Origin of the sequence: Pseudomonas sp. BF-RE-21, from assembly GCF_019947305.1 — a bacterium.
Lineage (GTDB): Bacteria > Pseudomonadota > Gammaproteobacteria > Pseudomonadales > Pseudomonadaceae > Aquipseudomonas > Aquipseudomonas migulae.
Genome location: NZ_JAGYGF010000015.1, coordinates 57,672 through 113,909, shown reverse-complemented (window position 1 = coordinate 113,909; position 56,238 = coordinate 57,672). Strand labels below are relative to the sequence as shown.

53 protein-coding genes and 1 pseudogene (1 of these 54 cut by a window edge) are annotated in these 56,238 nt (G+C 61.1%); 31 read left to right on the top strand and 23 right to left on the bottom strand.

The annotated features are described in order from the left end of the window. The first annotated feature begins 138 nt into the window (after positions 1 to 138). The 3 genes from KGB25_RS13260 to KGB25_RS13250 are packed head-to-tail and all read left to right on the top strand — an operon-like array spanning position 139 to position 3,748. The gene (locus tag KGB25_RS13260) at positions 139 to 1,704 is read left to right on the top strand and encodes an ABC transporter ATP-binding protein (RefSeq protein WP_223435142.1); all 1,566 of its coding nucleotides are present in this window, start codon (positions 139 to 141) and stop codon (positions 1,702 to 1,704) included. 11 nt (positions 1,705 to 1,715) lie between these two features. Beyond that, positions 1,716 to 2,822, top strand: coding sequence for an ABC transporter permease (locus tag KGB25_RS13255; protein WP_223435141.1), 1,107 nt, complete (start codon positions 1,716 to 1,718; stop codon positions 2,820 to 2,822). Beyond that, a complete protein-coding gene (locus KGB25_RS13250) occupies positions 2,822 to 3,748 on the top strand; it encodes an ABC transporter permease (RefSeq protein WP_008031350.1) in 927 nt (308 codons plus the stop codon). The genes KGB25_RS13255 and KGB25_RS13250 overlap by 1 nt, the downstream gene beginning before the upstream one ends. 49 nt (positions 3,749 to 3,797) lie before the next feature. Here the strand turns inward: KGB25_RS13250 and KGB25_RS13245 are convergent, their stop codons facing one another. Beyond that, a complete protein-coding gene (locus KGB25_RS13245; RefSeq protein WP_223435140.1) occupies positions 3,798 to 4,229 on the bottom strand; it encodes a hypothetical protein in 432 nt (143 codons plus the stop codon). Positions 4,230 to 4,311: 82 nt separating this feature from the next. Between KGB25_RS13245 and KGB25_RS13240 the strand changes: the two genes are divergently transcribed. The 6 genes from KGB25_RS13240 (at position 4,312) to KGB25_RS13215 (ending at position 10,559) form a co-directional block, all read left to right on the top strand. Further along, the gene (locus KGB25_RS13240; protein WP_008038769.1) at positions 4,312 to 4,662 is read left to right on the top strand and encodes a MerR family transcriptional regulator; all 351 of its coding nucleotides are present in this window, start codon (positions 4,312 to 4,314) and stop codon (positions 4,660 to 4,662) included. Positions 4,663 to 4,687: 25 nt separating this feature from the next. Next, positions 4,688 to 5,374 carry an SDR family oxidoreductase gene (locus KGB25_RS13235; protein WP_223435139.1) on the top strand — a complete coding sequence of 229 codons (687 nt, stop codon included), beginning with the start codon at positions 4,688 to 4,690 and terminating at the stop codon, positions 5,372 to 5,374. A 248-nt stretch (positions 5,375 to 5,622) separates the two neighbouring features. After that, positions 5,623 to 6,981 (top strand): 8-oxoguanine deaminase, encoded by a 1,359-nt coding sequence (locus KGB25_RS13230; protein ID WP_223435138.1) that lies wholly within the window; start codon positions 5,623 to 5,625, stop codon positions 6,979 to 6,981. A gap of 351 nt (positions 6,982 to 7,332) precedes the next feature. Further along, positions 7,333 to 8,415 carry a BMP family ABC transporter substrate-binding protein gene (locus tag KGB25_RS13225; protein WP_223413724.1) on the top strand — a complete coding sequence of 361 codons (1,083 nt, stop codon included), beginning with the start codon at positions 7,333 to 7,335 and terminating at the stop codon, positions 8,413 to 8,415. A 143-nt stretch (positions 8,416 to 8,558) separates the two neighbouring features. Beyond that, on the top strand, positions 8,559 to 9,524 hold the full coding sequence (locus tag KGB25_RS13220; RefSeq protein WP_223435137.1) for an isopenicillin N synthase family dioxygenase: 966 nt from the start codon (positions 8,559 to 8,561) through the stop codon (positions 9,522 to 9,524). A gap of 81 nt (positions 9,525 to 9,605) precedes the next feature. Then, entirely contained in the window at positions 9,606 to 10,559 is a 954-nt protein-coding gene (locus KGB25_RS13215; protein ID WP_008031333.1) for an adenosine deaminase, read from the top strand. Positions 10,560 to 10,684: 125 nt separating this feature from the next. On the opposite strand, the gene KGB25_RS13210 is transcribed toward KGB25_RS13215, so the two are convergent. Continuing rightward, complete coding sequence (locus KGB25_RS13210) at positions 10,685 to 11,419, bottom strand: ArsR/SmtB family transcription factor (RefSeq protein ID WP_008038764.1); 735 nt, start codon at positions 11,417 to 11,419, stop codon at positions 10,685 to 10,687. A gap of 316 nt (positions 11,420 to 11,735) precedes the next feature. Then, on the bottom strand, positions 11,736 to 12,665 hold the full coding sequence (locus KGB25_RS13205) for a LysR family transcriptional regulator (protein WP_008038763.1): 930 nt from the start codon (positions 12,663 to 12,665) through the stop codon (positions 11,736 to 11,738). A 118-nt stretch (positions 12,666 to 12,783) separates the two neighbouring features. Between KGB25_RS13205 and KGB25_RS13200 the strand changes: the two genes are divergently transcribed. The 3 genes from KGB25_RS13200 (at position 12,784) to KGB25_RS13190 (ending at position 14,425) form a co-directional block, all read left to right on the top strand. Further along, positions 12,784 to 13,077: a putative quinol monooxygenase gene (locus KGB25_RS13200; protein ID WP_008031327.1), complete on the top strand. Its 294-nt coding sequence runs from the start codon at positions 12,784 to 12,786 to the stop codon at positions 13,075 to 13,077. A 29-nt stretch (positions 13,078 to 13,106) separates the two neighbouring features. Then, positions 13,107 to 14,120, top strand: coding sequence for a zinc-binding alcohol dehydrogenase family protein (locus KGB25_RS13195; RefSeq protein ID WP_223435136.1), 1,014 nt, complete (start codon positions 13,107 to 13,109; stop codon positions 14,118 to 14,120). Positions 14,121 to 14,254: 134 nt separating this feature from the next. Beyond that, positions 14,255 to 14,425, top strand: coding sequence for a hypothetical protein (locus tag KGB25_RS13190; protein ID WP_008038760.1), 171 nt, complete (start codon positions 14,255 to 14,257; stop codon positions 14,423 to 14,425). Between the two features lie 8 nt (positions 14,426 to 14,433). Here the strand turns inward: KGB25_RS13190 and KGB25_RS13185 are convergent, their stop codons facing one another. Together KGB25_RS13185 and KGB25_RS13180 are read right to left on the bottom strand one after the other, a co-directional pair. After that, entirely contained in the window at positions 14,434 to 15,630 is a 1,197-nt protein-coding gene (locus tag KGB25_RS13185) for a multidrug effflux MFS transporter (protein ID WP_008031320.1), read from the bottom strand. Between the two features lie 235 nt (positions 15,631 to 15,865). Beyond that, on the bottom strand, positions 15,866 to 16,063 hold the full coding sequence (locus KGB25_RS13180) for a cation transporter (protein ID WP_008031318.1): 198 nt from the start codon (positions 16,061 to 16,063) through the stop codon (positions 15,866 to 15,868). A 147-nt stretch (positions 16,064 to 16,210) separates the two neighbouring features. On the opposite strand from KGB25_RS13180, the gene KGB25_RS13175 reads away from it, so the two are divergent. The 3 genes from KGB25_RS13175 (at position 16,211) to cueR (ending at position 19,588) form a co-directional block, all read left to right on the top strand. Next, positions 16,211 to 16,594 (top strand): hypothetical protein, encoded by a 384-nt coding sequence (locus KGB25_RS13175; RefSeq protein ID WP_008038759.1) that lies wholly within the window; start codon positions 16,211 to 16,213, stop codon positions 16,592 to 16,594. A 190-nt stretch (positions 16,595 to 16,784) separates the two neighbouring features. Continuing rightward, a complete protein-coding gene (locus tag KGB25_RS13170; protein ID WP_223435135.1) occupies positions 16,785 to 19,178 on the top strand; it encodes a heavy metal translocating P-type ATPase in 2,394 nt (797 codons plus the stop codon). After that, entirely contained in the window at positions 19,175 to 19,588 is a 414-nt protein-coding gene (gene cueR, locus KGB25_RS13165) for a Cu(I)-responsive transcriptional regulator (RefSeq protein ID WP_207284782.1), read from the top strand. The genes KGB25_RS13170 and cueR overlap by 4 nt, the downstream gene beginning before the upstream one ends. Here cueR and KGB25_RS13160 read toward each other — a convergent pair. Then, positions 19,542 to 20,759 (bottom strand): MFS transporter, encoded by a 1,218-nt coding sequence (locus KGB25_RS13160; RefSeq protein WP_223435134.1) that lies wholly within the window; start codon positions 20,757 to 20,759, stop codon positions 19,542 to 19,544. The two genes, cueR and KGB25_RS13160, sit on opposite strands and share 47 nt — an antisense overlap. A 178-nt stretch (positions 20,760 to 20,937) precedes the next feature. Next, positions 20,938 to 21,831, bottom strand: coding sequence for a PA4780 family RIO1-like protein kinase (locus KGB25_RS13155; RefSeq protein ID WP_008038756.1), 894 nt, complete (start codon positions 21,829 to 21,831; stop codon positions 20,938 to 20,940). Positions 21,832 to 22,275: 444 nt separating this feature from the next. On the opposite strand from KGB25_RS13155, the pseudogene KGB25_RS30580 reads away from it, so the two are divergent. Both KGB25_RS30580 and KGB25_RS30575 read left to right on the top strand, forming a co-directional pair. Next, positions 22,276 to 23,364, top strand: a pseudogene (locus tag KGB25_RS30580) (cache domain-containing protein); the annotation flags it as partial. A 90-nt stretch (positions 23,365 to 23,454) separates the two neighbouring features. Then, entirely contained in the window at positions 23,455 to 24,222 is a 768-nt protein-coding gene (locus tag KGB25_RS30575) for a methyl-accepting chemotaxis protein (RefSeq protein ID WP_390959830.1), read from the top strand. A 105-nt stretch (positions 24,223 to 24,327) separates the two neighbouring features. On the opposite strand, the gene KGB25_RS13145 is transcribed toward KGB25_RS30575, so the two are convergent. Further along, positions 24,328 to 25,119 carry an AraC family transcriptional regulator gene (locus KGB25_RS13145; RefSeq protein WP_192226990.1) on the bottom strand — a complete coding sequence of 264 codons (792 nt, stop codon included), beginning with the start codon at positions 25,117 to 25,119 and terminating at the stop codon, positions 24,328 to 24,330. A gap of 197 nt (positions 25,120 to 25,316) precedes the next feature. Continuing rightward, complete coding sequence (locus KGB25_RS13140) at positions 25,317 to 26,594, bottom strand: acetyl-CoA C-acetyltransferase (protein WP_223435133.1); 1,278 nt, start codon at positions 26,592 to 26,594, stop codon at positions 25,317 to 25,319. 261 nt (positions 26,595 to 26,855) lie between these two features. On the opposite strand from KGB25_RS13140, the gene KGB25_RS13135 reads away from it, so the two are divergent. From KGB25_RS13135 to KGB25_RS13120, 4 genes are all read left to right on the top strand, one after another. Continuing rightward, positions 26,856 to 28,214, top strand: coding sequence for a 3-oxoacyl-ACP reductase (locus KGB25_RS13135; protein WP_223435132.1), 1,359 nt, complete (start codon positions 26,856 to 26,858; stop codon positions 28,212 to 28,214). Next, on the top strand, positions 28,211 to 29,065 hold the full coding sequence (locus KGB25_RS13130; protein WP_223435131.1) for a MaoC family dehydratase: 855 nt from the start codon (positions 28,211 to 28,213) through the stop codon (positions 29,063 to 29,065). Before KGB25_RS13135 ends, KGB25_RS13130 begins: the two co-directional genes overlap by 4 nt. Before the next feature lie 115 nt (positions 29,066 to 29,180). Next, positions 29,181 to 29,363, top strand: a complete 183-nt coding sequence (locus KGB25_RS13125; protein WP_223435130.1) for a hypothetical protein — start codon at positions 29,181 to 29,183, stop codon at positions 29,361 to 29,363. Then, entirely contained in the window at positions 29,360 to 31,348 is a 1,989-nt protein-coding gene (locus KGB25_RS13120) for a sensor histidine kinase (RefSeq protein ID WP_223435129.1), read from the top strand. Before KGB25_RS13125 ends, KGB25_RS13120 begins: the two co-directional genes overlap by 4 nt. Positions 31,349 to 31,473: 125 nt before the next feature. On the opposite strand, the gene KGB25_RS13115 is transcribed toward KGB25_RS13120, so the two are convergent. Genes KGB25_RS13115 through KGB25_RS13100 form a run of 4 tightly spaced genes read right to left on the bottom strand, consistent with a single transcriptional unit; the run spans position 31,474 to position 33,764 of the window. After that, positions 31,474 to 32,031 (bottom strand): DUF4136 domain-containing protein, encoded by a 558-nt coding sequence (locus KGB25_RS13115; RefSeq protein WP_008031292.1) that lies wholly within the window; start codon positions 32,029 to 32,031, stop codon positions 31,474 to 31,476. Between the two features lie 54 nt (positions 32,032 to 32,085). Continuing rightward, positions 32,086 to 32,700 (bottom strand): DUF4136 domain-containing protein, encoded by a 615-nt coding sequence (locus tag KGB25_RS13110; protein ID WP_008038742.1) that lies wholly within the window; start codon positions 32,698 to 32,700, stop codon positions 32,086 to 32,088. Between the two features lie 12 nt (positions 32,701 to 32,712). Beyond that, the gene (locus KGB25_RS13105; protein WP_008038741.1) at positions 32,713 to 33,462 is read right to left on the bottom strand and encodes a methyltransferase domain-containing protein; all 750 of its coding nucleotides are present in this window, start codon (positions 33,460 to 33,462) and stop codon (positions 32,713 to 32,715) included. Further along, positions 33,462 to 33,764, bottom strand: coding sequence for a MazG-like family protein (locus tag KGB25_RS13100; protein WP_007951009.1), 303 nt, complete (start codon positions 33,762 to 33,764; stop codon positions 33,462 to 33,464). The genes KGB25_RS13105 and KGB25_RS13100 overlap by 1 nt, the downstream gene beginning before the upstream one ends. Positions 33,765 to 34,034: 270 nt before the next feature. Between KGB25_RS13100 and KGB25_RS13095 the strand changes: the two genes are divergently transcribed. Then, a complete protein-coding gene (locus KGB25_RS13095; protein WP_008031285.1) occupies positions 34,035 to 34,328 on the top strand; it encodes a hypothetical protein in 294 nt (97 codons plus the stop codon). 165 nt (positions 34,329 to 34,493) lie between these two features. Next, positions 34,494 to 35,843: an MATE family efflux transporter gene (locus KGB25_RS13090; RefSeq protein WP_223435128.1), complete on the top strand. Its 1,350-nt coding sequence runs from the start codon at positions 34,494 to 34,496 to the stop codon at positions 35,841 to 35,843. Here the strand turns inward: KGB25_RS13090 and KGB25_RS13085 are convergent. The 10 genes from KGB25_RS13085 to KGB25_RS13040 all read right to left on the bottom strand — a co-directional run bounded on the left by KGB25_RS13085 (position 35,837) and on the right by KGB25_RS13040 (position 45,583). Continuing rightward, a complete protein-coding gene (locus KGB25_RS13085; protein ID WP_223435127.1) occupies positions 35,837 to 36,622 on the bottom strand; it encodes a DUF4123 domain-containing protein in 786 nt (261 codons plus the stop codon). The two genes, KGB25_RS13090 and KGB25_RS13085, sit on opposite strands and share 7 nt — an antisense overlap. Next, on the bottom strand, positions 36,619 to 37,935 hold the full coding sequence (locus tag KGB25_RS13080) for a contractile injection system protein, VgrG/Pvc8 family (RefSeq protein WP_223435126.1): 1,317 nt from the start codon (positions 37,933 to 37,935) through the stop codon (positions 36,619 to 36,621). Before KGB25_RS13080 ends, KGB25_RS13085 begins: the two co-directional genes overlap by 4 nt. A 233-nt stretch (positions 37,936 to 38,168) precedes the next feature. Next, positions 38,169 to 40,082: an arginine decarboxylase gene (speA, locus tag KGB25_RS13075; RefSeq protein ID WP_008031279.1), complete on the bottom strand. Its 1,914-nt coding sequence runs from the start codon at positions 40,080 to 40,082 to the stop codon at positions 38,169 to 38,171. A gap of 217 nt (positions 40,083 to 40,299) precedes the next feature. Beyond that, entirely contained in the window at positions 40,300 to 40,671 is a 372-nt protein-coding gene (locus tag KGB25_RS13070) for a translation initiation factor Sui1 (RefSeq protein WP_008031278.1), read from the bottom strand. 292 nt (positions 40,672 to 40,963) lie between these two features. Beyond that, complete coding sequence (locus KGB25_RS13065; protein ID WP_008031277.1) at positions 40,964 to 41,521, bottom strand: NUDIX hydrolase; 558 nt, start codon at positions 41,519 to 41,521, stop codon at positions 40,964 to 40,966. Positions 41,522 to 41,524: 3 nt separating this feature from the next. Beyond that, positions 41,525 to 42,592, bottom strand: a complete 1,068-nt coding sequence (locus KGB25_RS13060) for a DUF2333 family protein (RefSeq protein WP_008031276.1) — start codon at positions 42,590 to 42,592, stop codon at positions 41,525 to 41,527. Positions 42,593 to 42,745: 153 nt separating this feature from the next. After that, the gene (locus KGB25_RS13055) at positions 42,746 to 43,222 is read right to left on the bottom strand and encodes a hypothetical protein (protein WP_223435125.1); all 477 of its coding nucleotides are present in this window, start codon (positions 43,220 to 43,222) and stop codon (positions 42,746 to 42,748) included. Continuing rightward, entirely contained in the window at positions 43,219 to 43,725 is a 507-nt protein-coding gene (locus tag KGB25_RS13050; protein ID WP_192226977.1) for an Hcp family type VI secretion system effector, read from the bottom strand. The genes KGB25_RS13055 and KGB25_RS13050 overlap by 4 nt, the downstream gene beginning before the upstream one ends. Next, positions 43,704 to 44,219: a hypothetical protein gene (locus KGB25_RS13045; protein ID WP_317850742.1), complete on the bottom strand. Its 516-nt coding sequence runs from the start codon at positions 44,217 to 44,219 to the stop codon at positions 43,704 to 43,706. Before KGB25_RS13045 ends, KGB25_RS13050 begins: the two co-directional genes overlap by 22 nt. 212 nt (positions 44,220 to 44,431) lie before the next feature. Next, positions 44,432 to 45,583, bottom strand: coding sequence for a DUF2515 family protein (locus KGB25_RS13040; protein WP_223435123.1), 1,152 nt, complete (start codon positions 45,581 to 45,583; stop codon positions 44,432 to 44,434). A 315-nt stretch (positions 45,584 to 45,898) separates the two neighbouring features. On the opposite strand from KGB25_RS13040, the gene gcbA reads away from it, so the two are divergent. The 8 genes from gcbA to KGB25_RS13000 all read left to right on the top strand — a co-directional run. Further along, complete coding sequence (gene gcbA, locus KGB25_RS13035) at positions 45,899 to 47,569, top strand: diguanylate cyclase GcbA (protein WP_223435122.1); 1,671 nt, start codon at positions 45,899 to 45,901, stop codon at positions 47,567 to 47,569. 52 nt (positions 47,570 to 47,621) lie between these two features. Then, positions 47,622 to 49,568, top strand: a complete 1,947-nt coding sequence (locus KGB25_RS13030; protein ID WP_223435121.1) for a methyl-accepting chemotaxis protein — start codon at positions 47,622 to 47,624, stop codon at positions 49,566 to 49,568. A 184-nt stretch (positions 49,569 to 49,752) separates the two neighbouring features. After that, on the top strand, positions 49,753 to 51,492 hold the full coding sequence (locus tag KGB25_RS13025) for a protein-disulfide reductase DsbD (protein WP_223435120.1): 1,740 nt from the start codon (positions 49,753 to 49,755) through the stop codon (positions 51,490 to 51,492). Between the two features lie 131 nt (positions 51,493 to 51,623). After that, positions 51,624 to 52,079 (top strand): type II 3-dehydroquinate dehydratase, encoded by a 456-nt coding sequence (gene aroQ, locus KGB25_RS13020; RefSeq protein WP_008031265.1) that lies wholly within the window; start codon positions 51,624 to 51,626, stop codon positions 52,077 to 52,079. 24 nt (positions 52,080 to 52,103) lie between these two features. Then, positions 52,104 to 52,568 (top strand): acetyl-CoA carboxylase biotin carboxyl carrier protein, encoded by a 465-nt coding sequence (accB, locus tag KGB25_RS13015; protein WP_008038728.1) that lies wholly within the window; start codon positions 52,104 to 52,106, stop codon positions 52,566 to 52,568. A gap of 17 nt (positions 52,569 to 52,585) precedes the next feature. Further along, complete coding sequence (accC, locus tag KGB25_RS13010) at positions 52,586 to 53,944, top strand: acetyl-CoA carboxylase biotin carboxylase subunit (RefSeq protein WP_008038726.1); 1,359 nt, start codon at positions 52,586 to 52,588, stop codon at positions 53,942 to 53,944. Between the two features lie 280 nt (positions 53,945 to 54,224). Continuing rightward, positions 54,225 to 55,103: a 50S ribosomal protein L11 methyltransferase gene (gene prmA / locus KGB25_RS13005; RefSeq protein WP_008031261.1), complete on the top strand. Its 879-nt coding sequence runs from the start codon at positions 54,225 to 54,227 to the stop codon at positions 55,101 to 55,103. A gap of 30 nt (positions 55,104 to 55,133) precedes the next feature. Further along, positions 55,134 to 56,238: the 5' portion of a DUF3426 domain-containing protein gene (locus tag KGB25_RS13000; RefSeq protein WP_223435119.1), read on the top strand. 146 nt of this gene lie beyond the right edge of the window; 1,105 of the gene's 1,251 nt are visible here — the first part of the coding sequence; it begins with the start codon at positions 55,134 to 55,136; its stop codon lies beyond the right edge, outside the window.

Genomic DNA, 56,238 nt, shown 5'->3' with positions numbered 1-56,238 from the left:
TGTGGTGCTGCGTCGGGATCGAAATGTGGCGAAGCGGCGCGCCCGATGCCTTGGCCGGCAAGCATTTTCAATTTTCCTGACTCAATGGCCAGGAAATTGCTTTATCCACAGGCACAACTCCATCGACCCGAGCCTGTCATGCCCAACCCCGTGCCGATCCCCGACCAAACGCCTCGCCTGCAACTGCGCAGAATCAGCAAACGCTACCCGGGTTGCCTGGCCAACGATGCCATCGACCTGAGTATTGCGCCCGGCGAAATCCATGCGCTGCTCGGCGAAAACGGTGCGGGCAAAAGTACGCTGATGAAAATCATCTACGGCGTCACCCACGCGGACTCTGGCGAGATGATCTGGCAAGGCCAACGCGTGACCATGCGTAACCCGGCTCAGGCTCGCGGTTTGGGAATCGGCATGGTGTTCCAGCACTTCTCGTTGTTCGAAACCCTCAGCGTGGCGCAAAACATTGCACTGGCGATGGGCGCTGCGGCCGGTACACCGAAACAACTTGAGCCAAAAATTCGCGAAGTGTCCCGGCGCTACGGCATGGCATTGGAACCGGAGCGACTGGTCCACAGCCTGTCAATTGGCGAACGGCAGCGGGTGGAAATCATTCGGTGCCTGATGCAGGACATCCGTCTGCTGATTCTCGATGAGCCGACCTCGGTGCTGACCCCGCAAGAGGCCGACGAATTGTTCGTCACCTTGCGCCGGCTCGCGGCCGAGGGCTGCAGCATTCTGTTTATCAGCCACAAGCTCGGTGAAGTGCGTGCGTTGTGCCACAGCGCCACGGTGCTGCGCGGCGGTCGTGTGGCCGGGCATTGCGTGCCGGCGCAGTGCTCGGATCAGCAACTGGCGAAGTTGATGGTCGGGGAAGCGGCCGATCTGATCACCGATTATCCGAAGGTCGTGGGCGGTGATGCATTTTTGAACGTGAGCGCATTGTCGTGGCACAACCCCGATCCGTTTGGCTGCTCGCTGAAGGACATCGACCTGCACGTACGCCGTGGCGAAATCGTCGGCATCGCCGGAGTGGCAGGCAATGGCCAGGATGAGCTGCTGGCGCTGCTCAGTGGCGAACAACGCCTGCACCGCAATGACGGTGCAACCCTGCGTTTTGACGGGCAAGCGGTGGCTCATTTGCCGCCGGATGCCCGCCGAAAACTCGGCTTGGCCTTCGTCCCTGCCGAACGGTTGGGGCACGGTGCGGTGCCGGAATTGAGCCTGGCCGACAACGCCCTGCTCAGCGCCTTTCAACAAGGCCTGCTGCGCAACGGGCTGATCCGGCGGGCCAAGGTTAAAGCGCTGGCCGAAGAAATCATCCGCCGCTTCGGCGTCAAGACACCCGATGCGCAAACGCCGGCCCGCAGTCTGTCCGGTGGCAACTTGCAGAAATTCATCCTCGGTCGGGAAATTCTTCAGCAACCGAAATTACTGGTGGCCGCGCACCCGACCTGGGGCGTGGACGTCGGCGCCGCCGCGACCATTCACCGCGCGCTGATTGCCTTGCGCGATGCCGGCGCAGCGATCCTGGTGATCTCCGAAGACCTCGATGAACTGCTCCAGATCAGCGACCGCCTCGGCGCCTTGTGCAGCGGACGCTTGTCGCCGCTCAGGGCGACCGTCGACACCCGCCTGATCGACGTCGGCGGCTGGATGGCCGGCCAGTTCGACGCCCCTCAATCACTTGCCCCCGCAACGGTTTAACGGAGTTTCACATGCTGCTTTCCCTCGAACCCCGTGGCCAGCAATCGCGCCTGATGCTGTGGTGCTCGCCGTTACTGGCGGCGGCCCTGACATTGGGCTGCGGCTCGCTGCTGTTTATCGCGTTGGGCCATGACCCGTTGCTGACCTTGCACACCTTGCTGATCGCCCCGGTCAGCGACTTGTATGGCGTCTCCGAATTGTTGGTCAAGGCGCTGCCAATTCTGCTCTGCGCCTTGGGTCTGGCCGTGGCGTATCAGGCACGGATCTGGAACATTGGCGCCGAAGGCCAGTTGCTGCTGGGCGCGCTGGCCGGCAGTGCGTTGGCGGTGAACATCATCGGTCTGCAAAGTCGCTGGGCATTGGTGTTGATCCTGCTCGTCGGCACGCTGGCCGGCGCGGCGTGGGCCGGGCTGACGGCGTGGCTGCGCACGCGCTTCAACGCCAATGAAATCCTCACCAGCATCATGCTCAATTACATCGCCTTGAACCTGTTGCTGTTCTGCGTGCATGGGCCACTGAAGGATCCGGCCGGGTTCAACTTTCCGGAGTCGGCGATGTTCGGCGATGCCAGCCGTTTGCCGTTGTTGATGGAGGACGGTCGGGTGCATGCCGGCGTTTATTTTGCCCTGCTCGCGTTGGTGACGGTGTGGGTGTTGCTGCAGAAAAGCTTTGTCGGGTTCCAGATCAAAGTGCTCGGGCTGGACAAGCGTGCGGCGGGTTTTGTCGGGTTCCGCGAGAAACGGCTGATCTGGCTGGCGCTGTTGGTCAGCGGCGGATTGGCGGGGCTGGCCGGCGTGTGTGAAGTCACCGGGCCGATTGGTCAGTTGGTGCCGCAAGTCTCGCCCGGCTATGGCTACGCCGCGATCACCGTGGCATTTCTCGGGCGGCTCAATCCGGTCGGCATTCTGTTTTCCAGCCTGTTGATGGCATTGCTGTACATCGGTGGCGAGAACGCGCAGATGAGCATGAATCTGCCGCAAGCGATCACGCAATTGTTCCAGGGCATGATGCTGTTTTTCCTGCTGGCCAGTGACGTGCTGATTCTCTACCGACCGCGTTTGCATTTGCGCTGGACGCGTCGCGCATCAGCCACCGTCGTACAAGCAGGAGCGCTGTGATGGATATCGATCTGTTGAGCAATATTTTCTACGCCATGGTGCGCTGCGGCACGCCGTTGCTGTTGGTGGCGCTGGGTGAATTGATTTGTGAGAAGAGCGGCGTCCTCAACCTCGGCCAGGAAGGCATGATGCTGTTTGGCGCGGTGATCGGTTTTATCGTCGCGCTGAACAGCGGCAACCTGTGGCTGGGCGTGTTGCTGGCGATGCTCGCCGGGATGTTGCTGTCGTCGCTGTTTGCGTTGGTGGCGCTGGTGTTCAACGCCAATCAGGTGGCCACCGGGTTGGCGCTGACGATCTTTGGTGTGGGCCTGTCGACCTTTGTCGGTGCGGCGTGGGTCGGTAAACCGCTGGCGGGTTTTGAGCCGGTGGCGATCCCTTTACTGAGCGAGATCCCGCTGATCGGGCGGATGCTGTTTGCACAGGATCTGCTGGTGTATCTGTCGTTCGCGTTGTTTGCGCTGGTGGCGTGGGTGATTGTGAAAAGTCGTGTCGGGCTGATCATTCAGGCCGTCGGCGAAAACCCGGATGCGGCCAGTGCGATGGGCTTGCCGGTGTTGGGCGTACGGACGCTGGCGGTGCTGTTCGGCGGCGCGATGGCGGGGTTGGCCGGGGCGTATCTGTCGCTGGCCTACACGCCGATGTGGGCGGAGAACATGAGCGCCGGTCGCGGCTGGATTGCCCTGGCGCTGGTGGTGTTTGCCAGTTGGCGGGTGTGGCGATTGCTGCTGGGGGCGTATCTGTTCGGGCTCGCCAGCATCCTGCACCTGGTGGCGCAGGGGTTGGGGCTGGCGATCCCGTCGAGTCTGCTGGCGATGCTGCCGTATGTCGCGACGATTGTGGTGTTGGTGCTGCTGTCGCGGGATGCCGTGCGCACACGGTTGTATGCGCCGGTGTCGTTGGGGCAGCCTTGGCAGGGTGGGCATTAGGGGTTGTCTGCTCCGGCCCCTTCGCGGGCAAGCCTCGCTCCTACGGGTGTTATGCAAATCCTGTAGGAGCGTGGCTTGCCCGCGAAGGCGTCCGCACTGGCAACACCTGAGCCACGCCCCAAGCCAATTCAAAGACCAGAAAAATCACCAACAGCGAACTGGCGCCATGGAGCAAGGCATAGAGCTGCCAAGAGGAGAACAGGAATCTGCCCACCGCGTCATACCGGCCATAAACCTGCTGCGGATCACGAATCCGCAGCACCGACCACACGCACACGATCGAGCCCAACAGGTTCGCCATCAACATGTGCATCGGCTCAAACGCCGGCAGTTCGCCGGGCAAATTCAAAGCCTGACTCAAACCCGCCAACAACCCATGCAACGCAGTAAAACTCCACGGCGTGACAAACGCCGCCGTCACGATCAAGTCATACCAGGCGCTGCCCCGCACCACGCGGCGATATTGCGTTGAAGTCCACATCGGCACTGCTCCATAAATTCAGGGAGCAACAAGCCTAAAGCCTGGAGTATGCTCCAGGGTCAAGCCCTCTCGAGACATCAACATGCGCATCGGTGAATTAGCCCAGGCCAGCGCCGTCAGCCGCGACACGCTGCGCTTCTACGAGCAGCGCGGATTGATCGCGGCGCAACGCAGCGCCAACGGTTATCGCGAATATCCGGATGACATGGTGCAACTGGTGCTCTACATCAAGACCGCTCAACGGCTGGGCTTTACCCTCGGCGAGATCGGCAACAGCGTCGCCGCGTTGTGGCGGTCGCCCGATCCGGACAGCGCCGTCACGCAATTGCTGCAAGACAAACTCAAACTGATCGAAACCCGAATGGACGAACTCGGCGCGTTGCGCAACGAGCTGCAACAACGGCTCGGGCAACGTTGTCCATTAAATCCGTGATCCTCATTCATCAAGGAAGCCACACATGTCCACGGCAAAAACCGCACTCATCATCGGCGCCTCCCGGGGCCTGGGCCTCGGTCTGGTGAAAACCCTGCTGGCCGACGGCTGGCAAGTCACCGCCACCGTGCGCAACCCGCAGAACGCCGACGCCTTGCAGGCGCTGGGCAAGGTGCGGATCGAAAAACTCGACATGGATGATCAGCAGGCCGTCATTGCCCTGAGTCAGCAGCTCAAGGGCGAAGTGTTTGATCTGTTGTTCGTGAATGCCGGCGTAAAAGGCCCTGACGTGCAGACGCCGGGCGGTGCGACGCTGGCGGAAGTGGGTCAGTTGTTCTTCACCAATGCGGTGGCGCCGATCAACCTGGCTCAGCGGTTTGCCGGGCAGATTCGCCCGGACAGCGGCGTGCTGGCGTTCATGAGTTCGGTGCTCGGCAGCGTGACCATGCCGGACGCGCCGGAACTGGCGTTGTACAAGGCGAGCAAGGCTGCATTGAACTCGATGACCAACAGCTTTGTGACGCAATTGGGCGATCAGAAACTGACGGTGCTGTCGCTGCATCCGGGCTGGGTGAAAACCGACATGGGCGGTGAAGGCGCCGATATCGACGTGGAAACCAGTGTGCGCGGGTTGGTGGATCAGGTGAATGCTTACACCGGCAAGGGCGGGCACCACTTCGTGAACTACAGGGGTGAAAACATTCCCTGGTAAGACATCATTTCTGTAGGAGCCGGCTTGCTGGCGATAGCATCGCTTCGGTATCACTGAAAGACCGAGGCGCCTGCATCGCCAGCAAGCCGGCTCCTACAGATTATTCGTCGTCCTGTCGGGGTGGGCTTGCCCGCTGCACGGTTTTGTTTGAAACTGCGCACCTCGTCCTCGCGGCGACCCTGGATCAGCAGACAGGGTAATCACTGAGCTGGCTAACCTGAACCCAACTTTCAGAGGAGCCGGCCAACATGCCTGCGACCCGTACCTGGTTAAAAAATCCCCTCGCGATCTTCACTGCCAATGGCCTCGATGCCCGTGGCGGCCTGGTTGTGCAAGACGGCTTGATCGTCGAAGTGCTCGCCGCCGGCCAGCAACCGTCCGCGCCCTGTGGACAAGTATTCGATGCTCGCGAGCATGTGATCCTGCCGGGGCTGATCAACACCCATCACCACTTCTATCAAACCCTGACCCGCGCCTGGGCGCCGGTGGTCAATCAGCCGTTGTTCCCTTGGCTGAAAACCCTGTACCCGGTCTGGGCACGCCTCACCCCTGAAAAACTCGCCCTTGCCACGAAAGTCGCGCTGGCCGAGTTGCTGCTGTCCGGGTGCACCACCGCCGCCGATCACCATTATCTGTTCCCGAAAGGCCTGGAAAACGCCATCGACGTGCAAGTCGAAAGCGTCCGCGACCTTGGCATGCGCGCCATGCTGACGCGCGGTTCCATGAGCCTGGGCGAGAAGGACGGCGGCCTGCCGCCGCAGCAGACCGTGCAGGAAGGCGAAGTGATCCTCGACGACAGTCAGCGCCTGATCGCCGAGTACCACGAGCGTGGCGATGGCGCGCAAATCCAGATCGCCCTGGCGCCGTGCTCACCGTTTTCGGTGACACCGGAGATCATGTCTGCCAGCGCCGAACTGGCAAACAAACTCGACGTGCGCCTGCACACGCACCTGGCGGAAACCCTCGACGAAGAAGACTTCTGCCTGCAACGCTTCGGCCTGCGCACTGTGGATTATCTGGACAGCGTCGGCTGGCTCGGCCCGCGCACGTGGCTGGCGCATGGCATCCACTTCAACCCGGATGAAATCACCCGCCTCGGCGCGGCCGGCACCGGCATTTGCCATTGCCCGAGCTCGAACATGCGCCTCGCTTCCGGCATCTGCCCGACGCTGGAGCTGACCGCCGCCGGCGCGTTGCTGGGCCTCGGCGTGGATGGCTCGGCGTCCAACGATGCGTCGAACATGATGCTCGAAACCCGTCAGGCGCTGTACATCCAGCGGCTGCGTTATGGCGCCGAGAAGATCACGCCGGAATTGGTGCTGGGATGGGCGACCAAGGGTTCGGCGAGTTTGCTCGGGCGTACCGATATCGGTGAACTGGCGGTGGGCAAGCAGGCGGACCTGGCGTTGTTCAAGCTGGATGAGCTGCGGTTTTCCGGTAGCCATGACCCGGTTTCGGCATTGCTGTTGTGTGGGGCTGATCGGGCGGATCGGGTGATGGTGGGAGGCAAGTGGCGAGTGATCGACGGGCAGGTTGAGGGGCTGGATCTCAAAGGCTTGATCGCCGATCACAGCCAGGCGGCCCGGCAGTTGATCGCTGGCGTCTGATCGGACACCTTCGCCGGCAAGCCGGCTCCTACAGGTTATGCGCGATAACTGTAGGAGCCGGCTTGCCGGCGATGCTTTTTAAAGCCCCAATGGCGATGTTGACCACCGACTGACTGCGGGCGCTTCGTGACACCTCAGCGCACCAGTGGATGGCAGCCGGTTTGGCCTGTGCACTTTATTGGCCTTGCGGGCCTCTTCGCGGGCAAGCCTCGCTCCTACAGGTCGGCGTTGTACTTGTAGGAGCGAGGCTTGCCCGCGAAGGCCATCGCACGGCTTCGGATATTTGTTGTCCTGTTGGTCAGTAATTTGCATTACCCCCTCCAACCTCAAAACAAAATGGAGTGGGAATTCATGCATAAACGTCCGTTGAAGAAGCTGCTGTGCGCCGTCGCTGCAACCTTCGGTCTGAGCGCCAGCCTGACCGTCAGCGCCGCTGACCCGCTGAAAGTCGGCTTCGTCTACATCGGCCCGATCGGTGATCATGGCTGGACGTATCAGCATGAACAGGGACGCAAGGCGCTGGCCGAAAAATTCGGCTCGCAGATCACCACCCAGTACGTGGAAAACGTCGCCGAAGGCGCCGACGCCGAGCGGGTGATCCGCAACATGGCCAAGGACAACTACGACCTGATCTTCACCACCTCCTTCGGCTACATGAACCCGACCCTGAAAGTCGCGAAACAGTTTCCCAAGGTGACCTTCGAGCACGCCACCGGCTACAAGCAGGACAAGAACCTCGGCACCTACCTGGCGCGCACCTATGAAGGTCGCTACGTCGGCGGCTTCCTCGCGGCGAAAATGACCAAGACCAAAAAGATCGGCTACGTCGCCTCGTTCCCGATTCCGGAAGTGATCCGCGACATCAACGCCATTCAACTGGCCCTGAACAAATACAACCCCGGTACCGAGATCAAAGTGGTGTGGGTCAATTCCTGGTTCGACCCGGGCAAGGAAGCCGACGCCGCCAACGCGTTGATCGATCAAGGCGTGGATGTGGTGTTCCAGCACACCGACAGCCCGGCGCCGATCCAGGCCGCCGAGCGTCGCGGGGTGTATGCCGTGGGCTACGCTTCGGACATGGCGCACTTCGGGCCGAAAGCGGTGTTGACCTCGATCGTCAACGACTGGGCTCCGCACTACATTCAGGCGACCCAAAGCGTGATCGAGCATGCGTGGAAGTCGCAGGATTACTGGGGAGGCTTGAAGGAAGGCACGGTTGAACTACCGATCAGCGACCTCGTGCCGGCGCCGGTGAAAGCCGAGGCCGAACAGATCATCGCGGACATCAAGAGCGGTGCGTTGCATCCGTTTACCGGGCCGATCAAGGATCAGGCGGGCGTGGAGAAAATTGCGGCGGGCGCGACGGCGAGCAACGCGGAACTGGCCTCGATGAATTACTACGTTGAAGGCATGAAGGCCGAGATACCGAAGTAACCCTCAAGCCCAACACAAATAAATGTGGGAGCGGGCTTGCTCGCGAATGCGGTGCTTCAGTCGACATCATCTTTGAATGACACACCGCTTTCGCGAGCAAGCCCGCTCCCACATTGGATCTACAGTGTTTTTAAGGACTGCGCATGAACAGCCTCCCCATCATCGACATCGCCCCGCTCTACAGCGATGACCAGACCGCCTGGCAATCCGTCGCCACACACATCGACCGCGCCTGCCGCGAGTGGGGCTTTTTCTACATCAAGGGTCACCCGATCAGTGCCGCACGCATCGACGCCGTGCTTGATCACGCCCGACGCTTCTTCGCCCTGCCCGCCGCCGAAAAGCTCAGCATCGACATCACCCAGACCCGACACCATCGCGGCTACGGCGCCATCGCCACCGAACAGCTCGACCCGAGCAAGCCCAGCGACCTGAAAGAAACCTTCGACATGGGCCTGCACCTGCCGGCCGATCACCCGCAAGTGCTGGCAGAAAAACCGCTGCGCGGTCCCAACCGTCATCCCTCGATGCCCGGTTGGGAAGCGCTGATGGAGCAGCACTACGTCGACATGCAGGCGCTGGCTCAAACCCTGTTGCGCGCAATGACGATGGCGCTGAACATCGAGCGCGACTTCTTTGACACGCGCTTCCATGAACCGGTCAGCGTGCTGCGGATGATCCACTACCCGCCGCGCCACACCGCCAGCTCCGCAGATCAGCAAGGCGCCGGCGCCCACACCGATTACGGCTGCATCACCCTGCTGTATCAGGACGCGGCCGGCGGCCTGCAAGTGCGCAACGTCAAAGGCGACTGGATCGACGCGCCGCCCATCGAAGGCACTTTCGTGGTCAACCTCGGCGACATGATGGCGCGCTGGAGCAACGACCGTTATCTGTCGACGCCGCACCGGGTGATCAGCCCGCTGGGTGTGGACCGTTACTCGATGCCGTTCTTCGCCGAGCCGCACCCCGACACGCGCATCGAATGCCTGCCCGGTTGTCAGGATGCCCTTCACCCGGCGAAATACCCGGCCACCACCTGCGCCGAATTCCTGCTCTCACGCTTCGCCGACACCTATGCTTATCGGCGAGAGCAAGAGGCGGGGTAATGAACCTCTTGGTCAGGTTTTACCAATTGTTGCAGTCAGCACCTGTAGAATGCCGGCATTGCACCTGATGAGATTTCAACAATGTACGATTGGCTGAACGCCCTGCCCAAGGCAGAACTGCACTTGCACCTGGAGGGTTCGCTGGAGCCCGAGTTGCTGTTCGCCCTGGCCGAACGCAACAAGATCGCCCTGCCGTGGAGCGATGTCGAAACCCTGCGCAAGGCGTACGCCTTCAACAACCTGCAAGAGTTTCTCGACCTGTATTACCAGGGCGCCGACGTGCTGCGCACTTCGCAGGATTTCTACGACCTGACCTGGGCCTACCTGTTGCGTTGCAAGGCGCAGAACGTGATTCACACCGAACCGTTCTTCGACCCGCAGACCCACACCGACCGTGGCATCCCGTTCGAAGTGGTGCTCAACGGCATTGCCGCCGCACTGAAGGATGGCGAGCAGCAACTGGGCATCACCAGCGGTTTGATCCTGAGCTTCCTGCGTCACTTGAGCGAAGAACAAGCACAGAAAACCCTCGATCAGGCGCTGCCGTTCCGCGATGCGTTTGTGGCCGTCGGCCTGGACAGTTCGGAAATGGGTCACCCGCCGAGCAAGTTCCAGCGCGTGTTTGATCGCGCCCGTCACGAAGGCTTCCTGACCGTCGCCCACGCCGGTGAAGAAGGCCCGCCCGAGTACATCTGGGAAGCCCTCGACTTGCTGAAAATCCAGCGCATCGACCATGGCGTACGCGCCATCGAAGACGAGCGCCTGATGCAGCGGATCATCGACGAGCAGATCCCGTTGACCGTGTGCCCGTTGTCGAACACCAAGCTCTGCGTGTTCGATCACATGTCCCAGCACAACATTCTCGACATGCTTGAGCGCGGCGTGAAAGTCACGGTGAACTCGGACGACCCGGCGTACTTCGGCGGGTATGTGACCGAGAACTTCCATGCGCTGTACACCGATCTGGGCATGACCCAGGATCAGGCCAAACGCCTGGCGCAAAACAGCCTGGATGCGCGGTTGGTCAAACCCTAAGCCACACCGAAAAACCCTGTGGGAGCTGGCTTGCCAGCGATGACGGACTCACATTCAGCATTGATGTTGAATGTGAAGGCCTCATCGCTGGCAAGCCAGCTCCTACAGGGTCCACGTTTCGTCGACTACAACGCCATTTCCAGCTCGGTTTCCTTGGCGAAGCGATGGATTTCACGCTGCCCCGTCGCGGTGACGTGCAAGGCTCGCGAATCGTTCGGCAAACTCAGCCAGCCGGACTGCATGAACAATTGCAGCAACGCCGCGCCCAGTGAACCGCCCATGTGCGGACGTCTTTCGCTCCAGTCGGGGCAGGCGCAAGCGGCGCGGCGGGTGCTGTGCGCCAGCGCCTGGACGTACACACCGCGCTTGGCCAATTGCGTGGCGCCCTTGTGGGTGATCGACACCCGCTGCTCGAACTGTTCGATCCAGCCCGTATCCAGCAAACGCTGGTAAAGATCGGCGGCCAAAGTGCCCCCCAAATGATCGTCGCAGAGTCGTGCGCGCAACAGCGACGAAGGTGCCGCCTGAGGTTTGGAGAGAGGTGCGGCGCGTTTGAAAACGTCCGGCATGCCCCGGGGCGTGCTGGCAATCGTCGCACTGGCCAGTGCTTCTATCGCAGCGCCGACTTCGGGCGCGGCCAGGCGAAAAAACCGCTTGCGGCCACGGGTTTCGACTTTCAACAGACCTCCGGCGGACAAACGCCCCAGGTGTGCACTGGCCGAAGACGGTGACAGGCCGGCCAGCAAGGCCAGCTCTTCGGTTTGTCGCGCAGAGCCGTCCATCAAGGCCCACATCATTGCGCTGCGCTTTGGGTCAGCCAGCAACGTGGCGATCTGGCTGATGCAAGGTGCATGTTCCATGTATTCACTCCCTGTTGAATCGTTTCGTCTACTGCTCAGAGACATCTTGACCAGTAATGTGTCGTCGGCCAAGACGCGGAAACCGCGACAACCCGGGCAAAGCCACCCACTCACACAAGCCATTGCCTTGAGGGTTTTGCAAAGGCTCGGCGATCGACTGCGGGCCAGGCCGACTCGAACGCGGACTCGCCAAGGCGAGATCGACCGTGCGTACCTGAGGCGAGCGCTAGTATATGCGTGTTAACCGTCGGTTCCTGCCCTCTGAAAACCCTTGGTGGTGATAGTTCCTGAGTGAAATTTCGCTTTTTACCTGCGACTAATGATCGGTGACCGCCAATACCGGAAATTGACTACTTAAACCGGCGCATCGGCTGGCGAGCATTTCCCGCAAAAGGTTCACCGGCTTACTCAATTGTGCGCGATGGGCGCACAGCAAATTCAGCGGTGCGCGCTCACAGATCAGCTCCGGCATCAGCACTTTCAAGCGACCGGCCAACACATCGGCGGCAACATCGAGCCAGGATTTGTAGGCGATCCCGGCGCCCGCCACGGCCCACAGGCGCACCACATCGGCATCATCACTGAAACGGTCACCGCTGACCGTCAGGCTGACTTCGCGTTTGCCGTCGTGAAAACTCCAGTGATCGTGAACCCGGCTGCCAAGCATGAACAGCAGGCAATTGTGCTGCGCCAGTTGCTCCAGTTGCCGGGGCTCGCCGTGTCGGGCCAGATAGCTCGGCGCGGCACACAGCACGCGGCGGTTATTCGGTGCGATGGGCAGCGCCACCAGGCTTGAGTCTTCCGGCTCGCCGTAGCGCAGAGCGATGTCCACCGGCTGGCGGAACAGGTCGGCGATGCGGTCGCCCAGCAGCAGGCGCACCGTGAGCTTCGGATGCTCGCGCTGGAACTCGTCCAGCCACGGCAGCAACAGGTTGCGACCGAAATCCGACGGTGCCGACAGCTGCAACACTCCGCTGACCTGATCCTGACCGCTGGCCAGCAAGCGGCGACCCTCATCGAGGTTGCTCAGGGCCGCCCGGGCGTATTCGAGAAACCCCTCGCCCTCGGCGGTCAGGCGCAGGCTGCGGGTGGAGCGGGCGAGCAACCGCGCACCGAGTTGCTGTTCGATGCGCTTCAACGCCGCACTGGCCACCGCCGCCGACATGTCCATCCCCCGCGCCGCCGCCGACAGACTGCCCAGGTCCGCCGCCCGGACAAACAACTGCAAGTCATCGAAACGCAACATTTCCAGCCTCGATTATCAAAAAAATATTGAAAGAGACTGCTCTTTTAGCGGGTTTTATCTTGCAGAGAAATAGCCAATCATCTGCCCCATCGAAATCACCCCGTTATCGGAGTCGAACATGTCCCAGCCGTTTACCGCCATCGCCACCCTGATCGCCAAAGCCGGTCAGCAAGACGCACTCGAACAGCACCTGCGTGCACTGCTGGAACCGACCCGTGCCGAAGCCGGTTGCAGTCAATACGACCTGCATCAGGACCTGGCCAATCCGCAGGCCTTCTACATGATCGAGCAGTGGAGCAGCGACGAAGCGCTGCAAGCCCATGACGCCAGTGCACACATCCAGCATTTTCGTGCCACGGCCGGCGACCTGATCGAGCACTTCGATCTCAAACGCCTGCGCGTCGTGGCCTGATTCTCTTAAATACTTTTGCGGAGCCCCTCATGAAAGCCATTGCCTACTACGCCTCGTTGCCGATCAGCGACGCCAACTCCCTGCAAGACATCGAACTGCCAGAGCCGGTTGCCGGCCCGCGCGACCTGTTGGTGGAAGTCAAAGCCATCTCGGTCAACCCGGTGGACACCAAAGTCCGCCAGAACGTGCAGCCTGAAGGTGGCGCGGCCAAAGTGCTGGGCTGGGACGTGGCCGGTGTGGTCAAGTCGGTCGGCAGTGAAGTGACGTTGTTCAAGGCCGGCGACAAGGTGTTCTACGCTGGCTCCATCGCCCGCGCCGGCGGGAATAGCGAGCTGCACGTGGTGGACGAGCGGATCGTCGGCCACATGCCGAAAACCCTCGGTTTCGCCGAAGCCGCCGCGCTGCCGTTGACCGCGATCACCGCGTGGGAGTTGTTGTTCGAACGCCTGCAAGTGCGCGAAGGCAACACCGATGAAGGCCAGAGTTTGCTGATCGTCGGTGCGGCCGGCGGTGTCGGTTCAATCCTTACGCAACTGGCCAGCCAGCTCACCGGGCTGAAGGTCATCGGCACCGCGTCCCGTGAGCAAACCCAGAGCTGGGTGCGTGAGCTGGGCGCCGATCTGGTGATCGATCACAGCCAACCGCTGAGCGAAGAGCTCAAACGTGCAGGCGTGAACTCGGTGACCCACGTCGCCAGCCTGACCCAGACCGATCAGCATCTGGATCAATTGGTCGAGGCGTTGGCGCCGCAGGGCAAACTGGCGCTGATCGATGACCCGAAGGCGCTGGACGTGACCAAGCTCAAGCGCAAGAGCCTGTCGCTGCATTGGGAGTTCATGTACACCCGCTCGCTGTTCGAAACCGCGGACATGATCGAGCAACACAAACTGCTCAATCGCGTGGCGGCGCTGATCGATGCCGGGACACTGAAAACCACGGTGGGCGAGCACTTCGGAACGATCAACGCGGCGAATTTGCGACGTGCGCATGAGCTGCTGGAGAGCGGCAAATCCAAGGGCAAGATTGTCCTCGAAGGCTTCTGAAACAGATTGATACAAGTGTCGTCCGAATGGACGACACCGTCAGTCCGAAGGTTGACCGCTGTCATCATTGTGGTCGTATTCGGGTCTACAATCGTGTCCTCTGCGATGCAATCTTTTAACCGAGGAGGTCAGCAATGAAGATCCTGATAAAAGAATTGGCAAAATCCCAGTGGCAGGTCCGCCTGGACCAACACGCGGTGACGTTCCGTAGCGAAGCCGAAGCGCGCGAGTTCACCCGAACACTCGAAGCACGATTGCACGCCCCTCATCAGATTCCCGTCCAGCAGCAACGCGCTGCCGGCTGAGACCTTCCTCACACCTGGGCTTTCACCAATGCCCGGGCATTTTGCAGACGCCGGGTGAGCATCGCTATGCTCACCACCAGAACTCCGCACAGGCTGATGACCATGGCCATCGGCATGGCGCTGCCGTCGTACAAAATACCCACGAGCGACGCGGCTCCGGCGGCGACGCTGAATTGCAGGCAACCGAGCATTGCCGACGCACTGCCGGCGCGCGCGCCCTGCCCGTTCATGGCGCAAGCCGAGGCGTTGGGCAGGATGCAACCGAGGCTGGCGATGCAGATAAACAGCGGAATCAGCAGCGGCCACAATTGCTCGGTGTGCAGCGAACTGACCGCGAGCAGCGTCAGGCCCGCCGCGAGGTAGATCCATACGGTGCGCGCCAGCAGGAACGCCGGGCCACGCTTGGCCAGCAACCGTGCGTTGACCTGCGCCACCAGAATGAACCCCGCCGCATTGGTGCCGAACAACCAGCCGAAGTGCTCGGCCGGCACGCCGTAGAGTTTGATGAAGACGAACGGCGAACCGGCGATGTAGGCAAACATCCCGGCGATGGCGATGCCACCGGTCAGGGCGTGGCCGAGGTACACCGGGTCCGACAACAGCCGACCGTACTGACGCAACGCGCCCGACAATGGCTGGCGTGGCATATTCGCCGGCATGCTTTCCGGCAAGCCGAGCGCCACGGCCAGCCCGGCCAATGCACTGAAACCGGTCAGTACCAGGAAGATCGATTGCCAGCCCGTGGTGTTGACCAACAACCCGCCGAGCATCGGCGCGAGAATCGGTGCCAGGCCCATGACCAGCATCAGTTGTGAAAAGACTTTCGCCGAGCCCACCGCATCGCATTTGTCACTGACGATCGCCCTTGAAATCACCATCCCCGCACAACCGCCCAGCGCCTGGACGAACCGCGCACCGAGCAGCCATTCCAGGTTCGGCGCATAGGCGCACGCCAGGGAAGCGACGGTGAACAGACCGACACCCGTCAGCAACGGAATACGCCGACCAAAACGATCCGCCACCGGGCCGTACATCAGCTGACCGATGGATAAACCGAGGAAATACGCCGCCAGCGTCAGTTGAACATGTTGTTCATCGGTGCCGAACGCCAGCGCCATGGCCGGAAATGCCGGCAGATAGAAATCGATTGCCAGCGGGCCAAAAGCGCTCAGCGCGCCAAGAATCAAAATGGTACGGAAGTTCATCGGGTATCCAGTGGGACGGAGGTCGGCGGGCACACAGTCTAGCCGCGCATCGACGCCTTGAACATTCCGATAGCTCGCTAACTATTAAAAACCCCTGAAAAAACACCGGCCCTTGTAGGAGCAGAGCTTGCTCCGGGCGGCGTTCCGACGAAGGCGGTGGGTCAGCCACATCAAAGTCGTCTGACCCACCGCATTCGCGAGCAAGCTCTGCTCCTACAGGGATTTTTGTCAGGCCTTAAGCGACTTTCACTTCGTAGCCTTCCTCGCTGATCGCGGCGATTACTTGATCCGCGGTCAACGCACTTTCGACGCCGACTTCCTTTGCCGCCAGATCGACCCGTACGCTGGCCGCAGGATCCTTGGCTTGCAGCGCTTGAGTGATGGCTTTGACGCAGTGACCGCAGGACATGCCTTGAACGTTGAACACTTGCATGGAATGACTCCTTTAGTGAGGTTGCGAACAGTCTCGAGCTTGCCACCATGGCAAGGTCAAGTTCTGAAGTGAGCTGCCGGGCTGGCAATCGGCGTCGCGCTCGGCCAAGCTGCGTGCATCTATGACTCGATCTCAGGAGATTCAGCCATGCGCTGGTCAGCTCTCAGCCTGTTTGGCTTCCTCAGCCTTTTCGCCGCCGTGCCCTCGGTCAATGCTGCCGGGGAGGATTACGGCGTATTGATCATTTCCCGCGAGCGCCTGGAAGTGTCGACCAACTGCGAAATCGGCGTGTACATCCAGGATCAACTGTCGGCGCGGCTGTTTCAGGAACAAAGCACCTCCTTCAACCTGCCGCCAGGCAACGTTTCGCTACGCCTGAAATTGCTACCGGGCCAGGCGCCGGGCTGCAACCCAGGCATGCTGGCGCCGGGCTCGCAGAACATCAGCCTCAAGGCCGGGGATGTGTTGAAGTTCCGGATTGCGATGACGCAGGAAGGGATGTACCTCAAGCCGACAGCCCTCGACTACTGATCCACCTCCAACCTGTAGGAGCGTGGCTTGCCCGCGAAGGCGGTATTTCAGACACATCCTTGTCAACTGATACGACGCCTTCGCGGGCAAGCCTCGCTCCTACAGAGGATCACCACGCCAATCTTTGCGCTTGACCTTGCCAGCATGGCAAGGTTGATCCTGTAGGCATCTACTACAGGGAGTGCGACCGATGTCCGAATCCACCACGTTTGATCTGCCGATTGCCGGCATGACCTGCGCCAGTTGCGCCGGGCGTGTCGAGCGTGCCTTGAGCAAAGTCATCGGCGCCACGGCGGTCAGCGTCAACCTGGCCACCGAGCAGGCGCGGGTTCAAGCGCCCAGCGACAGCCTGCCGGCGTTGATGGACGCGGTGCAGCAGGCCGGTTACAGCGTGCCGCAGCAGAGTCTGGAATTGAGCATCGACGGCATGACCTGCGCGTCCTGCGTAGGTCGGGTCGAACGGGCGCTGGCCAAAGTGCCCGGCGTCAAAAGCGTCAGCGTCAACCTGGCCAACGAACGCGCCCACCTCGAACTGCTCGGGCAGATCGATCCGCAAACCCTGATCGCGGCCGTGACCAAGGCGGGTTACAACGCCAGTGTCTGGGAAGTCGAACACCCGTCAACTGACACGCAACATCAGCGCCTGCACCGCGAACGCTGGGTGTTGATCATGGCCATCGCCCTCGCCTTGCCGTTGGTATTGCCAATGCTGCTGCAACCGTTCGGCGTGCACTGGATGCTCCCGGCGTGGGTGCAGTTCGCCCTGGCCACACCGGTGCAGTTCATCTTCGGTGCACGCTTTTATGTGGCGGCATGGAAAGCCGTACGCGCCGGTGCCGGCAACATGGACTTGCTTGTCGCCCTCGGCACCAGCGCCGGTTATGGCTTGAGCCTCTATGAATGGGCCACCGCCGCCGGGCGCATGCCGCACCTGTATTTCGAAGCCTCTGCCGTCGTGATTGCGCTGGTGCTGCTGGGCAAATACCTCGAAAGCCGCGCCAAACGCCAGACCGCCAGCGCCATCCGCGCCCTCGAAGCCTTGCGCCCGGAGCGGGCGATTCAAGTCATCGACGGTCGCGAGCAGGACGTGGCGATCAGCGCCTTACGCCTGAATGATCTGGTGCTGGTCAAACCCGGCGAACGTTTCCCGGTGGACGGCGAAGTGGTCGAAGGTCAGAGCCATGCCGATGAAGCGCTGATCAGTGGCGAAAGCCTGCCGGTGCCGAAACAACCCGGCGACAAGGTCACCGGCGGCGCCATCAACGGTGAAGGTCGCCTGTTGGTTCGCACCCAGGCCTTGGGTGCGGAAACCGTACTGGCGCGGATCATCCGCCTGGTCGAAGACGCGCAAGCGGCGAAAGCACCGATCCAGAAACTGGTGGATAAAGTCAGCCAGGTGTTTGTGCCGACGGTGCTGCTGATCGCACTGGCGACCTTGATCGGTTGGTGGCTGTACGGCGCACCGATGGAAACCGCGCTGATCAACGCCGTCGCGGTATTGGTGATCGCTTGCCCTTGCGCCCTCGGGTTGGCCACGCCAACGGCAATCATGGCCGGCACCGGTGTGGCGGCGCGCCACGGGATTCTGATCAAGGACGCCGAAGCACTGGAACGTGCCCATGAAGTCAGCGCGGTGGTGTTCGACAAGACCGGCACGCTGACTTCGGGTGCACCGCGTATCGCCCATTTGAACGCCATCGACGGTGACGAAGCCGCCCTGCTGCAAATGGCCGGCGCGCTGCAACGCGGCAGTGAGCATCCACTGGCCAAGGCGGTTCTGGATGCGTGCACCGAACGCGGTTTGACCGTGGCCGATGTCAGCGACAGCCAGTCCCTGACCGGGCGCGGCATTGCCGGCAACCTTGAGGGTCGGCGCCTGGCGCTGGGCAATCGTCGCCTGCTGGAAGAAAACGGGTTGAGCGCGGGCCCATTGGCCGACGCTGCTACCGCATGGGAAACCGAAGGCCGGACCCTGTCCTGGTTGATCGAGCAAAAACCCACGCCGACCGTGCTGGGTTTGTTCGCCTTCGGTGACACCCTCAAATCAGGCGCGCTGCAAGCGGTGCAACAACTCAGCACCCGCCACATCAGCAGCCACCTGCTGACCGGCGACAATCGCGGCAGCGCTAAAGTAGTCGCCGAGGCCTTGGGCATCACCGACGTGCACGCCGAAGTACTGCCGGCCGACAAAGCCGCTACCGTCGCGGAACTGAAAAAGACCGGCGTGGTAGCGATGGTCGGTGACGGCATCAACGACGCCCCGGCCCTGGCCGCCGCCGACATCGGCATTGCCATGGGTGGCGGCACCGACGTCGCCATGCACGCGGCGGGGATCACCCTGATGCGCGGCGATCCTCGACTGGTGCCGGCAGCGCTGGAGATCAGCCGCAAGACCTACGCGAAGATTCGTCAGAACCTGTTCTGGGCCTTCGTTTATAACCTGATCGGCATTCCGCTGGCCGCATTCGGTTTCCTCAACCCGGTGCTGGCCGGCGCGGCGATGGCGTTGTCGAGCGTCAGCGTGGTGAGCAATGCGTTACTGTTGAAAACCTGGAAACCCAAGGATCTGGAGGACAACCGATGAACATCGGCCAAGCAGCCCGCCAAAGTGGCCTGAGCGCGAAGATGATCCGTTATTACGAGTCCATCGGCTTGCTCAAGGCGGCTCATCGCACCGACAGCGGTTACCGGGTTTACGGCGCTGACGACTTGCACACGCTGGCCTTTATCAAGCGATCGCGGGATTTGGGGTTTTCCCTGGAAGAGGTCGGCAAACTGCTGACCCTCTGGCAGGACCGCCAACGCGCCAGCGCCGATGTGAAAGCGCTGGCTCGTCAGCACATCGACGAACTGAACCAGAAGATCCTCGAACTCGGTCAGTTGCGCGACACGTTGCAGGACCTGGTCGAGCACTGCCAGGGCGATCACCGCCCGGACTGCCCGATCCTCAAAAATCTTGAGTCGGGTTGCTGTGCCGCACCCGCTCACCCCTGACCGCGAGCACCTTCACCATCAACAGCGTGGTGAGGGGAATGCCGTGGAACAACAACACCACCGCGCCGGGCGTCCACCATGAATAGAACGGCGCGGCGACCAGCATGCCAATGCCGAACCCGGTCATTTGCAGCAACGTCAGAAAGCTGAAAATCGGCAGGCGCAGGTTGTCCGGTTCACGTTGCAGACGCGACATCAGGCCGACTTCCGAGAAGCCGTCACCCAGCCCCGCCGGCAGTGAGAACAGCAACAAACCGTAGAGCGTTTGCTGCTGGAACATCAGGATGAAGCCGCAGGACATCAGCAACACGCCGAAGAAAAACCGTCGCTCCAGGTTCACGTTGTCCGAGCCTTTCAGGCGACTGGCAATCCGTGCGCCGATCAATTTTCCACTGGCCCAGACCGCCAGCATCAGGCCCAACGTGGTGCTGGCCGATTCGGGTGTCAGCAGTTTTGAAATGATCGGCAAACCCACGTTGTGTGCAGCGCTGCCCAGAGTATCGGCCATGGTGACCGCGAGCATCGCGGCCACCACCGGTGTGGTGCGCAGCCCTTGGCGCAGCGCTGACCATTCGCCTCGTTCATGATCGGGCCCGGCATTGGGAGACGGCCCGGCAAACCGCAGCGGCAGGATGAACAACGCGGCCAGCAGGTAAGTGACCACGTTCAGCGCAAAGACCGTTTCAAAACCAAAGGCCGCCACCAACAAGCCGGCCACCAGACTTCCGCCGACCATCGCCGCCGACGATGCGGAGGTGATCCAGGCGTTGGTCTTGAGCAACTGCTCGCCATCGATCAAGTGCGGCAACTGGCTGTTGAGGCCGATGGCGAACATTGAATTGCCCAAGCCCAGGCCAAAAGCGATCACCGGCAGCAAAAGCGCTTGTTGGCTGACTGGCAACACCAGCAGCAGGCCCAGCAATCCGGCGCGCAGCAGGTCGAACGCGATCAACGGCAGGCGCCCGGTCCAGCGGCGGTAAAACCGCGTACCGATCAGGCTGGCGAAAATCCCTCCGCCCACGCGACTGGCGAGGAAGATCCCGACGCTCATGGCGCTGTTGCTGAGCAGGTAGACGTAGGTGGCCAGGGCGACCATGTTGAGGAACGCGCCGAAGTCCGAGACCAGACGGGCGGCAATGATCAGTCGGGCGTTGCGGATGGAGGTGTTCACATTCAGTCCTTGAGTGTGGTGGTCTACACAATCCTTGTAGGAGCCAGCTTGCTGGCGATGGCGGACTTATGTTCAACATAGATGTTGAATGTGCCGACCTCATCGCTGGCAAGCCAGCTCCTACAGGGATTGTGGTGTTACAAAAAACCCGGCCGAAGCCGGGTTTTTCGTCAACCGATCACTGCATCCACGGTGGAGGCGGTTCTTCGGTTTTGCTCGGTGGCGCATCATCTGCTGCGCGTATCGCTTGTTTGCGTTCTTCATCCAGGCGTGCCGCCTCGATTTCGCGCATGATCCCGCCGACGTCAGCCAACTCTTCCGGTTCGTCGAACTCGCCGGTCAAGACACTGGCCGGGTGCAAGGTGCCGGCTTCGTACAAGGCCCACATTTCCTTGGCGTATTTGGTCTTTTTCAACTCCGGGGCAAACCGCCCGAAGTAGGACGCCATGTTGCCCACGTCACGCTCCAGCATGCTGAACGCGTGGTTGTTGCCCGCCGCGTCGACCGCTTGCGGCAAGTCGATGATGACCGGGCCGGTCGGCGTCAACAGTACGTTGAACTCGGACAGGTCACCGTGCACCAGGCCGGTACACAACATCAGCACGATCTGCGAGATCAGGAATGCGTGATATTCGCGCGCCTGGTCCGGCTCCAGCACCACGTCGTTCAGACGCGGGGCGGCATCGCCGTACTCGTCGGCCACCAGTTCCATCAGCAGCACACCTTCAAGGAAGTCGTAAGGCTGAGGAACCCGCACACCCGCACCGGCCAGACGAAACAGCGCCGCCACTTCGGCGTTCTGCCAGGCGTCTTCGGTTTCTTTCTTGCCGAACTTGGAGCCCTTGGCCATCGCCCGAGCCTGACGGCTGTTGCGTACCTTGCGACCTTCCTGGTACTCGGACGCCTGGCGGAAACTGCGTTTATTCGCCTCCTTGTAGACCTTCGCGCAACGCAACTCGTTGCCGCAGCGCACCACATAAACAGCTGCTTCTTTACCACTCATGAGTGGGCGCAGCACCTCGTCGACCAGACCGTCCTCGATCAGGGGTTCAATGCGTTTTGGAGTCTTCATCAGCTTTTATTGTGGGTCCTTTATTACCAAACACGCGAAAGTCATTCGTTATACGGCAATCCACTCATTCGGGGGAGGGGTTACCGACCTATGAACGTTGCGGATGCACACAATGTGCCGAAAAAACCCGGCAAACCCGCCGATGCTCATCGACCGCCAAGGATCATAGCCGAGCCGGCAGCACTTGTTGGAGAAGGGATGCGAGGGGATTTGCGACAGAATCCGACATACCGGTCCCTACCGCTCGCAAGATTTTTTTCAACAGCCCTCAATTTCCTCCTTTAGCAGCCGAAGTCATCTGTAACAAAGTGAATTGTCCGACGATCGTTCCGACAGAAAACGATGGCGTGCCCAAGGGATCGGGTTCAACAAAACGTTTACGGCTGCCAATAAATCCGCGAGTCATCTGCACTGCGTGGGCCTACAAGAAAATCTGGAGCGCGGATGAACATCAAACAGAAGTTGACGTGGGCGTTTGCAATCATCGCCTGCCTGCCCGTGGTGCTGGTCGCCACCCTCGTTGTGTTGAACTTGCGCAGTGATGCCAAGGACGAGTTCGTCGACAACAGCGGTCGTGAAATCCGTCAGGTCAGCAATGCCATGCAACTGTTTTTCGACGGCATCAGCCAGAACGTCGAATACCTGGCCAAGCAACCGCTGATCACAAACTCCGACGACAGCCTCAAGACCTACATGAAGGCCGACGCCGCCAGCGTTCCCCAAGGCGAGGCGGACAAAAAAGTCTTCGGCTTCCTGCAGGACCTGGGCAACGCCCATCCGTCCTACGCCTACGCGATCCTCGGCACTGCGGCCGGCGGTTACGTGTCGTGGCCGGACGATGCCAAGCTGGCCAACTACGACCCGCGCCAGCGTCCGTGGTACAAGGCGGCCCAGGCCAAACCGGGCAAGCCGTTCCGTACCGAGGCCTATTACTGGGCCGAAAATGATACGTCCTACGTCAGCACCGTACGCACCATCGACAACAAGCTGGGCACCAACGGTGGCGTGGTCAGCATCGACGTGTCGCTCAAACAGCTCACCGAACTGGTCAAACAGATCAAGCTCGGCGAAACCGGCTACCTGATGCTGCTGGAAAACTCCGGCACCGTACTGGTCGATCCGAAACAACCGGAACACAACTTCAAGGCACTGGGCAGCCTCGGCGAGGGTTATGCGCAACTGGCCAAGGCCGGCAAAGGCCTGGTCGAAGTCGAGCTCAATGGCGAGCGCTACATGGCCAACGTCTGGCCTTCCGAGCAACTGGGCTGGACCTTCATCGGCCTGATCAAACAAAGCGATGTGATGAGCACCGCGACCCAACTGACCTGGTTGATCGCAATCATCGCCGCCGTGCTGGCCGTGGTCTTCGCCGTCGTCGGCGCCAGTTTCGCCAGCGTCATCGTGCGTCCGATCCGCAGTGTGGCCGATGGCCTGGAAGGCATTGCCCAAGGCGAAGGCGACCTGACCAAGAACCTGCAAATCCGTGGCAGCGACGAAACCGCACAACTGGCCAACTGGTTCAACCAGTTCCTGGCGGCGATTCGCAACCTGATTCAAAGCATCGGCGGCGCCGCGACCAAAATCCTCGCCACCTCCAAGAGCTCGACCCAGGTCTCCAGCGACATGGCCGAAGCCGCCGGACGCCAACGTGAAGCCGTGGACATGGTGTCGACCGCGTTCCACGAAATGGTCGCCACCGCCAACGAAGTCGCGCGCTCGTGCAGCCAGGCGGCCGAGTCGGCCGACAGTGGCCAGCGCCAGGCACGCGAAGGTCAGCAACAGATTGATGCCGCCGTGACCAGCGTTGATCGCCTGAGCCAGGAAATCGAACAGTCGGCGCAGTCGATGCAACAACTTGAGCGCGACAGCAACGACATTCAGTCGATCCTCGGGACCATTCGTTCAATCGCCGAACAGACCAACCTGCTGGCGCTGAACGCTGCCATCGAGGCCGCACGGGCCGGTGAACAAGGTCGCGGTTTTGCGGTGGTGGCGGACGAAGTGCGGGCCTTGGCCAAGCGCACCGCCGACTCCACAGCGGAAATCGACGGCCTGCTTGGCAACCTCGCCAAGCGCACCAGCCAGGTGACTCAGCAGATGCATGCGAGCCTGGAAGTGTCCCAGCAGTCGGTGACTCGCATCGGTGAGGCGCGCAGCAGCTTCGGGCAGATCCGTGAATCGGTGGACGTGATCCGCGACATGAACACCCAGATCGCCACGGCGGCTGAACAGCAGCATCAGGTGGCCGAAGACATCAATCGGCACATCAGCCAGATTCATGGCGATGCGCAGTTGGTGGCAGAACTGGCGAACTCGGCGCGGTTGGATTCGCAGAGTCTGGCCGGGTTGTCGAATGAGCTGGATGGGTTGGTTCGCCGTTTCCGTACCTGATCCAAAAATCCCGGTGGCCGCTTCGCGGCCATTCGCAGGCAAGCCTCGCTCCTACAGGGTTTTGCGCTGTTTTTGTAGGAGCGAGGCTTGCCCGCGAAGGCGTCATCACTGCCGAAACAACTCTCCAGGCGTAAACCCGAACAACCCCTTGAACGCCGCAATAAACGCCGACGTCGAGTCATACCCACACGCCAACGCCGCATTCGTCACGCTGTCCCCCGCCTCCAGCAAATTCAACGACGACAGCAGCCGCATCCGTTGCCGCCAGCCACGAAAACTCAACCCCGTTTCACGCTGGAACAAGCGCATCAGGGTCTTCTCCGACGTACCCAATCGTTGTGCCCATTCCTGCAAGGTCACGTTGTGTTCCGGGTTTTCGATCAATTCGTTGCACAAGCCCAGCAAGCGTTCATGGCGCGGCAGGGGCAGCGAGAAACCGACCTCCGGTAAATTCGCCAGTTGATCCAGCAGCACATTCACCAGCCGCGCCTCCGGGCTGTCGCCCTGTGGATATTCCACCGGCAGCGCACAAAAACTCTTGATCAACTCCCGCGCCAGCGGCGTCACTTCCAACACACGGCAACGCCCGTCCGCCCATTGGCAATCCTCGCGACGCACGTAAAGGCTGCGCATTTCGGCGCGCATCGAGGTCACGACCTGATGTTCGAGATCCGCCGGAATCCAGATCCCCCACTGCGGCGGCGCAAAAAAACTGCCCTCGGCGGTGTGCACACCGAGGACGCCGCTGATGGCGTAGGAGAATTGCACCCAGTCGTGGCGGTGAGACGGCGTCCATGAACCGGCGTTGAGGCTTTCGGCACGTGCGTACAACGGACGCGGCAACACGGTCAGGGCCGGGATGGTCCGTTCGAGGGATTGTTGTCCGTTAGTCGGCATTGACTGGCCTTGTGTCGCGAGGTTGCTGATTAGGCGGACGTTAGGCCATGTCACCTCTCCAATCAACACCACAAACCCCCTGTAGGAGCGAGCCTGCTCGCGATAGCGGTGTGTCAGTCACGAATTTGTCGACTGATACACCGCTATCGCCGGCAAGCCGGTCTCACTCCTACAGGTTCGGTGTACACCCCGGCGAATCAGCGTTCGATGATGGCGGTGACGCCCTGCCCGCCCGCCGCACAAATCGAAATCAGCCCCCGTCCCTTTCCAGCGGCATCGAGCAGCTTGGCCAGATTGGCGACAATGCGCCCGCCCGTCGCTGCAAACGGATGCCCCGCCGCCAGTGAACTGCCTTTGACGTTGAGCCGGCTGCGGTCGATGGAGCCCAGTGGCGCGTCGAGGCCGAGACGGGTTTTGCAGTACTCAGGGTCTTCCCACGCCTTCAAGGTGCAGAGCACTTGTGCGGCGAAGGCTTCGTGGATTTCGTAGTAATCGAAGTCCTGCAAGGTCAGGCCATTGCGCGCCAGCAAACGCGGCACCGCGTACACCGGCGCCATCAACAGCCCTTCGGCACCGTTGACGAAGTCCACCGCCGCCGCCTCGCCATCGCGCAAATACGCAAGGATCGGCAAGCCGCGTTCCTTCGCCCATTCTTCACTGCCCAGCAGCACCAGCGACGCGCCGTCGGTGAGCGGCGTCGAGTTGCCGGCGGTCAGCGTGCCTTTGGCGCTTTTCTCGAACGCCGGTTTCAGCGACGCAAGTTTTTCCAGGGTCAGGTCCGGGCGCAGGTTGTTGTCGCGGGTCAGGCCGAGGAATGGCGTCATCAGGTCGTTGTGCCAGCCTTCGGTGTAGGAGGCCGCCATTTTCTGATGACTTTCCAGCGCCAGTTGATCCTGCTCGGCGCGCGCAATGTTCCAGGTCTGCGCCATCAGTTCGCAGTGTTCGCCCATCGACAGGCCGGTACGGGGTTCGCCGTTGCGCGGAAATTCAGGGACGAGATGACCCGGTCGCAGCTGCAAAAAGGTTTTCAGTTTGTCGGCCGTGGTCTTGGCGCGGTTGGCTTGCAGGAGAATTTTGCGCAAACCTTCGTTGATGCCGATGGGCGCGTCGGACGTGGTGTCGACGCCGCCGGCAATGCCGCATTCGATCTGGCCCAGGGCAATTTTATTCGCCACCAGCAACGCCGCTTCCAGCCCGGTGCCGCACGCTTGCTGAATGTCATAGGCCGGCGTGGTCGGCGACAGCCGCGAGCCGAGCACGCATTCGCGGGTCAGGTTGAAGTCCCGGGAATGCTTGAGCACCGCGCCCGCCGCCACTTCGCCCATGCGCAGGCCGTGCAGGTTGAAACGTTCGATCAGGCCTTCGAGCGCGGCGGTGAGCATCGCCTGGTTACTCGCGGTGGCGTACGGCCCGTTGGAGCGTGCGAAGGGAATCCGGTTACCGCCGATGATCGCGACGCGGCGCAGCTGAGTCATGAAAAAGCTCCTGATGAAAATCCAAATGCGCGCCACCCTTGTAGGAGCGAAGCTTGCTCGCGAAGGCGTTGGGTCAGTCGACATCCATGTAGCTGATACACCGCCTTCGCGAGCAAGCTTCGCTCCTACAAGGTTCGCGCCATAAAAATCCCGGGATAAAACCAATCTGCATTGCCCAAGCGTAGGCCTTATCTCGTGGATCGAACGACTGATTGCCATTCGTGGTCCACACTTTGAACCCCAGCTGCTGGAGCGCGTTCCATGTCTGACCGCTATATCGACTTCGCCAATTCATCCATCGGCCATCGTCTGGTCGGGGCCTTGGGGCTGCCGTCGCCGGTTCGGCTGGAACGCTGGCAGGCGGGCCGGCTTCGGCCTGTCGAGGGGGCGCTGCTGATCGGCGGCGGGCCGCTGGCGGAAAAAGTCAGCGCTTTTGCCAATCGCCTGACCGATGCGATTTACAGCTACGGCAGCGAACCTTCGATCGCCACCGCGTGGATTCCCGGCCACGGCCCGAAACTCAAGGCGGTGGTGTTCGACGCCAGTCATCTGGTGCAAACCGATCAGCTCAAGCAACTGCGCGAGTTCTTTCAGCCGCTGATGAAAAACCTCGATCATTGTGCGCACCTGGTCATTCTCGGGCGCGCGCCGCAGACGTTGAGCGATCCGTTTGCCGCCAGCGCCCAGCGAGCCCTGGAAGGCTTCAGTCGTTCGCTGGCCAAGGAGCTGCGCAGCGGCGGCACCTTGCAACTGATCCACGTCGGCGAAGGCGCCGAGGATCAACTGGAAGGCCCGCTGCGGTTTTTCCTTTCGCCCAAAAGTGCGTTCGTCTCCGGGCAAGTGATTCACCTGAACCCCTGCGCCACACCCGTGACGGACTGGACGCGCCCGTTGTCGGGGCGCAAGGCGCTGGTCACCGGCGCGGCGCGCGGCATCGGTGCATCGATTGCCGAAACCCTGGCCCGTGACGGCGCCGACGTGATCCTGCTCGACGTGCCACCGGCGAAAACCGATCTCGACGCCCTCGCCGCACGCCTCGGCGGACGCAGCATCACCCTGGACATCTGCGCCGAAGACGCCGCCACGCAGTTGATCGAGCAGTTGCCTGACGGCGTCGATATCGTGGTGCACAACGCCGGCATCACCCGCGATAAAACCCTGGCCAACATGACTCCGGAATTCTGGGACGCGGTGCTCGCGGTCAATCTCAATGCACCGCAGGTGCTGACCAAGGCTCTGCTCGACAGCGGCACCTTGCACGATAACGGCCGGGTGATTCTGCTGGCGTCCATCAGCGGCATCGCCGGCAATCGCGGGCAAACCAATTACGCGGCGAGCAAGGCGGGTTTGATCGGTCTGGCCCAGGCCTGGGCGCCGTTGCTCAATGAGCGCGGCATCAGCATCAACGCGGTGGCACCGGGATTCATCGAAACACAGATGACCGCACACATTCCCTTTGGCTTGCGTGAGGCCGGCCGGCGCATGAGTTCTCTGGGCCAGGGCGGCCTGCCGCAAGACGTTGCCGAAGCGGTGGCCTGGCTGGCGCAACCTGGCACCGGAGCGTTCACCGGGCAAGCGCTGCGGGTCTGTGGACAAAGTGTCTTGGGGGCTTGGCGATGATCACCGATTGGCACACACTCAACCGCGAACCGAGCCTGCCAGGGTTGTATGTGCAGGCCGCTACGCGCCGCAAGATCACCGGCACCACGCTGCCCGATTCGGGTTTGCGTTGCTGGGTCGATGTTGACCCGAAACGCCTGGCGGCCTATCGCAACGTCTGCGGGTTTGCCGACAACGGTTTGTTGCCACCGACTTATCCACACATCCTGGCGTTCGCGCTGCAGATGCAACTGCTGACCGCCAGGGATTTTCCGTTTCCGCTGCTGGGACTGATTCACCTGAGCAACCGCATTCGCGTCTTGCGGCCCATGGGCGGCGTGAACCGCGCGCGCATCAGCGTGCAGGTGCAGAATCTGCAACCCCATGCGAAGGGGGCGACGTTCGAGCTGCTGACAACGCTCGATGATCAGTTGGGGCCGTTGTGGGAGGCTGAAAGCCGGATGCTCTGTCGCGGGGTCAGACTCGAAGGCGAACCGGTCGAGGAAGTGCTGGCCCCGACGTTGCCGTTGAGCGAAGTCACCCGCTGGAAAGCGCCGGCGGACATCGGTCGGCAATACGCCAAAGTGTCCGGCGACTACAACCCGATTCACCTGAGTGCGGTGAGCGCCAAACTGTTCGGCTTCCCGACGGCCATTGCCCATGGGTTATGGAACAAGGCGCGAACGCTGGCTGCGCTTGCCGATCATTTGCCCACGGCGAACGTCGAGATTGCCGTGCAGTTTCGCAAACCGGTGCGCCTGCCCGGCGAGGTGACACTGCTCGCCAGTGCGGCGGGGTCCAGTGGAGATTTTCAGCTGCTGGGCGCAGGTGATCTGGAGCATATGGCCGGACATTGGCGACCGGCTGCCTGATCGTTCGCATCAGCCAGATCAGTAGGACAAAGCACTGTATCGGGTAAAAAACGTCCGTTTTGGCTGAATGATTCTATGCTGACATTACATAGTGATAGTCAGGGTAGACGCACTCATGAAAACAAACCTCCCCCGCAAGCAAACAAATGCCGTGGCCACCACGGAACCGAGCCGGCAATTGGACTGGATTCCCGCCGAGCTGAATTTCAATGTCACCCGCGCCACTTATATGGGCGGGATATTGAAGTGCCCTGATCTGCCGGCGCCCCTTGCCGCCCGTTCGAGCCTGCAACCTTGAGTTCCGGGGACAAGCTGTTCGGGCGTCTGCTCAACCGCCATCCACCACCGCCACCGGAAGTCCCCAGCGCCCTGAGCGTGCCAGGTGTCGGCTTACAGATGCGCCTGGACGCCGAAGGCCGGGTCATTCATCTGGCTGGTCCGCTGCGCCATGGCCTCGCCCAGCAGCACCCCGCCGCGCAGGCGCCGCTTCTACACGATTACCTCATGCCGCACAGCAGCCTCGCCGTCCAAGGCTCACCGGCCGACTGGCAAGGACAAAGTCTGGATCTGGACTTTTTCAGCCTCAGCGGGCAACCCCTGCACCTGCGCGGCTGGGTGCAGCCGTTGGCCAATGCCTGGCTGTTGCAGTTACTGGACATCGGCGATTTGTTGTACGAACGCCGGCAAGCGCGCAGCCGCGAACTCTGCCAGTTGCTCGCGACACAGATCGGCGACCAGTTGCGCCTGTGCAGTCTGGCGCGCCTGCCCGACGTACTGCTGGAACAACTGCAGCATCTGGCGCGGCGTTTTCAAATCCCGTGCATGGCCGTGGCGTTGCTGGATGAACAGGAAGACGGCTGGCAGATCCACCAACATTACGCGGCCTTTGATGCGCCCCGGCTGTGGCAAAACGGTCAACGCCTGGGCACCGGGCTCGACAGTTTGAACGGCTCCGCCCCGCAGCATTTGACCCTCGGCGAGCACCCGCGCCTGCACAGTCTCTTCGGTAATGCCGAAGGGCTTGCGGTGCCTTACCACGATGCCCAAGGCGTGGTCGCGTGGTTGCTCTGTGGTTTTTACCCGGTGCAACAACGTGCACCCGACGTCGGAGAGCGCGACTGGCTGCAGCTCGCCGCCGCGCTCGCCGGGCCATTGCTGGAGCGTTTGCGTGAGCATCAGCACCATCTGCAACTGGAGCGACTGGAATCGCTGCAAGCCTTGCTCGGCAGCGGATGGTGGGAAATATTCAGCGACAGCGCCGAGGTGCAATTGGCGTCGTCGCTGGCCAACACACTGAACCTGATCAGCACACGCATGCCGCTGCACGCCTGGCTCGAGCAAGTCCACCCTGTCGACCGCAAAGCGCTGCGCAGTCGCCTGCAAGACTTGCAGGACGACGGCACACCTTTATTGCTCTGCGTGCGCCTGCATCACCCCGACACGCCGACCTGGTATCGCCTGCAAGGGCAAGCCATGGGCGTCGGCAAAGACCGGCGGCTGGTGGGTTTCATGCTCGACATCAGCGACATCAAAAACCAGCAACAGGACGCCGCGACGGCCCAGAGCGCGAAAATGGCCACCCTTGGCGAAATGGCCACGGGCCTGGCGCATGAAATCAGCCAGCCGCTGAACGTGATGCGTCTGGCCATCGTCAACGTGCTCAAGCGCCTGGACAGCGGTGAAGTGCAGGTCGACTACCTGATCGACAAACTCAACCGCATTGATGCCCAGGTCCAGCGTGCGGCGCGGGTGGTCAATCACATGCGGGTGTTCGGCCGCCGCTCGGAGGCCGAGCAGCATCCCTTCAATCCGGTTGACGCCATCGGGGGCACGCTGTCGCTGCTGGCCGAGGAGTTGCGAGGCAAAGGCGTCGAGCTCAGGGTCAGCGAGACCGGTTTCCAGGTTCAGGTGCGTGGCAATGTCGATCAGCTGGAACAGGTGCTGATTAACCTGATGGTCAACGCGCGGGATGCATTGCTGAGCAAATGCGAAACGGATGGGGATTTCAAACCGTGGATTTCGCTGCACACCGAACGTGACGAGCATTCAGTGCGACTGTGGGTCGAGGACAACGGTGGCGGTATCGATCCGCAGTTGCTGGAGCGGATTTTCGAACCGTTTTTCACCACTAAACCGGTGGGTGTGGGTACGGGGCTGGGGTTGTCGGTGAGCGTTGGCATCGTCGAGAACATGGGTGGAACACTGCGTGCGAGCAACTCGGCCGAGGGTGCTCGGTTCTGTATTGAGTTGCCGATAGCAGTGGACGATCAAGTCACCCGATAGGCTTTGCCTTTAAGTCCAGACAACAAAAAACCTGTAGGAGCCAGCTTGCTGGCGATGGCGGTGCCATATTCAACATAGATGTTGAGTGTTGAACCGCCATCGCCGGCAAGCCGGCTCCTACAGGTTTATTTGGGTGGGTAATTGGCGAGTATCCGCCCGACCGTCTCACGTATCGCGGTGCTGCGGTCCGACGGGTTCGGCGTGCGGCTGAGGATTTGTTCGTCACTGCCGCGCCACACCAGTTTGCCGTCCTTGCCGTCGAGCAGGTCGATCTGGATGATCGCCACTTTGTAGCTGATGTTGCGGGTTTCGTTGTACATCGGCCCGCCCCAGTAGCCATTCCACGGGTTACCCCAAGCGCCGCCGTAGTTGGTGGTCACTTGTTGCTGACGGTCTTCGACGATCAGGTAGGTTTGCACACTCACATCACCCTTTTTGCCCGCAGCGGCAGGACGAAGGCCACGCTGGTCCAGCTGATCGGCCACCGATTGGCGGATGCGCTGTTCGGTCAGGTCGCTCTTGATCCGTGGGTCATCGGGGCGATATTGCAGGGCGGGGTCTTTCCAGCTCCAGCTGCGATAGGCGGCAAAATCGCGGCTGGCGTCGAAGTCATGATTGACCTGGTTGGCGGCGCAGGCTGTCAGGAGCGCGGCCACTGCCAGTAATACGAGACGGCGGAACATGATGATTCTCCGATTGAAGACATGAACCTGTGAAACGCTTCTTTTTTGCAGAAGCTAACTAGGAGGATACGCCGACATGGCCTTTTCCACAGCCTCCCGAATGGCATCGGCGCGTGCACTCTGGCTGCCTTTGTTGCTGGTTTCGGCGCTCGAACTCCAGACGGGTTGACCGCTTTGAGCATCGAACATGTCCACCTGTACCACCACGACCTGTTCCGAATAGGTGCGAACGATCGGCACCGTGTTGTACATGCCATAACCGCTGCCGTAGCGGTTGTAGCCGCCATACCCGCCGCCGTAGTAACCGTAGTCGTCCTGAACCTGCCGCAAGCGGGTTTCCAGATGCAGATTGGCGCTGACGAACAGGTCCGCCGGACGATTGTCGTGCAGCGGGCGCAAGCCGCGCTGATCGAGGGCGTTGCTCACGGCTTCGGCGACTTGCGCCGAGTCCGCCCACGCCGAACCCGGCGGCAGTTGCCCATTGAGCCAGGCCCAACTGCGGTAGCGGCCATAGTCACGCGGCGGGGCCGGATAGGCGCTGCGGTCGAACGTGTTGGCGGCCTCGGGCGGTGCCGGCGGCAAGGGGTTGGACGTCGCCACATAAGGGTTGCTGCCCTGGCAGGCAGCTAATCCCAGACAGATCACCAGTAACCCGGTACGACGTTTCATTTCGCGCTCCGATCAGACCGGCCGACAGATCCAGTGCAGGTAGCGTCCAAGCCCGGCAAAACTTGGGTGACGCCGGTGGGCCAGTTCCATTTCGAGCAAGTCCACCAGTTCGGCGCGGGCCTGAAACTCCACTGGCATGTAGTCGTGAAAAACCCGAACCCCGCTCTGGGTTTCGACCTGCCACAGACCTTCAAGTTGCACCGCCAATTCACGCGGATCAAGGGGTTGTTGCGGCGTCAGGCTTTGCTTTTCGCCGGCCATGTCGTTCTTGCGCATTTTGCGGAAGTGGCCCTTGAGCAGGTTGCGGTAGATCAGTGCATCGCGGTTGTAAAACGCCAGGGACAACCAGCCGTCCTGCTTCGTCAACTGATGCAGCACCGGCAGAATCGCGTGGGGTTCGGCCAACCATTCCAGTACGGCATGGCACAACACCAGGTCGTAGGGTTCGGTGAGCTGACCGAGCAGGTCCTGCCACGGCGCCTGAATAAAAGTGGCCGTCTGGCCTGCATCGGCAAAGCGCTGGCGCGCCCCTTCAAGCATGGGTTCGGCAGGTTCGGCCAGTGTCACGTCATGCCCGCGCTGGGCCAGCCACAACGACATGTGGCCCAGGCCGGCGCCAATGTCGAGTACGCGCAAGGGGCGGTCCGGCAGGGTTTCCGCCAGGTCGGCCTGAAGCACCGCCAGACGGATCGCACCTTTGGCACCACCGTAAATCTTTTCGGCGAAGCGGGTCGCCAGTTGATCGAAATGACGGTCGCTCATCAGCTGAACCTCCGTTCACTGTCCGCGAGTTTGCTGCGCACCACTTCATTCATGTCCAACCCCAACTCGCTGCACAGCAGCAGTAGATAGAGCACGATGTCGCCGACTTCCTGCCCGGCATGGGCGAGTTTGTCCGCCGGCAACTGGCGCGACTGGTCTTCGGTCAGCCACTGGAAGATCTCCACCAGCTCGGACATTTCCACGCTCGCGGCCATGGCCAGGTTTTTCGGGCTGTGAAATTGCCGCCAGTCATTGCGGTCACGGATGGCGTGCAGGCGTTCGGTCAGTTCAACAAGGTTCATCGGGCTCTCCTGAAGGCGTATAGCTTCGGGGGGATGGCCGGGGATGGCAAGTGGCGTTAGCTCCTGTAGGAGCTGAGCTTGCTCGCGATGGCGGTGTAAATGGCGGCATTTATGTTGGATGTTCCACCGCTTTCGCGAGCAAGCTCTGCTCCTACAAGTGCATCAACGAAGCAGAATCTTGCGTCATACTCATACGATTGCCGTATCGGGGAACTCGGCGCTGCGATGACTGGCCCAAGGCTCAACCACTTACATCAGGACGTTAACGACATGCAGGTAGACAGTTTTTTCGAATGGCTCGGCCAGGCGCTCGGCTCGGTCATCCGTTTTATCGTTGACGCCCTCAGCGGCCTGTTCAATCAGTTGAGCAACGCCGGTAGCAACTTCGTCGAAGGGTTGTCCAGCGCGCTGGGCATGGACACGTCGATCATCAGCATCATCGCGCTGATCCTGGGGCTGATGCTGTTGTGGTCGGCGATCCGGGCGTTCATGAATGCGTCGATCATCATGGGGATCATCTGGTTGCTGCTGGGGTTGTGGTTGCTTAGCTGGATAATCCACTGACACCACCAATCTCCTGTAGGAGTGAGACCGGCTTGCCGGCGATGGTGTGTCAGCTACGCAGGTGTCGGCTGACACACCATCGCCGGCAAGCCGGTCTCGCTCCCACAATGGATCGGCGCAGATGCCGGATGTATCGCTACAATGCCCGCTCCCCAAGGAGCCTGCATGTCCAACCTGATTGCCGACTGGCGCGACCGCCCGACCCATCGCCGGGTCTGGGCGCTCGCCGCGCCCATGATTCTTTCGAACATTTCCGTGCCGCTGGTGGCGCTGGTCGACAGTACGGTGATCGGTCACTTGCCCCACGCCCATCAGTTGGGCGCCGTCGCGGTCGGGGCCAGTCTGTACACGTTTCTCGCCTGGGCCATGGGCTTTCTGCGCATGGGTTCCACCGGGTTTGCCGCCCAGGCCGCCGGACGCGGGGATGGCGCGGCGTTGCGGCAGATTCTGTTACAAGGCCTGTTGCTGGCCATGGGGCTGGCCATTGCCTTGGGTGCGCTGGGCATTCCGTTGAGCGGTGTCGCGCTGCACTTCATGCAACCTTCGGCGGAACTGGATCAACTGACCCGCGAGTTCTTCCACACTCGATTGTTCGGTCTGCCTGCGGCGCTGGCCAGTTACGCGTTGGTCGGCTGGTTCCTCGGCACGCAAAACGCCCGGGCGCCGCTGGCGATTTTACTGAGCACCAACCTGGTCAACATTGCGCTGAACCTGTGGTTCGTCCTCGGCCTGGAATGGGGCGTGGTCGGTGCGGCCCGGGCCTCGGTGATCGCCGAATGGACCGGCGCACTGATCGGCCTGCTGATGACCCGCAAGGCACTGCGCGCCTACCCCGGTCACATCGCCTGGGCCGTGTTGGCGCTGTGGCAGAGTTGGCGACCGCTCCTGGCCGTGAATCGCGACATCTTCATCCGCAGCCTGTTGCTGCAATCGGTGTTTTTCCTGATCACCGTACAAGGTGCGCGGCTGGGTGACGCCACGGTCGCCGCCAACGCTTTGCTGCTCAATGGTTTGCTGCTGACGGCCCACGCGCTCGATGGGTTGGCCCATGCCGTGGAAGCGCTGTGCGGGCACGCGATTGGCGCCCGCGACCGGGACGCACTGCGTCGTTCATTGGTCGTCGCTTGCGGGTGGTCGCTGTTGGCGAGCCTGGGGTTTGCCGTGTTGTTCCTGTTTGCCGGGCACTTGTTCATCGAGATGCAGACCGACATTCAGAACGTACGCGACACGGCGTTCGTCTACCTGCCCTACCTCGCCGCCCTGCCGTTGATCGCGGTCTGGAGCTATTTGCTCGACGGGCTGTTTATCGGCGCAACCCGCGCCCGGGAGATGCGCAACGGCATGCTGTTGACCGTGATCCTGTTGCTGCCGTTCGCCTGGGCGCTGCAAGGTTTGGGCAACCACGGGCTGTGGATAACTTTCCTGTTGTTCATGGTGTTGCGCAGCGTGACCCTCGGCGCAATCGCCTGGGTGCTGCGCAACAACGATGGCTGGTTCGCGGGCCGGGTTCATTGAGGCTGATTGTTCTGCCAGCATTTACGCAGGCTATCGAGGCGCTCCTGCTGCGTAAGCCCCGACAACGGCTGCACCAGCGAAGCTCGGGGGTGCTGCAAGCGCAGCCATAACCAGCCATCGAGTACCGGCCGCTCGCTGAAACCCAGCGCCAGCCCTTCCCGCACATGGGACCACAGGCGGCTGAAATCGGCCCCGATGGATTGGCTCCAGTGCCAGGCATGCTGCTCCAGCAGGCAGGTTTGCAGGGTTTCGCGCTGACGTGAACTGAGGCTTTCTTCGACCGCCAGCGGGCTGACGGCGAGCCCCGGGTTGAGCAACTGCTGCCAGCCCTCGCTGCCGATCGCGCGATCGGCCCAGGACCCGCCGAACCAGTGCAACTGGCTGATCGGGCCCAGCCAGCGACTCAATTCCCGGGCATCACAGGCATCGAAAAAGTAACTGGCCGTGTTCGGGTTGTAATAACTCAACAAGGCTCGATGGTGCAGCCCGCAAGAGACGATGAGCATGCGGCGCAAATGCTCCAGCAACTGTGAGGACGACACCTCGCTGACGATCAGCAAGCCACGCCAGACCTGCGTTTGGCTGTAGCACAACTCGGCCAGTGCCGGGCACGTTCGAAGGTCGATGAGTACCGGGCCGTCTTCGCGCAGTGCCTGCAGTTCGGTGCCCTCGAACAACCAGAACCACTGGGCCTGCGCGAACACCTGATGCAGTGTTGCGCTCGCTTGAGCTGCACTCGGGACATCCAGCAACAGCCATTGCGGGGTTGCGCCAATCATGCCGCACCGCTCTGGCCAAACAGCGTCGCCGCCCGGCAGGTGCAAAGCGCCTGCGGGCAGTGACTGAAGCTGCCGCCGCCGGGCAACAGGCACAACACCACCAAGGGCTCGCCCGAGCGCAGGAGTTCCAGCAAGCCGTCATGGGGTGATCCGTCCTCAGTCGGGCTGGGCTCCTCAACCTCTTCGAGCGACGACGGCGCGTGAAGAAACCCGCAAATCAGCGGCTGATCCGGATCGCCCTCGATAAAGCTCACCACCACTTCGGTCCCTTCGCTCAGCGCCGAGGCGGTCGGCCCTTCCAGCTCAGCCGCCAACGGCAGCCAACAATGACTGGGCGTCGCGCCTTCGCCCTGATAGAGCCAGTCAAACTGCACGGCAATCGGTCTGGAAGGATCGGGCCGAGGCTCATCGACGTCGACCACCCAGGCTCGTTGCAGGCTGTGCATCCGTGGTTTCACCGCGCAATGCGGCGAGACGAAAGGCAACTCCCAGTGAATCGCACGGATCTGGTTGCTGTACGGGGCCAATGGATCCTGACTGCCCTGATGGTCGACATGGGTCAGCAACCACAGATGATTCCAATCGGCGACCGGATAGCCAGACAAGGGCATCAACTGACCGCTGCGCAGCGTCGGCAGGTCCGTGCAGCCTTCGGCACTTTGCGCGGTGCGTTGCTCTGCCTGAAGCTGAAACCGGCGCACCGCAGGAGAAGCTTGCCCGACCGCGAACACCGCGTTTTCGCCGAGACGAAAATGCCCGTGGCCGTCACCGAACACCACGCAATGCCCATCGCTCTGATGCTCGAAATGGTAGTGAAGACGTTCCTGGGCACACAGGCGCTGGAGAAACTGCAGATCCGATTCCCGATACTGCGTGCAGAAATCACGGGGCGGGTAATCGCCAGTCAATTCGAAGCGTCGGTCCTTACCGGTAATGCCGTGTTCCTTGAGCACCTGGCTGAGGATCTCGGGCACCGACAGCGCGCTGAAAATCCGCTGGCTGAAACGCTGGGACAGGCACGTAAGCTTCGGCCCCAGACGCACGTGGCAAAGCCTGACGCTCGGGCCATGGTCACGCTGGACCAGTTCATGCAGTTGGCCATGGAAAGCGCTGCCCTCTGGCCCGAAATGCAAAACGGCCGGGCGGTACAGCAGGCTCGCGAGGTCCAGCATCGGGTCATTGATCAGCAGATCCACATCGAACACAAAGGGCTCGCTGATCGCTTCTCTACCGGTAAAGGCCAGGACTTCGAAAGGGTCGGGCAGACCGGCTACATCCAGACGAAATGAAGGTTCGTTGACTGGATCGAACATCGGCGATTCTCTACAGGAGGGGCGGCCGGGGATTCTCGCCGAGAGACATGGCCGAGTAGAGTGCCGAAGTACAACTTAGGAAATGGCCTACGCGAAAAGAAGACCATATGGCTTTGATAGCCGGGAGTGTGGGACGTTTCGCTTGAAAACAGAGAACCCCCGCACCAGGTCATCTGAAATTTCCGCAGCGTGCGGAACATTTTCAGACAACCTGGCGAGAACGGCGACTTACCTCAGGAAGACAGGTAAGACGAACGGGTCAGGCCCAGACGCAGGGCGTCGAGGAACTGGGTGCGCTCGGCCGCGCTGATGCGCGCACTGGCGCACTTGTCGCGGTAGTGGGTCATCAGCTCTTCCGGCGACAAATGCACGTAACGCAGCATGTCTTCAATGGTGTCGTGGGTTTCGATACCCGCGTGGTACACGCTGCCGTCGGCATTCTGGTAGATGTTCACCGAGTCGGTGTCACCGAACAGGTTGTGCATGTCGCCAAGAATTTCCTGGTAGGCGCCGACCAAGAAGATCCCCAGCAGGTAGTCTTCGCCCTCATTCAGAGCGTGCACGGGCAGGCTGGTCTCGATGCTCTGCTCGTCGACGTATTGCTTGATCTTGCCGTCGGAGTCGCAGGTCAGGTCTTGCAGCACCGCGCGGCGCAGCGGCTCTTCGTCGAGACGGTGCAGCGGCAGGATCGGCAGGACCTGGCCGATGGCCCAGGTGTCCGGCAGGCTCTGGAATACCGAGAAGTTGCAGATGTACTTGTCGGCCAGCTTGTCGTTGAGTTCGTCGAGCACTTGACGATGCGAACGCTGACGCGCCTTCAACGAGTTGTGCAGGCGACGGCACACGGCGAAGTAGCATTGCTCGGCCAGGGCTTTTTGCGCCAGGGTCAGCTTGCCGTCGGCGTACTGGGTGGCCACGTCGCTCATGTAGTGAGTGGCGCGCCAGTAGGTTTCGGTGACCATTTCGATGTCGGTCGGGCCGAGCAGGTCAACCAGCCACTGCACGGTTTCCGGCAGCTCTTCCTTGTTGTCGATCTTCGGCACGTCGTCGTTGTGTTTTTCAACGTCGGTGACTTGCACCACCAGCATCGCGTGGTGGGCGGTCAGGGAACGGCCGCTTTCGGAGAAAATGTTCGGGTGCGGCAGGCTCTGCGCGTCGCAGAACTCCTTGAGCATCCCGACCACGACACCGGCGTAATCGTCCATGTCGTAGTTGATCGAGCTGGCGTTACGCGAGTGCGTGCCGTCGTAGTCGACGCCCAGACCGCCACCGACGTCGATGTGGTCAACCGGCAGGCCGAGGTTGCGCAGTTCGCCGTAGTAACGAATCGCTTCCTTGAAACCGTGCTGGTAGTCCGCCAGGTTGGCGATCTGCGAGCCCATGTGGAAGTGCAGCAGACGAATGCCCTGGTCCAGACCCGCCGCGCGGAAACGCTCGACCACCGACAGCAGTTGCGCCGCCGACAGACCGAACTTGGATTTCTCGCCACCGGTGTCCGCCCACTTGCTCGAAGCCAGGGACGACAGGCGCACGCGCAAGCCGACCTGCGGCTTGACCTTCAGCGAGGCGGCTTCTTCGATCACCAGGCCGACTTCGGATTCTTTCTCGATCACGATGAACACGTTGTGGCCAAGCTTCTGGCCCATCAGCGCCAGCCGAATGAACTCGCGGTCCTTGTAACCGTTGCACACGATGGTGCCGCCCTTCGGCGCCAGTGCCAGCACGGCCAGCAGCTCAGGCTTGGAGCCAGCTTCCAGGCCGATGGACACGTTCTGCGTGGCGATGATGTTTTCGATCACCGCTTCTTGCTGGTTAACCTTGATCGGGTACAGCGCGGTGTACTTGCTCTGGTATTCCAGGCGCTCGATGTTGGCATCGAAGGCGCCGGTCAGCTGACGCACGCGGTCTTGCAGAATGTCCGGGAAACGCACCAGCAGAGGCAAGGACAAGCCACTTTTACGCAGCTGGTCGACTTGCTCGAACAGGTCGATAGGCGAACTGGCCGGACCGTTCGGACGAACCTCGACGCGACCGGCGTCATTGATCGCGAAATACCCGGCCCCCCAATGGCGAATCCCGTAAACACTGCGGCTGTCCGCAACTGTCCATTGGCTGCCATCGTCTTTGCGTGTGCGTCGTACGGACATTGAAGTCCCCTATAAAGAAGTCATAGAGCGTCGCCTGGGTTCAGGCCGGCGCAGTCTAAAGGATGAAAATGACGGTTCGTCAACGAGGGGATAGACCTCGCTGACCGCAGTGAGTTTAGAAACCGGTCAGAACAGGCTCTGTGAAAACCATGTAGGCGACGCCAGGCCAGAAGAAGTCAGGACCGGGTCAAGCCGAGGGTGGTTTTCACAGAGGCTGCTAGCCGCCGGACTTCTTTGCCTTGAAACCGAGTTTGATCAGCTCGCCCAACAGCAGCTCGACATGATCGCCCTGGATCTCAATGATTCCGTCTTTCAACGCCCCACCGGTGCCACAGCGTTTCTTCAACGTGGTGGCCAGGTCCTTGAGCGCGTCTTCAGCCAACGGCACGCCGGTGATGGTGGTCACCGTCTTGCCGCCACGGCCCTTGCTTTCGCGACGCACGCGAGCGATGCCGTCGCCGGCCGGGATAACGGTCTGTTTGCAGATACAGGCGTCCACCGGCTTACTGCAATCCGGGCAATGACGACCTGCGTCGGTGGAAAATACCAGGCCACCAAGGGCGGCGAAGGATGCGGCTTTTTTGGCCACCGGCAATCCTCTTGGGAGGACAAAGACTGGTCGCGGCAACCTGGGCAGGTGCCATCGACCGCGAAGCCCCACTCAGGCAGGGGCAGCGCTACTGAACCGAAACAACCCTGTAGGAGCGAAGCTTGCTCGCGAAGAACGCAAGGACGATGCGTACAATCTGGATGCACGCGTTATCGTTAACGTCCATCGCGAGCAAGCTTCGCTCCTACAAAGAGCATTGCCGGTTCAGCTTGAAAAGGTCGCGCAGTGTAACGGCAAAAAGCCGACTTGCTAAGAGCCAATCGGCGCCAATTTATGCCTCTTTTGCGACGTCCCCGCCACGAGCCCGGAGATAGCGCTTCAACGCGGCCAGAGAGTCCGGGCAGTAAGGCTTTTCGTCGATTTCCCGAAGCACTTCATCGATTGGCAAAAAGCGCGCTTCGAGCACCTCTTCCGGTTGCAGGGTCAACGGCCCGTCCCACACCGCCGAAAACGCCGAACACCACAAACGATTGCCGGTGTCTTCGAAGAAAAAATGATCATGGGCAGTGAGTTCCACCCCGCTCACACCCAACTCTTCTTCAAGCTCGCGGGCGGCCGATTCGGCGTAGGTTTCGCTGGCGAGCACCATGCCCCCCGCCGCCACGTCCCAGTAACCCGGATAAATCGCTTTACTCAGAGTGCGCCGGTGAACGCAGAGTTCGCCAGCCGAATTGAACAGCATGATGTAGGTGCCGCGTCCGATCAGCCCGCGCTCGCGCAGGTCCGAGCGGACCAGAGCGCCGAGCAGGTTGTCCTGCTCGTCGACCCAGGCGATCTGTTCGGCATCCGAGGCCGCGCGGTGGGCGGCCTCTCTCGCGTTATCGACCATGACTCAGCCCTGATTGAGCAGTTGACGCAAATCGATCACTGCGGCGTTGGCCCGGGAAATGTAATTGGCCATGACCAGCGAGTGGTTGGCCAGTACGCCAAAGCCGCTACCGTTGAGGATCATCGGGCTCCAGACCGGTTCCTGCGACGCTTCCAGTTCACGAATGATCTGGCGCACGCTGACGGTCGCGTTCTTCTTCGCCAGTACATCGGCGAAGTCGACTTCGATGGCACGCAGCAAGTGGGACAAGGCCCAGGCCTGACCGCGAGCCTCATAGAACACGTTGTCGATTTGCATCCACGGGGTTTCGACGATCTCCTCGTCAACCTGTGGCACCTGACCCGGCGCGACCACTTCGGTCTTCAGCGCGGTGTTCAGTTTGACCCGGCCAACGCTGGCCGACAGGCGTTGCGACAGCGAACCCAAACGAGTGCCCACATCGCCCAGCCAGTTGTTCAGGTTGTCGGCGCGAGCATAAAACAGCGCGTTTTTCTGCAAAGGATCGGACAGGCGCGCCTGATAGCGGCTCAGGGAATTGATGCCTTCCTGATACTCGGACTCGCTGGAGGGCAGCACCCAGCTTTTATTGTCAAAGTTGAAACGCGGCTCGGCTTTCGCCAGATCGGCGTCTTCGGCCGATTGCGACTGCGAACGGGCGAAGTCTTTGCGCAGCGCCCGCGTCAGATCGCGGACCTGGACCAGCACGCCATATTCCCAGCTCGGCGTGTTGTCCATCCACAGGCCCGGCGGGAAACGGTCGTTGGAGATGTAGCCGCCCGGTTTGGTCAGCAAGGTATCGGCGACGGTCTTGAGTGTTTCGACCGTGGTGTAGCCGATGACCATTTGCTTGCCTTCTTTCTCGGCCGCCACTTGAGCATTCTGTTGTACCGGGAACAGCGCCGGCTCCTGGCTCCAGTACCAGCCAAGCACAAAGGCCACAATCAGATAGAGGCCGATCAGCGTGGCCAGCGCCCGACTGAACAAAAGGCCACCGATGTAACTGCGGGTAGCCGATTTCGGTTCAGCGGCACGTTCAGGCGCGCTGCCCGCGCGGTTCTTCCAGTCCAGCATGGCGATATCCTTTCAATCACTTGAGTTCATCGGTTCGACCACAACCATACAACAACGTGCCTTTGCCCGGCACCCGTCGTCGGGTTATCCGCAGAAATTAGCGTCAGGTCTGTGACAACCGTGCGCCGATGAATTCTAGTCGCCCTGCCAGGGTTAAACGCCAATGACCTTCATTGAAATTTGCTGCCACCCCGTTGATGTAAACAGATGAGCGATGCCCTTGCCGTCGGTCCTGCGTGGCGCCGTGTCCCCATCCACCGTCGCAATGTAGTCATGCAGCGCCAGCGGCTCACCGGTTACGCTGTCCCGGAGGCGAAAGACTCTTGGCGTTCTCGACGGCTGGACGGGCGGATTTAGCATCAGCTCCATTACCTTTGGATCAAAGGTCCGCTCCGGCATTACCCAGTCAGCGTAATCGGCTTCAGGCCTGACCAACCGCCATTCCCCCCGCTCGATCGGGTCGAGCACCTCGCTCTCGATATCGATCAGCAGGCCGGCACGCAACTCGTCCATTCCATCGATAAGCTGCCGATCTTGCAGCGCCTGGCGCACAAGCTCCAGCGCTTGCTCACTGGGCCAGGCATGTTGGCGCTCCCATTCGGACAGATCGAGCTCGTTGACCAACCTCATCCCGGCACCTCAGTGCTCCACTCATCGGAACCCATGGTTCGACTGACTTCATGCCGCCAATTAATGCGCCGGTAACTGAAATGGACTTTCTCCACTTGAGTGAGGTGAGCCGTACCGGGATCCTGGCAATGCGGCATAAGCACTTCAGCGCCGATGATCACCGCGTCTTCCAGTTCCATCGTATAAAAGTGTTCCTGGGTTCCCTGAGCCGAGGTGCGATACCACTCGACGCGGCATATTTTTAGCAATTCTCCAGAACATAAAGCGTTGTTGATCAGCGGTGTCGCTTTGTCGATGGCCTTGGTGACGATCAAGGGCTTGTGCATCCGACGACCTGCGCCCGACCCTTTCGGTACGAAGATCCCGTGGCTCAGGGCCTGGATCATGATTTGGTCCTCACGCCCCTTTTGATAGATGTTGCCCACCGACGCCTCAGTAAAAGCACCAGCGCTGATCAGGCCTTGGTGTTCGCCGTGGAGGGTCATGAAGGCGGGGGTTGGCATGGTGGGGCTCCTTTGGTTTTTTTGGGAAACAAGGGGGTGAGCGGGATGGATTGATCCAATTCGATTAGAGCGTCTTCATCCCCATCTTCTGCGAAAGGCGTCCACGGTTTGCTGATCGACAGTGTGATGAGGTAGCGCTCTTCATCAGGCCGTTGGTCGTATTTGAAACGGTGGACGTACATCAAGACTTGATATTTTTTGCCGGCCTTCCAGTAAACCGAGCCTCCTTTGTCTCGCAGCTGCGCTCGCCATTCAGGCGTGTCGGCAAAGGGTGGATAGCGTGTCCTACCGGCCACCCTCCATCCCCCCCCGCGCCACTGGTCTTGTAAATCCAGCGCTACTTCCAGGGCATCATCGAGCAGTAGTGGCTCGATCTGCGGGGACATGCGGATACCGAAAATGATGTTGTCGTCGAATCCGACACTAAAGAAGCGCGCGGCGGGAGTGGTGAACCCAAACTGCGGGTCGACGAACCGCAATTTCGCATCGGTCATGGGGATACCGGACCAGATATGTCCGCGTATCTCCGGACTAAAGGGGGCTGAAGAATTTCTGCGTAGATCTTCATACGTCCCGCCTATTTCCAGGACGATTTCGGGTTCATCCCACAACGGTTGCCTCAACTGATGTATGGCAGCCCATATCAAGGCACTCAGAAGTAGCAGGCAGGCACAGCAGCGCCAGCCGAATAACCGTGGTTGCAGAGTCATAGCCCGAGACTGCTCAATGCGATTTCGTTGATCGACCGTTCTAACGCATAACGGTTGTGGTCACCGAGCATCTGATCAAAACGCGCTGCAGCCTGGAGAACGAATGCCATTCGCTGCGTGATGTCGGACAAGTCCGCCAACGGGTTGTCGCCAAAATCGATGGTGCGCCCATCCTCGACACGTTGGCATTGACTGGTAAGCGTCAACTCAATTGCCTGCGCAACGCCTGAAGGAAACCCCGTGACGTAGGAAGCGTGGTTGGCACGCAGCAACGCCACCAATTGACGGTTCTGGTAAATCGTCGGCTGGAGGATATTGTTCTGCTCATGCCGCGCCAAATGCTCAACACTTGCGGCGATGTCTCCGTCCTCTATCGCCTCAAAGCCCAGCAAAATTTCGAAGTGAGCCACCCCGAACTTCAGCGTTTCCTCCCCCGCTGGCCACAACACCGGGAACTTCGGATGCCCGTAAATTCTCCTCCGGGCGTCCAGGCACTTCTTCAACTCCCTCAAACCCCGTTTCGCATAAAACTCATGCAACGGAAAAACATCCAGAAACAGCGTGGTATTCCCCAGCGCCATCATGTCGTGCACATGCCGGAACTGTTGTTGCACCAACGACAAATCCTCATCCGCAGAACGAAAATCCACAGAGGGCACCGGATTGCGCGCATCCGCTTCCTTATAGTCACGCAACTCTTGCGCCTGCCCGGCCATCCTGTCCGGCGTCAGCAAACCGTGCTCTCGACGACTGTCACGCATACGCTCCCGCGACTCATGCTCTTCACGGATCAGTTCGATGCTGTCCGCCGCGTGAAGCAACCCGCAGCCCACCTGCTTGGAGGCAAACGCCGCCAGCCCGGCCCATTGAAACCTGGAATCGTGCAACCAGAGTCGAGCGTACGCAGCGTTGATAACGCGGTTGCGCTCGACAGGGTCGGCAATCAATACCCCTCCAGGTGCGACGATGTCCTCCGCCTCCCGCTGGTAGTGTCTCCATAGGCACGCGCACGTCAGAATCGGGACGTCGGTAACAAAAGTCTTGCTCCCATAGAGCAGTTCCTCTTTGCATTCACAATCAGCAACGGGCGTGCTGTTGTGATTCAGGCGCTGCTCGTCGCTGGGATGTTCTTTGAAACACTGGGTCATGATGGGCCGATGGCATCTAAGGGTTTCCCTGACACCCTACCAGCCGAAAATCCGGTTCAAGTCTGCCGGCGAAAAATCAGAACTCCCTGACAAGTAACGCTCGCCGGGATGACAGACGATTCGCGAAAACAGACAGGAGAGGCCCTGATCATGGGTAATGTCAGATCACCGACACACATTTTCAGACCCGCCAGTCAGAAACTGAATGACGTCGCATTGCAGATTATTGACATACGACACTCATGCGACTGAAAAGAGGTGCTAGCATAGAGCCACCAGTCGATCTCAGCATGCACCCTAACTAGTAGTCAGGATATGACCGAGCCAGAAGACCCCAGCCGTGAGCGCCTCAAGCACCACTTTGCCCAGCGGGTAATTCATCAGGCACGTCAAATTCTTGAGATCTGGCAGCGCCTGCAACGCAGTGAGTGGTCCACCACCGACTTATCGGAATTGAGTGAAGCCAACCTGCGCCTGCTGCGTTTCGCCGAGCGCTTCGAACAACCGGAACACACGCAATTGGCACGCCACATCGGCCAGTCGCTGGAGGCTGTCGACGCCAATCGCGGACGCCTTAGCAGCGGCCTGATCACTGACCTCAATCGCTTGATGCAGCGCCTGTCGCGTACCGGCCTGCGCCATGGCGATCAGCTCGAACAAACCTTCCTGCCGCCGTTGCGCAAGCCGATCTACGTGATGCTGCAGGATCACGACCGTGCAGAGCGACTGGCCAAACAACTGGAATTTTTCGGCCTCAGCGCCCAGTCCCTCGACAGCGTGTCGGCGTTTCGCTCCTCGATGGTCGAGCGTTTGCCTGCCGCGATTGTCATGGACGTGGACTTCAGCGGCCACGGCGTAGGCCTGAAACTGGCCGCCGAAGCCCAGGTCGGTCTGGATGAACCGTTGCCGCTGCTGTTTTTCAGCCTGCTCGAAACCGACACCCCGACCCGCCTCGCCGCCGTGCGTGCCGGTGGCCAGGAATTTCTCACCGGCACCCTCGAAGCCTCGAGCCTGCTGGAGAAAATCGAAGTCCTGACCTGCGTCGCGCAGTACGAACCTTATAAAGTGCTGATCATCGACGATTCCCGCGCCCAGGCCTTGCACACCGAGCGCCTGCTCAACAGCGCCGGGATCGTCACGCGCACCTTGATCGAGCCGATCCAGGCCATGGCCGAACTGGCGGATTTCCAGCCGGACCTGATCATTCTCGACATGTACATGCCGGCCTGCACCGGTACGGAACTGGCCAAAGTGATCCGCCACAATGACCGCTATGTCAGCGTGCCGATCATTTACCTGTCGGCCGAAGACGATCTGGACAAGCAACTCGACGCCATGAGTGAGGGCGGCGACGACTTCCTGACCAAACCGATCAAGCCCCGACACCTGATCACCACCGTGCGCAACCGCGCGGCGCGGGCGCGCAATCTGAAAGCGCGGATGGTCCGCGACAGCCTCACCGGGCTGTACAACCACACGCACATCCTGCAATTGCTCGAAGACTGCAGCTTCCGCGCCCGCCGCGAGAGCAAGCCGCTGAGCTTCGCGATGCTCGACATCGACCACTTCAAACGGGTCAACGACAGCCACGGGCACCCCATGGGCGACCGTGTGATCAAGAGCCTGGCGCTGTTCCTCAAGCAACGATTGCGCAAGACCGATTTCATCGGCCGCTACGGCGGCGAAGAGTTTGCCATCGTCATGCCGGACACCGATATCGAAGCGGCCTGTAAAGTCCTCGACGAAATCCGTCAGCGCTTCGCCGAAATCCATTACCCCGCTCAGCCCCAGGACCTCTGGTGCACGTTCAGCGCCGGGGTGGTCGAGCTGTGCGAAGACTCCGACGGCCTGATGATGGCCAGTCAGGCGGACGAGGCGCTGTACCGTGCCAAGCATGCCGGACGCAACCGTGTACAAGCCGCACGGACGTCAAAGCAAAGTGCCACTTTTTCATCAGAATCGACCCATTCAGTCATAACCCTGTAACAGAAACGCAATAACTTCAGGCACTTACCATTTCGCCGTTGGTAGTCCCTTGATGCGTCTGAAGCTGCTGACCAATCTCAATACCCTCCTTCTAGTCGCCGTGTGCGTGGCCCTCGGCGCCACGCTTTGGTGGTCGCAAAAAGCCCTGGAGCGCCCCTATCTGTTGATGGAGCGCTACCTCGGGCTGTCCCAGCAATTTCAGAATGAAGTGGCGCGCAACATCGAGGACTACCTGGCCAGCGGCGATGCCCTGCGTCTGAGCAGCGCCAGCCAAGCCATCGACGGCCTGCAAAAGGAACTCACCGAGTTACCGCCGACGTTGGCCGACAGCTTGCGCCCGAGCCTGTCGAACCTGGATGAGTTCAGCAAAACCGACCTGCTGGCCGCCGGCAAACTCGCGGGCGATCCTCAGGCGTTGTTGCTGCAAGCCGAACGCGAACTCGGCGCCAGCCTCGAACAGCTGAGTCAATACGCCAGCAGCAACGCGAACTATCTGACGCCATTGCTCGCGGCCTCCCAACACCTGGGCAAACTCTCTCTGGCGCGGGACAAACTGGTCAGCAGCGGCCGCAGCGAACTGGCCGCCGATGTCGAGCGTGAAGTCACCAACATCCGCACGCAAGCCGAGCTTCTGAATGCCTTGCCGCTCTTGGGTGTGACCAGTAAAAGTGAATCGGGCACCGACGATTTCGCTGCAATGATGGGCCTGGAGAACACCGAAAAAACCGTTGCGGAAGATGCCGGCGTCGGCCTCAAGCGCGAGCTCAACGGCCTGCTGACGCGCTATCCCGCAGAGCTGGCGCGAACCCGCGAGCAGATCCAGAAACGCGCCGACCTCAGCGCCGCGACTCACCAAAAAATCGCTGCCGTGCAACAGTCCATCGCCGGGCTGGAACCGGTGGTCCGTGCCCAGCACGGGCAGATCCAGAGCGAAGTGCGGCTGATGCAAGGGGTGATGATCGGCTTGATTTTGCTGATCGCATTACTCATCGATACCCTGCAGCGGCGCCTGGCCCGAACGCTGACCAACCTCGCGCCGGCACTCTCGACCTGGGCCGAAGGCGACTTCAGCCGCGACATCGAATTGGGCAAGACCAATCGCGAACTGCATGACATCCAGGCCTCGCTCAATCGGCTGCGCGCCTACCTCGTCGATCTGGTCGGAACCATTCGCCTCAACGCCGAGCAGGTTGCTGGCAGCAGCCGCACCCTGGCCGAGTTGAGCAATGATTTGCACAGCGGCGCCGAACATCAGGCAGGTGACACCGCGTTGATCCGCGACTCCCTCGGTGAACTGGAAGCGACCATTCAACAAGTCGCCGGCGATGCCAGCCAGGCTGCCGACGCCAGCCGCCATGCTGGATTGGCGGTGGAACATGGACAGAAAGTCATCGGTTTGAGCCTCACCGGGCTGCATGCGCTGGTGGGCGAAGTGCAAAGCAATGCACAGATGATCGAACACCTGGCCGAGGAGTCCGCCACCATCGGCGGTGTGCTGACGGTGATCCGCTCGATCGCCGACCAGACCAACCTGCTGGCCCTGAACGCGGCCATTGAAGCGGCCCGCGCCGGGGAAATGGGACGCGGGTTTGCCGTCGTGGCGGAGGAGGTTCGGTCATTGGCGCAGCGCACCGCAGGCGCTACGGCGGAGATCCAGAACTTGATCGCCGGGCTGCAGACAGCGGCCCGAGAGTCGGTGGAAGGCATGCGCGCGCAGGTTGAACACGCCGAGGCGACAGCCAATCAGGCCCAGGCGGCCGATGGCGCGCTGGATAAAATCGTCGGGGCGATCCAGACGATCTCCGACACCGCCGTACGCATCGCCGATGTCACGGCTCAGCAGAGCGGAGCCGTCAGCGAAATCCGCGATCACAGTGAGCGGATTCACCAATTGGGCGGGGATAACTTGCTGCGTATCGGTGAGGGACGTGAGCAAGGCGAGCATTTGTTGGTATTGGGCGGGCGGTTGCATACGGCCGTTCAGGCATTCCGCGTCTGACAGACCACCACATACCTGTAGGAGCGAGGCTTGCCCGCGAACCAGACGACACGGTTTATCAGGCGAACCGTGTCATCGTTCTTCGCGGGCAAGTCGGATCGCCGCACCGCTCGCTCCTACAGGGGCGGGGCAATCCGTGCAACTGTCCGCTATCATGCCCCCAATTCCGATACGCGAGATCGTCATGCGCCGTTTGCTCTGCCTGCTGCTTTTAGTGCTCGCCCTGCCGGCCACCGCCGGCGGTTTGCTGGAGAGTCGACCCAGCTCCACCCTGGGCTCGATCAACAACAGCGCCGACTTCCTGCCGGTGCGCGAAGCCTTTCAACTGAGCCTGATAGACAGCACGCCACAATCGATCAAGCTGCGTTTTGTCGCCACCGAGGGTTATTACCTCTACCGCCATCGCTTTCAGTTTCGCGCCGACCCTGCCGAGATCGTAGTCGGCCCGGCACAGCTGCCCAAAGGCGAGCAGAAACACGATGAGTACTTCGGCGACGTCGAGGTTTACCACGGGATTCTCGATGTCGAACTGCCGCGCAGCGATCAACGCGCCTTCACGCTGGCGGTGACCTATCAAGGCTGTGCCGACAAAGGCCTGTGCTATCCGCCCGAGACCGAACGCCTGAATATCGACGGCAGTGGCGGCGCCACCACGAGCTGGAGCTGGCGGGAACTGGCATTGTTCTTCCTTGCGGGCCTTGGCCTGACCTTCACCCCTTGCGTGCTGCCAATGCTGCCGATCCTCTCCGGCGTAGTGTTGCGCGGCCAGGTGGGTGGCTTGCGCGGCTTCAACCTGTCGCTCGCTTACGTGCTGCCGATGGCCGCCTGCTTCGCCCTGCTCGGTGCGTTGATGGGGATGTTCGGCGCGCAGCTCAACCTTCAGGCGCGGCTGCAATCGGCGTGGGTGCTGGTGCCGTTCGCAATGTTTTTTGCGCTGTTTGCCCTGGCGATGTTCGGCGTCTTCGAACTCAAGTTGCCGCACGCGATCAGCAGTCGGCTGGACCGAATTGCCGGGCGCACCGAAGGCGGTTCGTTGTGGGGCGCAGCGGTGCTGGGCGTGGTTTCCAGTCTGTTGGTTTCACCCTGCGTCTCGGCGCCGCTGGCCGGCGCGCTGCTGTACATCAGCGCCAGTGGCGATGCGTTGGGCGGCAGCTTGAAACTGTTCATGCTCGGCCTCGGCATGGGGGCACCGCTGTTGCTGGTGGCCACTGGCGGCGCCGCCTGGCTGCCGAAAAGCGGACCATGGCTGGTCTACGTGAAAAACGCGATTGGCGTGTTGTTGCTGGGTCTGGCGATCGGCCTGCTCAGTCGCGTGCTGCCGGGGCAGATCACTTTGTTGCTGATCGGCTTGCTGGCTGGCGGTGTCGGTTTGTTCATGGGCGCGCTGGAGTTCGTCTACAAACCTCCGCGAAAACGCCTGGGCCAGTTGCTCGGGATGTTCCTGCTGTTTTATGCACTGGCCTGTTGGTATGGCGCCTTCAGTGGCCAGACCGATCCGTTCAACCCGATCGGCCAGCCGCGTGTCGTCAGCAGCAACGAGCAATCGCAGAACACCAGCGACTGGCAAACCGTCACGACTCCGGCCGAACTCGATCGCGTCCTCGCCGAAGCCAAATCCTCCGGCACCCCGCTGCTGCTCGACTGGTACGCCGACTGGTGCATCAGTTGCAAAGTCATCGAACACAAAGTGCTTAACGACGCGCAGGTCGTCGAACGCCTCAAGGGTTATCGGCTGATTCGCTTCGACATCACCGCCAGCAACGCCGAGCAACGCGCCCTCCTCGACCGCTACACACTATTCGGCCCACCGGCGCTGATGTTTTTCGGCAAGGACGGTGTCGAACGCGCCGATGTACGAGTGATCGGCGAAATCAGCGCCACGGACTTCGCCGAACGTGTATCCAAAGCAAATGACCGGATTTAATCACCCGGTCACATATTTCGCGCAAACATCGGCCATCGTGCTGGCTATTGCATAGAACTGGACAGTCACAAAGGCTTTGCGGCATAGTCGCCGGGTTCTGACAAATGCACACGGATAACGAGGAACAGCAGATGGCGACCCTATTGGTTCTGCACGGCCCCAACCTGAACATGCTCGGCACCCGTGAACCGGGCACCTATGGCGCTACGACACTGGCGCAGATCAATCAGGACCTGGAACGCCGCGCTCGTGAAGCCGGCCATCATTTGCTGCACCTGCAAAGCAACGCCGAGTACGAATTGATCGACCGCATCCACGCTGCCCGCAGCGAAGGTGTGGACTTCATTCTGATCAATCCAGCAGCTTTTACACACACAAGTGTCGCATTACGTGACGCGCTGCTGGCGGTGAGCATCCCATTCATCGAAGTGCATTTGTCTAACGTGCACAAACGCGAACCTTTCCGCCATCACTCTTACTTCTCCGACGTAGCGGTGGGAGTGATCTGCGGCCTTGGCGCCAGCGGTTATCGACTGGCCCTGGAGGCTGCACTAGAGCAGCTTGAACAACAAGCTATACGCCCCTGACCGACCCTTGGGAGTTGATGATTCATGGATATCCGTAAAGTTAAGAAACTGATCGAACTGCTGGAAGAGTCCGGCATCGACGAGCTCGAGATCAAGGAAGGCGAAGAGTCCGTTCGCATCAGCCGCCATAGCAAAACCCCGGCTCAGCAATACTACGCTCCGGCGCCAATGCACGCTCCGGCTCCAGCGCCTGCCGCTGCTGCCCCGGTTGCCGCCGCTGCCGCTCCTGCTGCACCGTCCGCCCCTGCCCTGAACGGCGCCGTTGCCCGTTCGCCAATGGTCGGCACCTTCTATCGCAAATCTTCGCCAAGCTCGCCGTCCTTCGTTGAAGTCGGCCAGACCGTGAAGAAAGGCGACACCCTGTGCATCGTCGAAGCCATGAAGATGATGAACCACATCGAAGCTGAAACCAGCGGTGTGATCGAATCCATCCTCGTCGAAGACGGCCAGCCGGTTGAGTACGACCAACCGCTGTTCACCATCGTTTGAACCGCGGAGAAACTTTGATGACTGCGAAGTTGGAAAAAGTTCTGATCGCCAACCGCGGTGAGATCGCACTGCGGATTCTGCGTGCCTGCAAAGAGATGGGCATCAAGACCGTCGCCGTTTACTCCAAGGCCGACAAAGAGCTGATGCACCTGGGCCTGGCAGACGAATCCGTCTGCATCGGTCCGGCCTCGGCCGCCCACTCTTACCTGCACATCCCGGCAATCATCGCCGCGGCTGAAGTGACCGGCGCCACCGCCATTCACCCAGGCTACGGTTTCCTTGCGGAAAACGCTGATTTCGCTGAGCAGGTCGAGAACTCCGGCTTCGCTTTCATTGGTCCGAAAGCCGAGACCATTCGCCTGATGGGCGACAAGGTATCGGCCAAGCACGCGATGATCGCTGCTGGCGTTCCAACCGTTCCGGGCTCTGACGGCCCGCTGCCGGAAGACGAAGAAACCGCTCTGCGCATCGGTCGCGAAGTCGGTTACCCGGTGATCATCAAAGCCGCTGGCGGCGGTGGTGGTCGCGGCATGCGCGTTGTGCATAGCGAAGAAGACCTGATCTCTTCGGCGAAACTGACCCGCTCCGAAGCAGGCGCGGCGTTCGGCAACCCGATGGTCTATCTGGAAAAATTCCTGACCAACCCACGTCACGTGGAAGTTCAGGTACTTTCCGACGGCCAGGGCCACGCCATTCATCTGGGCGACCGCGATTGCTCGCTGCAACGTCGTCACCAGAAGGTTCTCGAAGAAGCGCCGGCACCGGGCATCGACGAGAAAGCACGCCAGGAAGTCCTCGCTCGCTGCGTCAAGGCGTGCATCGACATCGGCTACCGCGGCGCCGGCACCTTTGAGTTCCTTTACGAAAACGGTCACTTCTACTTCATCGAGATGAACACTCGTGTCCAGGTAGAGCACCCGGTTTCGGAAATGGTCACTGGTATCGACATCGTCAAGGAGATGCTCAGCATCGCCGCCGGCAACAAGCTGTCGTTCACCCAGGATGACGTAGTCATCCGCGGTCACGCGCTGGAATGCCGGATCAACGCCGAAGACCCGAAAACCTTCATGCCAAGCCCAGGCACGGTCAAGCATTTCCACGCTCCAGGCGGCAACGGCGTTCGCGTCGATTCGCACCTGTACAGCGGTTATGCCGTTCCGCCGAACTACGATTCGTTGATCGGCAAGCTGATCACCTACGGCGCAACCCGTGACGAAGCCATGGCGCGCATGCGCAATGCGCTGGACGAAATCGTTGTCGACGGGATCAAGACCAACATCCCGTTGCACCGCGACCTGACCCGCGATGAAGGCTTCTGCAAAGGTGGTGTGAACATTCACTACCTGGAACACAAGCTGGCTGGCGAAAAGCACTAAGCTTTTAGCCTGATCAACAAAGCCGCCTTCGGGCGGCTTTGTTGTTTCTGAAGGTTTCATATCTTTCTGTAGGAGCGAGGCTTGCCCGCGAAGGGCGCGCATCAGTCTTACAGACATACCGCGGCGCCTGGTTCGCGGGCAAGTCGAATCGTCGCACCGCTCGCTCCTACGAAGAACACGCATATGTCGACCTTGTCGTCTTCTGCCTCGCGCTCGCGTAAACTTGCGCGCTTCTCGCAGCCCGCTAGGCTGCAATCAATATTTTTCAAAGGTGCCCGCCATGCCTTGGCTGCAAGTCCGTCTCGCCATCAGCCCAGAACAAGCCGAAACCTACGAAGACGCTTTCCTTGAAGTGGGCGCCGTGTCGGTGACTTTCATGGACGCCGAAGACCAGCCGATCTTCGAACCGGAACTCAACACCACCCCGCTGTGGTCGCACACGCACCTGCTGGCCCTGTTCGAAGGCGGCACCGAAGCCGCTTCGGTCCTGGCGCATCTGGAGCTGCTGACCGGCAGCCCGCTGCCCGAGCATCACAGCGAAGTCATCGAAGACCAGGACTGGGAACGCAGCTGGATGGACGATTTCCAGCCAATGCGCTTCGGCCAACGCCTGTGGATCGTGCCGAGCTGGCACGCCGCGCCTGAACCCGACGCCGTGAACATTCTGCTGGACCCGGGCCTCGCGTTCGGCACCGGCACGCACCCGACCACCGCGCTGTGCCTGGAATGGCTCGACGGTCAGGACCTGAAAGACTGCAACGTGCTGGACTTCGGTTGCGGCTCGGGGATCCTGGCGATTGCCGCCCTGCTGCTCGGCGCCAAGGAAGCCGTCGGCACTGACATCGACGTGCAGGCGCTGGAAGCCTCGCGCGACAACGCCGGTCGCAACAACATCGCCGATGCGCTCTTCCCGCTGTATCTGCCGGAAGATCTGCCACAGGTTAAGGCCGACGTGCTGGTGGCCAACATCCTCGCAGGCCCGCTGGTCTCCCTCGCACCGCAACTGTCGAGCCTGGTCAAGCCGGGTGGTCGCCTGGCGCTGTCGGGCATCCTCGCCGAGCAAGGTGATGAAGTAGCCGCCGCCTACGCGCAGGACTTCGATCTGGACCCGATCGCCAATCGCGATGGCTGGGTGCGCATCACTGGCCGTCGGCGCTAGAATGAGCGCCTGCATAATCCGGATCGCCGCATGACCGACAGCTTCGTCACCCAGTGCCCGCATTGCCAAACCAGCTTCCGCGTCAGCCATGCTCAGTTGAGCGTGGCCCGTGGAGTGGTTCGTTGCGGCTCGTGCCTGCAGGTGTTCAACGCCGCCAAGCAACTGCTTGAGCAGGCAGGCAAGGAAGTGATCCCCCCGGCGGCTCCGGCCATCGTCGAGACAGCCGAGCCAGAACCTCGGGCCATCAGCCAGAAGCAGTGGACTGCCGCCGAACTGGACCTGGACAGCCTGGACCTGGATGAAGAACTCGCTCGACTGGAACAGCGGGAAATCCAGCCGACCACCGAATTCGGCCGCCACCGCGAAGACAGCCTGAGCGCCCGCCGCGATAGCGCCGAGCACGACGAAGAGCCGTGGTCCGACAGCCTGTTCAGCGAATCCGCTGCCGATCGCGCCGAAGCGGCGGAAGCGGCAGAAGCTGCCGAAGTCCCCCTCACGCCGGAGCCGGCGATCGAGCCGAGCAAACCTTCGCGCACCGAGCCCTCGCTGTCCCTGGAACCCGTGGAACTGGACGACGAGCCTCTGCCGCCGCAACTGCGCCTGAACGATCCACTCGACGCCCCGCTCCATCACGAACGCCTGTCAGCGACCGACGCCAGTGACGATATCGACGACGACCTGCCTTCGATCGAGCCGCTGCGCAAACGCCGTGAACGCAGCGAACCGGGCGTACGTGCCGAGGTGCTGCAAGACCTGACCGATGACCCGTTGCAACTTGACTGGCAAAAACGCCGCTCGCCCTGGGGCCGACGGTTTTTCTGGTTGCTGCTGATCCTGCTCGGCGCTGGCGCACTCGCGGGTCAATACATCGCTTACCATTTTGACGAACTGGCTCGTCAGGATCAGTACCGTCCGTGGTTCCAGCAGTTCTGCCCGCAAATCGGCTGCACCGTGCCGTCAAAAGTCGACATCGCGAAAATCAAGAGCAGCAACCTGGTGGTACGCAGCCATCCGGAATTCAATGGCGCGCTGGTGGTCGACGCGATCATCTACAACCGCGCGCCCTTCTCCCAGCCGTTCCCGTTGCTGGAGCTGCGCTTTGCCGACCTCAACGGTCACCTGATCGCCAGCCGCC

What these genes read in the sequence shown, in the direction of transcription:
- KGB25_RS13105 (WP_008038741.1), bottom strand. Translation starts at nt 33,462, where the DNA reads ATGAGCGACCGTCATTTCGATCAACTGGCGACCCGCTTCGCCGAAAAG.
- KGB25_RS13085 (WP_223435127.1), bottom strand. Translation starts at nt 36,622, where the DNA reads ATGATTGGCGCAACCCCGCAATGGCTGTTGCTGGATGTCCCGAGTGCA.
- KGB25_RS13060 (WP_008031276.1), bottom strand. Translation starts at nt 42,592, where the DNA reads ATGCTGGACTGGAAGAACCGCGCGGGCAGCGCGCCTGAACGTGCCGCT.
- KGB25_RS13090 (WP_223435128.1), top strand. Translation starts at nt 34,494, where the DNA reads ATGTCCAACCTGATTGCCGACTGGCGCGACCGCCCGACCCATCGCCGG.
- KGB25_RS13210 (WP_008038764.1), bottom strand. Translation starts at nt 11,419, where the DNA reads ATGGAACATGCACCTTGCATCAGCCAGATCGCCACGTTGCTGGCTGAC.
- KGB25_RS13155 (WP_008038756.1), bottom strand. Translation starts at nt 21,831, where the DNA reads ATGAAGACTCCAAAACGCATTGAACCCCTGATCGAGGACGGTCTGGTC.
- KGB25_RS13145 (WP_192226990.1), bottom strand. Translation starts at nt 25,119, where the DNA reads ATGCCGACTAACGGACAACAATCCCTCGAACGGACCATCCCGGCCCTG.
- KGB25_RS13030 (WP_223435121.1), top strand. Translation starts at nt 47,622, where the DNA reads ATGCGTCTGAAGCTGCTGACCAATCTCAATACCCTCCTTCTAGTCGCC.
- KGB25_RS13260 (WP_223435142.1), top strand. Translation starts at nt 139, where the DNA reads ATGCCCAACCCCGTGCCGATCCCCGACCAAACGCCTCGCCTGCAACTG.
- KGB25_RS13230 (WP_223435138.1), top strand. Translation starts at nt 5,623, where the DNA reads ATGCCTGCGACCCGTACCTGGTTAAAAAATCCCCTCGCGATCTTCACT.
- cueR (WP_207284782.1), top strand. Translation starts at nt 19,175, where the DNA reads ATGAACATCGGCCAAGCAGCCCGCCAAAGTGGCCTGAGCGCGAAGATG.
- KGB25_RS13235 (WP_223435139.1), top strand. Translation starts at nt 4,688, where the DNA reads ATGTCCACGGCAAAAACCGCACTCATCATCGGCGCCTCCCGGGGCCTG.
- KGB25_RS13215 (WP_008031333.1), top strand. Translation starts at nt 9,606, where the DNA reads ATGTACGATTGGCTGAACGCCCTGCCCAAGGCAGAACTGCACTTGCAC.
- KGB25_RS13195 (WP_223435136.1), top strand. Translation starts at nt 13,107, where the DNA reads ATGAAAGCCATTGCCTACTACGCCTCGTTGCCGATCAGCGACGCCAAC.
- KGB25_RS13065 (WP_008031277.1), bottom strand. Translation starts at nt 41,521, where the DNA reads ATGGTCGATAACGCGAGAGAGGCCGCCCACCGCGCGGCCTCGGATGCC.
- KGB25_RS13180 (WP_008031318.1), bottom strand. Translation starts at nt 16,063, where the DNA reads ATGCAAGTGTTCAACGTTCAAGGCATGTCCTGCGGTCACTGCGTCAAA.
- accC (WP_008038726.1), top strand. Translation starts at nt 52,586, where the DNA reads ATGACTGCGAAGTTGGAAAAAGTTCTGATCGCCAACCGCGGTGAGATC.
- KGB25_RS13135 (WP_223435132.1), top strand. Translation starts at nt 26,856, where the DNA reads ATGTCTGACCGCTATATCGACTTCGCCAATTCATCCATCGGCCATCGT.
- KGB25_RS13220 (WP_223435137.1), top strand. Translation starts at nt 8,559, where the DNA reads ATGAACAGCCTCCCCATCATCGACATCGCCCCGCTCTACAGCGATGAC.
- KGB25_RS13140 (WP_223435133.1), bottom strand. Translation starts at nt 26,594, where the DNA reads ATGACTCAGCTGCGCCGCGTCGCGATCATCGGCGGTAACCGGATTCCC.
- accB (WP_008038728.1), top strand. Translation starts at nt 52,104, where the DNA reads ATGGATATCCGTAAAGTTAAGAAACTGATCGAACTGCTGGAAGAGTCC.
- KGB25_RS30575 (WP_390959830.1), top strand. Translation starts at nt 23,455, where the DNA reads ATGGCCGAAGCCGCCGGACGCCAACGTGAAGCCGTGGACATGGTGTCG.
- prmA (WP_008031261.1), top strand. Translation starts at nt 54,225, where the DNA reads ATGCCTTGGCTGCAAGTCCGTCTCGCCATCAGCCCAGAACAAGCCGAA.
- KGB25_RS13110 (WP_008038742.1), bottom strand. Translation starts at nt 32,700, where the DNA reads ATGAAACGTCGTACCGGGTTACTGGTGATCTGTCTGGGATTAGCTGCC.
- KGB25_RS13200 (WP_008031327.1), top strand. Translation starts at nt 12,784, where the DNA reads ATGTCCCAGCCGTTTACCGCCATCGCCACCCTGATCGCCAAAGCCGGT.
- KGB25_RS13240 (WP_008038769.1), top strand. Translation starts at nt 4,312, where the DNA reads ATGCGCATCGGTGAATTAGCCCAGGCCAGCGCCGTCAGCCGCGACACG.
- KGB25_RS13115 (WP_008031292.1), bottom strand. Translation starts at nt 32,031, where the DNA reads ATGTTCCGCCGTCTCGTATTACTGGCAGTGGCCGCGCTCCTGACAGCC.
- KGB25_RS13250 (WP_008031350.1), top strand. Translation starts at nt 2,822, where the DNA reads ATGGATATCGATCTGTTGAGCAATATTTTCTACGCCATGGTGCGCTGC.
- aroQ (WP_008031265.1), top strand. Translation starts at nt 51,624, where the DNA reads ATGGCGACCCTATTGGTTCTGCACGGCCCCAACCTGAACATGCTCGGC.
- KGB25_RS13040 (WP_223435123.1), bottom strand. Translation starts at nt 45,583, where the DNA reads ATGACCCAGTGTTTCAAAGAACATCCCAGCGACGAGCAGCGCCTGAAT.
- gcbA (WP_223435122.1), top strand. Translation starts at nt 45,899, where the DNA reads ATGACCGAGCCAGAAGACCCCAGCCGTGAGCGCCTCAAGCACCACTTT.
- KGB25_RS13255 (WP_223435141.1), top strand. Translation starts at nt 1,716, where the DNA reads ATGCTGCTTTCCCTCGAACCCCGTGGCCAGCAATCGCGCCTGATGCTG.
- KGB25_RS13125 (WP_223435130.1), top strand. Translation starts at nt 29,181, where the DNA reads ATGAAAACAAACCTCCCCCGCAAGCAAACAAATGCCGTGGCCACCACG.
- KGB25_RS13175 (WP_008038759.1), top strand. Translation starts at nt 16,211, where the DNA reads ATGCGCTGGTCAGCTCTCAGCCTGTTTGGCTTCCTCAGCCTTTTCGCC.
- speA (WP_008031279.1), bottom strand. Translation starts at nt 40,082, where the DNA reads ATGTCCGTACGACGCACACGCAAAGACGATGGCAGCCAATGGACAGTT.
- KGB25_RS13245 (WP_223435140.1), bottom strand. Translation starts at nt 4,229, where the DNA reads ATGTGGACTTCAACGCAATATCGCCGCGTGGTGCGGGGCAGCGCCTGG.
- KGB25_RS13190 (WP_008038760.1), top strand. Translation starts at nt 14,255, where the DNA reads ATGAAGATCCTGATAAAAGAATTGGCAAAATCCCAGTGGCAGGTCCGC.
- KGB25_RS13185 (WP_008031320.1), bottom strand. Translation starts at nt 15,630, where the DNA reads ATGAACTTCCGTACCATTTTGATTCTTGGCGCGCTGAGCGCTTTTGGC.
- KGB25_RS13100 (WP_007951009.1), bottom strand. Translation starts at nt 33,764, where the DNA reads ATGAACCTTGTTGAACTGACCGAACGCCTGCACGCCATCCGTGACCGC.
- KGB25_RS13045 (WP_317850742.1), bottom strand. Translation starts at nt 44,219, where the DNA reads ATGACCGATGCGAAATTGCGGTTCGTCGACCCGCAGTTTGGGTTCACC.
- KGB25_RS13080 (WP_223435126.1), bottom strand. Translation starts at nt 37,935, where the DNA reads ATGTTCGATCCAGTCAACGAACCTTCATTTCGTCTGGATGTAGCCGGT.
- KGB25_RS13130 (WP_223435131.1), top strand. Translation starts at nt 28,211, where the DNA reads ATGATCACCGATTGGCACACACTCAACCGCGAACCGAGCCTGCCAGGG.
- KGB25_RS13170 (WP_223435135.1), top strand. Translation starts at nt 16,785, where the DNA reads ATGTCCGAATCCACCACGTTTGATCTGCCGATTGCCGGCATGACCTGC.
- KGB25_RS13050 (WP_192226977.1), bottom strand. Translation starts at nt 43,725, where the DNA reads ATGCCAACCCCCGCCTTCATGACCCTCCACGGCGAACACCAAGGCCTG.
- KGB25_RS13055 (WP_223435125.1), bottom strand. Translation starts at nt 43,222, where the DNA reads ATGAGGTTGGTCAACGAGCTCGATCTGTCCGAATGGGAGCGCCAACAT.
- KGB25_RS13025 (WP_223435120.1), top strand. Translation starts at nt 49,753, where the DNA reads ATGCGCCGTTTGCTCTGCCTGCTGCTTTTAGTGCTCGCCCTGCCGGCC.
- KGB25_RS13225 (WP_223413724.1), top strand. Translation starts at nt 7,333, where the DNA reads ATGCATAAACGTCCGTTGAAGAAGCTGCTGTGCGCCGTCGCTGCAACC.
- KGB25_RS13095 (WP_008031285.1), top strand. Translation starts at nt 34,035, where the DNA reads ATGCAGGTAGACAGTTTTTTCGAATGGCTCGGCCAGGCGCTCGGCTCG.
- KGB25_RS13205 (WP_008038763.1), bottom strand. Translation starts at nt 12,665, where the DNA reads ATGTTGCGTTTCGATGACTTGCAGTTGTTTGTCCGGGCGGCGGACCTG.